The 56,103-nt window shown below is 71.7% G+C and carries 55 protein-coding genes (2 of these 55 running past the window's edge); 36 read left to right on the forward strand and 19 right to left on the reverse strand.

All coding sequences use genetic code 11. The features are described from left to right. On the forward strand, positions 1-678 hold the end of the coding sequence (locus tag ABD269_RS13050) for a UDP-N-acetylmuramoyl-L-alanyl-D-glutamate--2,6-diaminopimelate ligase (RefSeq protein WP_344118001.1). The gene continues 795 nt to the left of window position 1, outside the view; only the last 678 of its 1,473 coding nucleotides appear in the window; its start codon lies beyond the left edge, outside the window; its stop codon occupies positions 676-678. A gap of 34 nt (positions 679-712) precedes the next feature. On the opposite strand, the gene ABD269_RS13055 is transcribed toward ABD269_RS13050, so the two are convergent. After that, positions 713-913, reverse strand: a complete 201-nt coding sequence (locus ABD269_RS13055) for a hypothetical protein (protein WP_344118002.1) — start codon at positions 911-913, stop codon at positions 713-715. Between the two features lie 342 nt (positions 914-1,255). Between ABD269_RS13055 and murJ the strand changes: the two genes are divergently transcribed. Further along, complete coding sequence (gene murJ / locus ABD269_RS13060; protein WP_425572886.1) at positions 1,256-2,935, forward strand: murein biosynthesis integral membrane protein MurJ; 1,680 nt, start codon at positions 1,256-1,258, stop codon at positions 2,933-2,935. A 49-nt stretch (positions 2,936-2,984) separates the two neighbouring features. Here murJ and ABD269_RS13065 read toward each other — a convergent pair whose 3' ends face one another. Beyond that, positions 2,985-3,428 (reverse strand): nuclear transport factor 2 family protein, encoded by a 444-nt coding sequence (locus ABD269_RS13065; RefSeq protein WP_344118003.1) that lies wholly within the window; start codon positions 3,426-3,428, stop codon positions 2,985-2,987. A gap of 94 nt (positions 3,429-3,522) precedes the next feature. Between ABD269_RS13065 and ABD269_RS13070 the strand changes: the two genes are divergently transcribed. The 5 genes from ABD269_RS13070 to ABD269_RS13090 all read left to right on the forward strand — a co-directional run bounded on the left by ABD269_RS13070 (position 3,523) and on the right by ABD269_RS13090 (position 8,654). Continuing rightward, positions 3,523-4,092 carry a PadR family transcriptional regulator gene (locus tag ABD269_RS13070; protein ID WP_344118004.1) on the forward strand — a complete coding sequence of 190 codons (570 nt, stop codon included), beginning with the start codon at positions 3,523-3,525 and terminating at the stop codon, positions 4,090-4,092. Positions 4,093-4,203: 111 nt separating this feature from the next. Further along, positions 4,204-4,749 carry a class I SAM-dependent methyltransferase gene (locus tag ABD269_RS13075; RefSeq protein ID WP_344118006.1) on the forward strand — a complete coding sequence of 182 codons (546 nt, stop codon included), beginning with the start codon at positions 4,204-4,206 and terminating at the stop codon, positions 4,747-4,749. A gap of 147 nt (positions 4,750-4,896) precedes the next feature. Continuing rightward, positions 4,897-6,360 carry an alkaline phosphatase family protein gene (locus ABD269_RS13080; RefSeq protein WP_344118008.1) on the forward strand — a complete coding sequence of 488 codons (1,464 nt, stop codon included), beginning with the start codon at positions 4,897-4,899 and terminating at the stop codon, positions 6,358-6,360. Beyond that, positions 6,351-8,084 (forward strand): bifunctional 3'-5' exonuclease/DNA polymerase, encoded by a 1,734-nt coding sequence (locus ABD269_RS13085; protein WP_344118009.1) that lies wholly within the window; start codon positions 6,351-6,353, stop codon positions 8,082-8,084. The genes ABD269_RS13080 and ABD269_RS13085 overlap by 10 nt, the downstream gene beginning before the upstream one ends. 69 nt (positions 8,085-8,153) lie before the next feature. Beyond that, on the forward strand, positions 8,154-8,654 hold the full coding sequence (locus ABD269_RS13090; RefSeq protein ID WP_301890201.1) for an FBP domain-containing protein: 501 nt from the start codon (positions 8,154-8,156) through the stop codon (positions 8,652-8,654). Positions 8,655-8,729: 75 nt separating this feature from the next. Here ABD269_RS13090 and ABD269_RS13095 read toward each other — a convergent pair whose 3' ends face one another. After that, on the reverse strand, positions 8,730-9,347 hold the full coding sequence (locus ABD269_RS13095; protein ID WP_344118010.1) for a GNAT family N-acetyltransferase: 618 nt from the start codon (positions 9,345-9,347) through the stop codon (positions 8,730-8,732). A gap of 100 nt (positions 9,348-9,447) precedes the next feature. Here ABD269_RS13095 and ABD269_RS13100 point away from each other — a divergent pair, with 100 nt between their 5' ends. Beyond that, positions 9,448-9,990, forward strand: coding sequence for an FHA domain-containing protein (locus ABD269_RS13100; RefSeq protein ID WP_344118011.1), 543 nt, complete (start codon positions 9,448-9,450; stop codon positions 9,988-9,990). A 14-nt stretch (positions 9,991-10,004) separates the two neighbouring features. Here ABD269_RS13100 and ABD269_RS13105 read toward each other — a convergent pair whose 3' ends face one another. Next, positions 10,005-11,078: a Rieske 2Fe-2S domain-containing protein gene (locus tag ABD269_RS13105; RefSeq protein ID WP_344118012.1), complete on the reverse strand. Its 1,074-nt coding sequence runs from the start codon at positions 11,076-11,078 to the stop codon at positions 10,005-10,007. Then, entirely contained in the window at positions 11,075-12,637 is a 1,563-nt protein-coding gene (locus ABD269_RS13110) for a flavin-containing monooxygenase (protein WP_344118013.1), read from the reverse strand. The genes ABD269_RS13105 and ABD269_RS13110 overlap by 4 nt, the downstream gene beginning before the upstream one ends. Positions 12,638-12,978: 341 nt before the next feature. Here ABD269_RS13110 and ABD269_RS13115 point away from each other — a divergent pair, with 341 nt between their 5' ends. From ABD269_RS13115 to ABD269_RS13130, 4 genes are all read left to right on the forward strand, one after another. Further along, a complete protein-coding gene (locus tag ABD269_RS13115) occupies positions 12,979-13,335 on the forward strand; it encodes a VOC family protein (protein WP_344118014.1) in 357 nt (118 codons plus the stop codon). A gap of 95 nt (positions 13,336-13,430) precedes the next feature. Beyond that, entirely contained in the window at positions 13,431-15,821 is a 2,391-nt protein-coding gene (locus tag ABD269_RS13120; RefSeq protein WP_344118015.1) for an ATP-binding cassette domain-containing protein, read from the forward strand. A 148-nt stretch (positions 15,822-15,969) separates the two neighbouring features. Further along, on the forward strand, positions 15,970-16,344 hold the full coding sequence (locus ABD269_RS13125) for a helix-turn-helix transcriptional regulator (RefSeq protein WP_301894611.1): 375 nt from the start codon (positions 15,970-15,972) through the stop codon (positions 16,342-16,344). Between the two features lie 10 nt (positions 16,345-16,354). Further along, the gene (locus ABD269_RS13130) at positions 16,355-16,771 is read left to right on the forward strand and encodes a VOC family protein (RefSeq protein ID WP_344118016.1); all 417 of its coding nucleotides are present in this window, start codon (positions 16,355-16,357) and stop codon (positions 16,769-16,771) included. 48 nt (positions 16,772-16,819) lie between these two features. Here ABD269_RS13130 and ABD269_RS13135 read toward each other — a convergent pair whose 3' ends face one another. Next, entirely contained in the window at positions 16,820-17,461 is a 642-nt protein-coding gene (locus ABD269_RS13135) for an NUDIX domain-containing protein (RefSeq protein WP_344118017.1), read from the reverse strand. Positions 17,462-17,539: 78 nt separating this feature from the next. On the opposite strand from ABD269_RS13135, the gene ABD269_RS13140 reads away from it, so the two are divergent. Further along, on the forward strand, positions 17,540-17,827 hold the full coding sequence (locus ABD269_RS13140; RefSeq protein WP_344118018.1) for a hypothetical protein: 288 nt from the start codon (positions 17,540-17,542) through the stop codon (positions 17,825-17,827). Further along, entirely contained in the window at positions 17,824-18,213 is a 390-nt protein-coding gene (locus tag ABD269_RS13145) for a PIN domain-containing protein (protein WP_344118019.1), read from the forward strand. Before ABD269_RS13140 ends, ABD269_RS13145 begins: the two co-directional genes overlap by 4 nt. Before the next feature lie 254 nt (positions 18,214-18,467). Here the strand turns inward: ABD269_RS13145 and ABD269_RS13150 are convergent, their stop codons facing one another. Then, positions 18,468-19,406 carry a S1 family peptidase gene (locus ABD269_RS13150; protein ID WP_344118020.1) on the reverse strand — a complete coding sequence of 313 codons (939 nt, stop codon included), beginning with the start codon at positions 19,404-19,406 and terminating at the stop codon, positions 18,468-18,470. 276 nt (positions 19,407-19,682) lie between these two features. Then, on the reverse strand, positions 19,683-19,892 hold the full coding sequence (locus ABD269_RS13155; protein WP_301890189.1) for a hypothetical protein: 210 nt from the start codon (positions 19,890-19,892) through the stop codon (positions 19,683-19,685). 271 nt (positions 19,893-20,163) lie between these two features. On the opposite strand from ABD269_RS13155, the gene ABD269_RS13160 reads away from it, so the two are divergent. Next, positions 20,164-21,669, forward strand: coding sequence for an MFS transporter (locus tag ABD269_RS13160; RefSeq protein WP_344118021.1), 1,506 nt, complete (start codon positions 20,164-20,166; stop codon positions 21,667-21,669). Here ABD269_RS13160 and ABD269_RS13165 read toward each other — a convergent pair. Continuing rightward, positions 21,663-22,373 (reverse strand): hypothetical protein, encoded by a 711-nt coding sequence (locus tag ABD269_RS13165; protein ID WP_344118022.1) that lies wholly within the window; start codon positions 22,371-22,373, stop codon positions 21,663-21,665. The genes ABD269_RS13160 and ABD269_RS13165 overlap by 7 nt on opposite strands. Before the next feature lie 251 nt (positions 22,374-22,624). Here ABD269_RS13165 and ABD269_RS13170 point away from each other — a divergent pair, with 251 nt between their 5' ends. Beyond that, entirely contained in the window at positions 22,625-25,045 is a 2,421-nt protein-coding gene (locus ABD269_RS13170; protein WP_344118023.1) for a SpoIIE family protein phosphatase, read from the forward strand. Between the two features lie 15 nt (positions 25,046-25,060). Here ABD269_RS13170 and ABD269_RS13175 read toward each other — a convergent pair whose 3' ends face one another. Then, positions 25,061-25,663, reverse strand: a complete 603-nt coding sequence (locus tag ABD269_RS13175; RefSeq protein ID WP_344118024.1) for a TetR/AcrR family transcriptional regulator — start codon at positions 25,661-25,663, stop codon at positions 25,061-25,063. Continuing rightward, positions 25,660-27,174 carry an MFS transporter gene (locus ABD269_RS13180; RefSeq protein ID WP_344118025.1) on the reverse strand — a complete coding sequence of 505 codons (1,515 nt, stop codon included), beginning with the start codon at positions 27,172-27,174 and terminating at the stop codon, positions 25,660-25,662. The genes ABD269_RS13175 and ABD269_RS13180 overlap by 4 nt, the downstream gene beginning before the upstream one ends. A gap of 207 nt (positions 27,175-27,381) precedes the next feature. On the opposite strand from ABD269_RS13180, the gene ABD269_RS13185 reads away from it, so the two are divergent. Both ABD269_RS13185 and ABD269_RS13190 read left to right on the forward strand, forming a co-directional pair. Then, a complete protein-coding gene (locus ABD269_RS13185; RefSeq protein WP_344118026.1) occupies positions 27,382-27,939 on the forward strand; it encodes a universal stress protein in 558 nt (185 codons plus the stop codon). A 170-nt stretch (positions 27,940-28,109) separates the two neighbouring features. Beyond that, positions 28,110-28,649 (forward strand): universal stress protein, encoded by a 540-nt coding sequence (locus ABD269_RS13190; RefSeq protein WP_344118027.1) that lies wholly within the window; start codon positions 28,110-28,112, stop codon positions 28,647-28,649. A 19-nt stretch (positions 28,650-28,668) separates the two neighbouring features. On the opposite strand, the gene ABD269_RS13195 is transcribed toward ABD269_RS13190, so the two are convergent. Next, positions 28,669-29,985, reverse strand: a complete 1,317-nt coding sequence (locus ABD269_RS13195; protein ID WP_344118028.1) for a hypothetical protein — start codon at positions 29,983-29,985, stop codon at positions 28,669-28,671. Positions 29,986-30,115: 130 nt separating this feature from the next. On the opposite strand from ABD269_RS13195, the gene ABD269_RS13200 reads away from it, so the two are divergent. After that, positions 30,116-31,138 (forward strand): LysR family transcriptional regulator, encoded by a 1,023-nt coding sequence (locus ABD269_RS13200; RefSeq protein WP_344118029.1) that lies wholly within the window; start codon positions 30,116-30,118, stop codon positions 31,136-31,138. Here the strand turns inward: ABD269_RS13200 and ABD269_RS13205 are convergent. After that, the gene (locus ABD269_RS13205; protein ID WP_344118030.1) at positions 31,087-32,064 is read right to left on the reverse strand and encodes a heme o synthase; all 978 of its coding nucleotides are present in this window, start codon (positions 32,062-32,064) and stop codon (positions 31,087-31,089) included. The genes ABD269_RS13200 and ABD269_RS13205 overlap by 52 nt on opposite strands. A 359-nt stretch (positions 32,065-32,423) precedes the next feature. Between ABD269_RS13205 and ABD269_RS13210 the strand changes: the two genes are divergently transcribed. Further along, positions 32,424-33,200: a hypothetical protein gene (locus tag ABD269_RS13210; RefSeq protein WP_344118031.1), complete on the forward strand. Its 777-nt coding sequence runs from the start codon at positions 32,424-32,426 to the stop codon at positions 33,198-33,200. A 145-nt stretch (positions 33,201-33,345) separates the two neighbouring features. Here the strand turns inward: ABD269_RS13210 and ABD269_RS13215 are convergent, their stop codons facing one another. Next, complete coding sequence (locus tag ABD269_RS13215; protein ID WP_344118032.1) at positions 33,346-34,587, reverse strand: MFS transporter; 1,242 nt, start codon at positions 34,585-34,587, stop codon at positions 33,346-33,348. Between the two features lie 350 nt (positions 34,588-34,937). Between ABD269_RS13215 and ABD269_RS13220 the strand changes: the two genes are divergently transcribed. The 4 genes from ABD269_RS13220 to ABD269_RS13235 all read left to right on the forward strand — a co-directional run bounded on the left by ABD269_RS13220 (position 34,938) and on the right by ABD269_RS13235 (position 39,243). Beyond that, complete coding sequence (locus ABD269_RS13220) at positions 34,938-35,516, forward strand: universal stress protein (RefSeq protein WP_344118033.1); 579 nt, start codon at positions 34,938-34,940, stop codon at positions 35,514-35,516. Next, complete coding sequence (locus ABD269_RS13225; protein ID WP_344118034.1) at positions 35,516-36,169, forward strand: class F sortase; 654 nt, start codon at positions 35,516-35,518, stop codon at positions 36,167-36,169. Before ABD269_RS13220 ends, ABD269_RS13225 begins: the two co-directional genes overlap by 1 nt. Positions 36,170-36,302: 133 nt before the next feature. After that, the gene (locus ABD269_RS13230; protein ID WP_344118035.1) at positions 36,303-36,932 is read left to right on the forward strand and encodes a hypothetical protein; all 630 of its coding nucleotides are present in this window, start codon (positions 36,303-36,305) and stop codon (positions 36,930-36,932) included. A gap of 127 nt (positions 36,933-37,059) precedes the next feature. Next, positions 37,060-39,243, forward strand: coding sequence for an FUSC family protein (locus ABD269_RS13235; protein ID WP_344118036.1), 2,184 nt, complete (start codon positions 37,060-37,062; stop codon positions 39,241-39,243). Positions 39,244-39,253: 10 nt separating this feature from the next. On the opposite strand, the gene ABD269_RS13240 is transcribed toward ABD269_RS13235, so the two are convergent. Then, on the reverse strand, positions 39,254-40,441 hold the full coding sequence (locus ABD269_RS13240; protein WP_301890172.1) for a sensor histidine kinase: 1,188 nt from the start codon (positions 40,439-40,441) through the stop codon (positions 39,254-39,256). Positions 40,442-40,634: 193 nt separating this feature from the next. Between ABD269_RS13240 and ABD269_RS13245 the strand changes: the two genes are divergently transcribed. The 4 genes from ABD269_RS13245 (at position 40,635) to ABD269_RS13260 (ending at position 42,577) form a co-directional block, all read left to right on the forward strand. Beyond that, positions 40,635-40,802, forward strand: a complete 168-nt coding sequence (locus ABD269_RS13245) for a hypothetical protein (protein ID WP_162890058.1) — start codon at positions 40,635-40,637, stop codon at positions 40,800-40,802. Continuing rightward, positions 40,799-41,413, forward strand: coding sequence for a disulfide bond formation protein B (locus ABD269_RS13250; protein ID WP_344118037.1), 615 nt, complete (start codon positions 40,799-40,801; stop codon positions 41,411-41,413). Before ABD269_RS13245 ends, ABD269_RS13250 begins: the two co-directional genes overlap by 4 nt. A gap of 42 nt (positions 41,414-41,455) precedes the next feature. Next, positions 41,456-41,830, forward strand: coding sequence for a hypothetical protein (locus tag ABD269_RS13255; protein WP_344118038.1), 375 nt, complete (start codon positions 41,456-41,458; stop codon positions 41,828-41,830). Between the two features lie 177 nt (positions 41,831-42,007). Next, positions 42,008-42,577: a universal stress protein gene (locus ABD269_RS13260; RefSeq protein ID WP_344118039.1), complete on the forward strand. Its 570-nt coding sequence runs from the start codon at positions 42,008-42,010 to the stop codon at positions 42,575-42,577. Between the two features lie 28 nt (positions 42,578-42,605). Here the strand turns inward: ABD269_RS13260 and ABD269_RS13265 are convergent, their stop codons facing one another. Continuing rightward, entirely contained in the window at positions 42,606-43,490 is an 885-nt protein-coding gene (locus ABD269_RS13265; protein WP_344118041.1) for a methyltransferase domain-containing protein, read from the reverse strand. 245 nt (positions 43,491-43,735) lie between these two features. Beyond that, the gene (locus tag ABD269_RS13270) at positions 43,736-44,350 is read right to left on the reverse strand and encodes a TetR/AcrR family transcriptional regulator (protein WP_344118042.1); all 615 of its coding nucleotides are present in this window, start codon (positions 44,348-44,350) and stop codon (positions 43,736-43,738) included. A gap of 317 nt (positions 44,351-44,667) precedes the next feature. Here ABD269_RS13270 and ABD269_RS13275 point away from each other — a divergent pair, with 317 nt between their 5' ends. The 6 genes from ABD269_RS13275 to ABD269_RS13300 all read left to right on the forward strand — a co-directional run bounded on the left by ABD269_RS13275 (position 44,668) and on the right by ABD269_RS13300 (position 53,685). Continuing rightward, a complete protein-coding gene (locus ABD269_RS13275) occupies positions 44,668-45,636 on the forward strand; it encodes a cyclase family protein (protein ID WP_344118043.1) in 969 nt (322 codons plus the stop codon). A gap of 159 nt (positions 45,637-45,795) precedes the next feature. Next, entirely contained in the window at positions 45,796-48,636 is a 2,841-nt protein-coding gene (locus ABD269_RS13280) for a SpoIIE family protein phosphatase (protein ID WP_344118044.1), read from the forward strand. 82 nt (positions 48,637-48,718) lie between these two features. Next, positions 48,719-50,254, forward strand: coding sequence for a sugar ABC transporter ATP-binding protein (locus tag ABD269_RS13285; RefSeq protein ID WP_344118045.1), 1,536 nt, complete (start codon positions 48,719-48,721; stop codon positions 50,252-50,254). Continuing rightward, positions 50,251-51,300, forward strand: coding sequence for an ABC transporter permease (locus tag ABD269_RS13290; protein ID WP_344118047.1), 1,050 nt, complete (start codon positions 50,251-50,253; stop codon positions 51,298-51,300). Before ABD269_RS13285 ends, ABD269_RS13290 begins: the two co-directional genes overlap by 4 nt. Before the next feature lie 23 nt (positions 51,301-51,323). After that, complete coding sequence (locus tag ABD269_RS13295; RefSeq protein ID WP_344118049.1) at positions 51,324-52,478, forward strand: substrate-binding domain-containing protein; 1,155 nt, start codon at positions 51,324-51,326, stop codon at positions 52,476-52,478. Positions 52,479-52,503: 25 nt separating this feature from the next. Continuing rightward, positions 52,504-53,685: a cytochrome P450 gene (locus ABD269_RS13300; protein WP_344118050.1), complete on the forward strand. Its 1,182-nt coding sequence runs from the start codon at positions 52,504-52,506 to the stop codon at positions 53,683-53,685. A gap of 126 nt (positions 53,686-53,811) precedes the next feature. On the opposite strand, the gene ABD269_RS13305 is transcribed toward ABD269_RS13300, so the two are convergent. Continuing rightward, positions 53,812-54,312 (reverse strand): Lrp/AsnC family transcriptional regulator, encoded by a 501-nt coding sequence (locus ABD269_RS13305; protein ID WP_344118051.1) that lies wholly within the window; start codon positions 54,310-54,312, stop codon positions 53,812-53,814. A gap of 93 nt (positions 54,313-54,405) precedes the next feature. Between ABD269_RS13305 and ABD269_RS13310 the strand changes: the two genes are divergently transcribed. Beyond that, the gene (locus ABD269_RS13310; RefSeq protein WP_344118052.1) at positions 54,406-55,224 is read left to right on the forward strand and encodes an LLM class flavin-dependent oxidoreductase; all 819 of its coding nucleotides are present in this window, start codon (positions 54,406-54,408) and stop codon (positions 55,222-55,224) included. Beyond that, entirely contained in the window at positions 55,221-55,661 is a 441-nt protein-coding gene (locus ABD269_RS13315) for a nucleoside deaminase (protein ID WP_344118053.1), read from the forward strand. Before ABD269_RS13310 ends, ABD269_RS13315 begins: the two co-directional genes overlap by 4 nt. Before the next feature lie 97 nt (positions 55,662-55,758). Here ABD269_RS13315 and ABD269_RS13320 read toward each other — a convergent pair whose 3' ends face one another. Further along, positions 55,759-56,103: the 3' portion of a Cmx/CmrA family chloramphenicol efflux MFS transporter gene (locus ABD269_RS13320; protein ID WP_344118054.1), read on the reverse strand. 834 nt of this gene lie beyond the right edge of the window; the window shows 345 of its 1,179 coding nt (coding positions 835-1,179); its start codon lies beyond the right edge, outside the window; it ends in the stop codon at positions 55,759-55,761.

A 56,103-nucleotide genomic window follows, 5' to 3' on the forward strand; every position in this document is an offset into this window, starting at 1 on the left:
CCCGCCGACTACCGGGCCACCGACCTCACCGTGGACGCCGCGGGGTGCCGCTTCACCCTCCACCACGACGGGCGCAAATACCCCGCGGCGATCCCCGTGCCGGGCCGCTTCTCCGTCGCGAACGCGCTGGCCGCCCTCGCGGCGTGCCACCTGCTCGGCCACGGGCTACCGGCTCTCGTCGACGCCCTGGACCGGATGGCGCCCACCCCCGGCCGGTTCGAGCGCCACCGCACCCCGCGGGGCGTCCATGTGATCGTGGACTACGCGCACTCCCCCGATTCCCTGGAGAAGGTCCTCGCCACGATCCGCGGTTTCGCGACCGGCCGGGTGATCACCGTCTTCGGCTGCGGCGGCGACCGGGACACCACCAAGCGCGCCCCGATGGGCGCGATCGCGGGGAACTACTCCGACCTGTGCGTCGTCACCTCGGACAACCCGCGCGACGAGGACCCGGAAGCCATCCTCGACCAGATCGCCCCGGGCCTCACGGGCTCCGGCACCCCCTTCCACCGGGTGGCCGACCGCCGCGAGGCGATCCGGTACGCGCTGGCCACCGCGGAACCGGACGACATCGTGCTCGTCGCCGGCAAGGGCAGCGAACCCCACCAGATCGTCGGCGACCGTCTGCTTCCCTTCGACGACATGACAGTGGTCCGCGAACTCGCCGCACAGCTGTGATGTTTCGTACGTGCGGGACTGCTCGGGCGCGGCGTTACGGCCTCTCGTGCGTGAGATCGAAGGGGGTCGGGGCGTGGCCCTCCCAGATCCGGCGGGAGGCCTGTTCGAGGTAGGGCACGGTCTTCGGTTCGGCGTCCAGGACGCGAGTGAGCTGCCGCTCGGGGTGGTAGGCGGCCCATCCGGCGTCGCCGGTGGTGGCGAAACGGACCCACGCCTGCCGGAGTTCCCGCGACACCGCGAGGGCCCCGGGGGTGGGCGGGTCGCCGATGAGCCCTTTGCCGGTGGGGCTGTCCAGCGTGCCGAACGCCAGGGGGACGTCGAGGCTGTGGCAGGCGCCCAGGGCCCCTCCGAAGGCCGGGGAGGCCAGTCCCAGCTCGAAGAGGAACGAGGTGACATGATCGGGCCCCAGGATGTGCTCGGCGCTGTCGATCAGTATCTGGACAGGCTGTTCACGTTGCCGTAGTGGTCGGCTCCGTAAATCCTTCGGGGTCGGTCACGCTGCCACCGCGGAGGTGGATTCTTCGTGCGGTCCCTGACCCCGGTGAGGCCGGTGAGCTCTGGACCGTAGATTGTGCCCATGATCGAGGAGACGTCGCCCGAGCGGATGGATCGGTCCACACGGCGGAGGCACGCCGCCCCAAAGAAGACGAAAGGCGGTGACGGACTACTGCGTTCGTCCGCGCTGATGGCGGCGGGCACCGTGGTCTCGCGCGCCACCGGACTGATACGGCAGGTTCTGCAGGCCGCCGCGCTGGGCACCGGGCTGCTGGCCACCACCTACAACCAGGCCAACACGGTGCCGACCAGCCTGTACTTCCTGCTGATCGGCGGCGCACTGAACTCTGTCCTGGTTCCCCAACTGGTCCGTGCCCGCGCCGAAGACCCCGACGGCGGCGCCGCCTTTGAGCAGCGCCTGGTCACTCTCGTACTGTGCGTCCTGGGCGTGGGGACGGCGCTGGCGACGTGGGCCGCCCCTGAGATCATCAGCGTCTACCAGCGCGATTCACCCGCCACGCACGACGCGTTCGAGTTGACCGTGGTCTTCGCCCGCTTCCTGCTCCCGCAGATCTTCTTCTACGGCGTGTTCAGCATCTTCGGTCAAGTTCTCAACGCCCGGGACCGGTTCGGCGCGATGATGTGGACTCCGGTCCTCAACAATCTCGCCCTGATCGCCATGTTCGGCCTCTACCTCGGCATGATGACCGCACCGGAACAGGTCTCGGACATCACCGGCACCCAGGTCAGGCTGCTCGGTGTCGGGACCACGCTCGCTTTGGCCCTCCAGGCACTCGCCTTGATCCCCTACGCGCACGCGGCCGGCTTCCGGTTCAGACTGCGCTTCGACTGGCGAGGAACCGGCCTGCGCAAGAGCGTGAACGCCGCACGCTGGACCCTGTTGTTCGTGCTGGCCAACCTCGTGGCGAGCACGGTGGTCACCCGCCTGGCTTCCGCCGCCGACGCCGCTCTGCCTCACGACGGCGTGGGCTACACCGCTTACAGCTACGCCCAGCAGATATGGATGCTGCCCCAGTCGATCGTCACCGTCTCCCTCGTGACAGCCCTTCTCCCACGCATGAGCCGGGCCGCGAGGGAGGACCGCATCGACGACCTGCGCGCGGACCTGTCACGCGCGCTGCGGGTCAGCGGCGTCATCATCGTCCCGGCCGCCTTCTTCTTCCTCGCCTTCGGCCCGCAGATCGCTCAGCTGCTGTTCGCACACGGCGCCGCCGACGCGGCCGCCACCGTCCCCTTGGGGCACATGCTGCAAGCCTTCGGTCTGGGACTGATCCCGTTCTCCGGCCAGTACCTCCTGCTGCGCGGCTTCTACGCCTTCGAGGACACCCGCACACCGTTCCGGATGGCAGTGTGGATCAGCGGCGTCAACATCGCTCTCGCCGCGGCCTGCCACCTCCTGCTGCCCCCGCGCTGGGCGGTCGCGGGGATGGCCGCCGCCTACGCTCTGTCCTACGCGATCGGACTGCTGCTGACCGCCTTGCGCCTGCGACGACGCACAGAGGGACGGCTCGACGGTCGGCGAATCTGCCGCACTTACGCAAAACTCACCGCGGCTGCTACCGCTGCCGGGGGCGCCGGATGGCTCATCGCCCGCTCCTGCGGCCAGAACCTGGCATCAGCCTCTTGGACGACCCCGGCGCTTTCGCTGGGTGCGGGCGGCATCGCGATGGTTCTGCTGTTCCTGCTCTTTGCACGGATCTCGCGGATCGCGGAGCTGCGCAGCCTGCCGGGGCTGGGGTGAACCTGGCACCAACGAAGCCAGCCCCCGAAGAACTTACGGAACCGACCACTCAAGACCCCGGTCGATCGCCGGCGGGGTCGGTGACGAGGCCGGCGGCGACCAGGCCGGCGAATACCGCCTCGCCCAGGGCGTGCACCGCGGACTGCGGGCGGACCATCACGGTGAACTCCTCGACCCGGCCCGCCTCGTCGAACTGGAGCAGGTCGATGCCGTGGATCTGCTTTCCGTGCACGGTGGCCCGGAAGGGGAGGATCGCCGACGGGGTCTCCTCGCCGCCGGCGGCGGTCTCGGACGTGCCCTCGAAGTGTCCGACGTAGCGGAAGTCCTCGAAGGTACGCAGCAGGACGTCGAGGAGTCCGAGCAGCATCGGCCTGCCCTCGAAGGGGGTGAACTTCACCGGGCTGTGGAAGCGGACGTTTTCGGTGAACAGGTCTTCCAGCGCGGCGAGATCGTGTGCCTCGATGGCGGCGCGGAAGCGTGCGGCGGTCTCCATGGCTCCTCCTGGTATTGCTACTCAAGAATCTGACTAGTCATTTTCTTGAGTATGCTGCACGGTCCGACAGCGAAAGGGAAGAGGTGCAGCTTCGATGGCCTTGCGACATGCCGTGCTGGCAGCGCTGCTGGACGGCGAGTACAGCGGATACCAGCTGGCCAAGGCGTTCGACGTCGGCGTCGCGAACTTCTGGCACGCCCTGCCTCAGCAGCTCTACGCCGAGCTGGCCAAGCTGGAGCGGGAAGGCCTGGTGACGGGCCGCCAGGTGGTCCAGGAGACGCGGCCCAACAAGCGCCTGTTCCGGGTGACCGACGCCGGTCTCGCCGAGCTGGAGCAGTTCGCGGCGGCGGTCTCGAAACCCTCGTTCATCCGCGACGATCTGCTCGTCAAGGTCCAGGCCGCCGACCGCATCGACACCGGCCCGGTGATCGACCAGCTCGAGGAGCGGGCGGCCGCGGCCGGAGCGAAGATCGAGCTCTTCGGCGAGCTGCTGCGGCAGATGCGGGGCGAGGCGGACGAGGAGGAGTTCCTGCGCCGGGGCGAACGGATCGGCCCGTACCTCACGTGCCTGCGCGGCCTGGCCTTCGAACAGGGCCACCGCGACTGGTGCGTACGGATCGCGGGCGTCCTGCGGGAGAGGCGGGCGGCGCGTACTCAGCCCTGAGCGCCCGCGCCACGCCCCCGGGCGACAGCCCGACCGGCAGGCCAGGCGGCCCGGCCCCCCATTCGCCCACTCGCCGTTACAGCAGGGCGTGGCCCGTGGGAAAGATCCTCCATGCCCAGAACCCCCGCATGCTGCTACGCCTTCATCAGCCACCCCCTCATCAGAGCCGCCCTGGGCGACCGCCCGCCCCACGACGTCCGCTGGATCGCCCCGGCCGCCGGCATGCGCTGTGCCGAGATCGGCAGCGGTGGCGGCTACTACACCGCTGCCCTGGCCGCCCACCTGGGGCCCGGCAGTCTCCTCGTGGCTCTGGACCCCGCCGCCCACGACCCGCGTGCCCGGCGCGGCGTGGGGCCCGGTGCCACGACCGTCCACGTCGCGGGGGACGGCTGCGCCCTGCCCTTCGCGTCGGCGAGTCTGGACGCCCTGTTGTACAGCTACAGCCTGGAGGAGATGCCCGACCAGCAGGCGGCGCTGGCGGAGGCAGGGAGGGTGCTGCGCCCGGGAGGGCAGCTCGTGTTGTTCCTGTGGCGCCCTGTGATGGGTCGCCGCTGCCGCACGTCCGTGCTCGCCCGCCGGGCCCGGGACAACGGGTTCGCACTCCTCCGGGCCCACCACGGGCTGCAGAATCTGCGCCTCGCCTACAGGAAGCGATGACCGGCCCATCAGAGGGCCGACCCGTAACCCGCCCGTTGCCTCAACTGCCTTGCGAGCGCCCCCGAGGCGCGCCGTACCATCGGTATGCGGCGGAGTCGGTTCCGCCGCTTCCGTGTACGCGCCCCACCACGCTCCGAGGAGTGAGGCATGCACGAAGACCCGGTCCACGGCATCACCCGGCGCCGAGTCCTGACAACCGCGACGGCCGGGGCGGCAGGACTGTCGGCGCTGCCCACGTCGATGCGGAAGGCGCTCGCGGAGCCGGAGCGCGCGCTGCACTCGCTCGACCAGATCGAGCACGTCATCTTCCTGATGCAGGAGAACCGGTCGTTCGATCACTACTTCGGCACGCTCGAAGGCGTCCGTGGCTTCGACGACCCGGACGCCGTCACCCTGCCCTCCGGGCGCCCGGTGTTCTACCAGCCGGACCCGCTCCACCCCGACGGCTACCTGCTGCCGTTCCACAACGACACCAGGACCACCAACGCCGCGCGCGCCTACGGCACGAGCCACTCGTGGCAGTCGCAGCACCTGTCGTGGAACGACGGCCGGATGGACAACTGGGTGCCGACGCACCGTGCGGCGGACGGCCCCGTCAAGGGCCCGTTCACGATGGGTTACTACACACGGGACGACCTGCCGTTCCACTACGCGCTCGCGGACGCCTTCACTGTCTGTGACAACTACTTCTGCTCGGTCCTCGGCCCGACACACCCCAACCGGGTCATGGCGATCAGCGGCACCATCGACCCGGGAGGCGAGCGCGGCGGCCCGGTCGTGGACAACCACTCCACGGGTTTCCGGTGGACCACCTACCCCGAGCGGCTCCAGGCGGCCGGCATCAGCTGGCGCTACTGCACCGCCAACCCGCAGGACACCGACCTCGGCTGGTTCAAGGCGTTCCAGGACGCCCGGCCGGGCGATCCCTTGTACGAGAACGCCATGGTGCCCTACTCGCCGTCCCAGGTGGCCGACGTCATCCGCAGCGACCGGCTGCCGTCGGTCACGTGGCTGGACGCCCAGTACCTCCCGTCGGTCTACGGACTCCCGGAGGCGTCCGAGGAACCCCCCAACTTCCCCTCGGCCGGCGCCTTGTACATGTACACCGTCCTCGACGCACTGGGCTCCCGCCCCGATGTGTGGGCCAAGACCGTCTTCATCATCAACTACGACGAGAACGACGGCCGCTTCGACCACGTACCACCGCCCACCGCGCCGGAAGGGACACCCGGGGAATGGGTCACCCTCTCCCCGCTGCCCGGCAGCGCGTCGGGCATCGCAGGCCCCGTCGGACTGGGCTTCCGGGTGCCGGCCCTGGTGATCTCGCCGTGGAGCCGCGGCGGCCGGGTGTGCAGCGAGGTCTTCGACCACACCTCCACCCTGAAATTCCTGGAGCGCCGGTTCGGCGTGCGCGAACCCAACATCAGCGCGTGGCGCCGCGGGACCGTGGGGGACATGACGTCGGCGCTGTGCCTGGGCCATCACGACCCGTCCTTCCCCCGGCTGCCCGACCCGGCGCCGCTCTACGCCCGCGAACGGCAGGAGGCGGCCACCCTCCCCCCACCGGCCGTGCCGACCGTCCAGACGGTGCCGCACCAGGAATGCCGCTGATCCCGCGTACGCGTCCGCAGGGCGTTGTCAGACCCCGGTGCGACACTTCCGGCGTGAGATGGGCAGTGGCTGAGGGAACAGGCGGCGAGGGCGTTCGGCTCTGTCCGCTCGACGGTGACGGGCGGGCGGCCGGGCCGGTGGTGGCCGAGGCGAGCCTTGCCGACGCCGTGCGGGCGCGGCCGGAGGTCGAGCGGTGGGTGTGGCGGTCCACCGCGCGGGCCTACGGCGAGCTGCTCGCGGCCGGCGTGTGCGTGGAGCGGTGCTATGACGTCGAGGCTGCCGAGGCGCTGCTGATCGGTCACGAGGAGGGGCAGTCGGGCCAGCCGCGTTCGCTGGCCGCGGCGTGGGCCCGGCTGCGGCGGCTGCCGGTGCCGGTGGATCCGCCGTTGCAGGCGGCGGAGACACAGCCGTCGCTGTTCGCACCGGGCCCGGTGCCGCTGCCGCCCGGGGTCGAGGAGCTGGAGGCGCTGCTGGAGGTGTACGCGGGGCAGCTGGCCCGTACGCAACGCACCGAGCACCCGGGGCGGACGCGGCTGCTGATCGCCGCCGAGTCGGCGGGCACGCTGGTCGCGGCCGAGATGCGCCGGGCCGGGGTGCCGTGGCGTGCCGACGTGCACCGCGAGCTGCTCGACGAGCTGCTGGGGGAACGGTATCCAGGCGGTCAGGAGACCCGGAGACTGGCCGAGCTGGCGCAGACGGTGTCGGAGGCGTTCGGGGAGCCCGTACGGCCCGATCTGCCCGCCGACGTCATCAGGGCCTTCGCCCGCGCGGGCGTCGCTCTGTCGTCCACGCGGGCCTGGGAGCTCCAGAAGATCGACCACCCGGCCGTCCCGGCCCTGCTGGAGTACAAGAAGCTCTACCGTCTGCACACGGCCCACGGCTGGTCGTGGTTGCAGTCCTGGGTCCGCGACGGCCGGTTCCGTCCCGAGTACCTGCCCGGCGGTGCGGTCTCGGGGCGGTGGACCACCAACGGCGGCGGGGCGCTGCAGATCCCCCGGGTGGTGCGGCGGGCGGTGATCGCCGATCCCGGGTGGCGACTGGTCGTGGCGGACGCCGACCAGCTCGAACCCCGCGTGCTGGCCGCGATCTCGCGCGACCCGGGGCTGATGGACGTCGCGGGCAGCGGCCGCGACCTGTACGCGGACCTGGCCGAGCGCGCCTTCTCCGGCGACCGCGACCGGGCCAAGCTCGCGATGCTCGGGGCGATCTACGGACAGACCTCAGGGGACGGCCTGAAGCACATGGCCGACCTGCGCCGCCGCTTCCCGCGGGCCGTCGCCTACGTGGACGACGCCGCACGCGCCGGCGAGGAGGGCCGACTGGTGCGTACCTGGCTGGGACGGACCTGTCCGCCCGCGTCCACCACCGTCGACGACGAGGCGGGCATCCCCCAGGAGGAAGAGCCCGCCACCCGCGGCAACACGGCGAGCACCCGGGCCCGGGGCCGCTTCACCCGCAACTTCGTGGTCCAGGGCAGCGCCGCCGACTGGGCGCTGATCGTCCTCGCCACCCTGCGGCAGGCCATCGAGGGCCTCCGCGCCGAACTCGTATTTTTCCAGCACGACGAGGTAATAGTGCACTGCCCGCAGGAGGAGGCGGAAGCGGTGGCGGAAGCCATCCGCACGGCGGGGAACCGCGCCGGGTGCATCGCCTTCGGTGACACACCCACGCGCTTCCCGTTCACCACGGCCGTGGTGGAGTGCTATGCGCAGGCCAAGGCGTAGCGCGCCGCCTCCGGGCAGGCGGGAAAAATCATGCGACGTGCCGCAGAGCGGGTGTTAGTTTCATCCATCATGGAACCACTCACCGAAGAGGACATCCGCTCCTCTTTCGTCAACTGCTCGAAGGGCGAGGCCCGCAGGATCAGCGTCCCCCGGGATCTGGCCGAGCGCGACTGGGCCGATCTCGACTTCCTCGGCTGGCGCGACCCGGGCGCCCCGGACCGCGGCTATCTGGTCGTCGAGCGGGACGGCAAGCTGGTGGGCATCACCCTGCGGGCCCCGCAGGGTGTCCGCCGCAGCTTCACCAAGACCAACATCTGCACCATATGCACAACCGGCCACCCCGGTACGGGAGTTGCCCTGCTCGCCGCGCCGAAGGTCGGCGCCTCCGGGCGCCAGGGCAACACCGTCGGCGCCTACCTGTGCGCGGACCTCGCCTGCTCGCTCTACGTCCGGGGGAAGAAGACGACCGGGATGGGGCTGCGCTACGAGGAATCGCTCACCGTCGAAGAGCAGATAGAGCGGCTCCGCGGCAATCTCCACGACTTCCTGGAGAAGGTCGGCGCGTCCTGAGGCGCCGGGGTGGCCGTGGGTTCGACGGCGCTGGTCGCAGTCACGGGTGAGCGGCTGCGACCAGCGCCTTCCAGGCTAGGCGTCCGCCGGGCGGCGTGCTTCGCGCCGCATCGCCCACAGCGTCGGCCCGTCCCCCGGCAGCCGCACCTCTTCCTGCACGGTGAAGCCGAAGTGCTCGTAGAAGGACAGGTTGGACGGCTTGGAGGACTCGAGGTAGGCGGGCAGACCCGCCGCGTCGGCCTTGGCCAGCCCCGAGCGCAGCAGAGCGGCCCCGTGTCCCTGGCCCTGACCGGCCGGGTCGGCGCCGATCACCGCCAGGTACCAGTGCGGTTCCTGGGGCGCGTGCCCGGCGGCCGTCTCGACGGCGTCCCTCAGCAACGGAGCCCGGTCGCCGAGGATGTCCTGGAGCTCCTGGATGGTCTCCGCGTCGGGAACGGCCTTGGCCTGCGCCTCCGGCGGCACCCAGAAGGCGGCCGCCGCACCGGTGCGCTCACACACGCTGTGGTGGACGTACTGCCGGGTGAAGATCGTGGTGAAGTAGCGTTCCAGCCTTGTCCCGCGCGAGGCGTCGTCGGGGAAGAACCAGCGCATCATCGGGTCGTCGTCGAAGGCGCGGGCCAAGGTGCGGCTGATCGACGGAGCATCGTCGATCGTTGCTGTCTCCGGCATGTTCGTTATCGACATACAGGTCATTCTGCACCCGTGTGATCTTGGACCCCGCGGCGGGTATCTCCGTCACTCCGAGGGTGCGAGGCGTGGACATTGAGTCCTCGTCAGGCCGAGAATCCTCTTCATGACCACACCTGACTTCCGTACGCGCGTGACCCGGCCCTCCGAGGCCCAAAGGGATCAGGCGCTGGTCGTGCTGAGGGACGGGGCCGGTGACGGCAGGCTCTCCCATGACACGTTCATGCGCCGCATGAACATCGTCCTGACGGCTCGCAACCGGGCCGAGATCGACCACGCCATGGCCGATCTGCGGGCGCACGGACGGTTTTCGGAGTTCCTCGTGCGCACGGTGACCCGGGTGGCGACGCTGACGGTGCGCATACGGAGAGCCTGGTGTGGGGCGCGGCTGCCGGGGCTGCGCCTTCCCGAGCCGGGAGCGGGCGCGCTGGGCATCGGGCGCTCACCGCTGTCCGAGCTGCGCCTCGACGACGACACGGTCTCGCGGCGGCACGCCGAGCTGCGCTACATGGACGACCACTGGCGTCTGTCCGATCTCGGCTCGCGCAACGGCACGTACGTCAACGGGCTGCGTATCGCCGGTACGGTGCGCGTTCAGCCAGGCGACCAGATCGCGTTCGGGAACCTCCACTTCCGCCTGTCCGTCTGAGCGAACGCCGACGGTCAACTCATCCCGGATACACGTTCCTCCGCGCCTTCCTCCATGGCGGGAGGAAGGTTGCGCCGGTAGAAGCGCCGGTAGGCACGTACCGTGGGTCCGTCGGCGACCGACCAGAGGTCCTTGGCCACCGGGCGCATCCAGCGCAGGATGTCGAAGTCGGCATGGTGATTGCGCCTGACCAGGCGCCACAGGAAGGCCGCCCAGAGCCGGTTGGCCGGCCAGAGAAGCCAGTCGGGGCCGAATTTGCGGACGACCAGGCTCCATGTGGCGAGGGTGACCCCGGGCCGTACGGGGCTCACGGCGGCGACGAAGGCCATCCGGGGCGGTTTGCCGTCCGGTCGCGGGCCCGGTTGCGGAACGGCCACCGCCGTCGTCGGGCTCGCCATCGAGATCAGGGTGTACGGGCGGAAGTGGTAGATGCGCGTGTCGTCCGCGTCGGCGGGCTGGATCAGGAACGAGAAGCGGCGGCCCTCGTCGCGCAGTTGGACGGAGGTCATCGGGCGTCCCGGGCTGTGGGTGTAGGCCCAGTGGGAGGCGTCGGTCACGTGCTCGCCGATCGGCAGCAGATCCGCGTGGCACACGAGCACCTCGCCGGCCAGGTACAGATGGCGGCGCCGGTCCTCGGCGAAGTCCAGCTCGTCCAGGGGTTCCGGGGCCGGTGAGCCGTGCCAGAACCAGATGATGCCGCCCAGCTCGGTCACGGGGACGCTGCGCTGCGCGGCCCGGGAGGGGATCCGGCCGGCGCCGGGGATCTTCCGGCACGTCCCGTCCCTGTCGAACTCCCAGGCGTGGAAGCCGCAGACCAGCCTCTCCTCGCTCACCCGGCCGCACCGGCCGAGGTCGGCGCCCATGTGACAGCACTGGCTGTCGATCATGCCGAGCTGCCCGCCACGTGTCCGGAACAGCGCGTACTCCTGCGCCATGTACGTCACCGGAACCACCTCGCCGCGCCGCAGGTGGCGGCTGAAGCGTGCGAAGTACCAGCCGACGGGGACGGGTCCCTGCCGCTCGTGACCGACGTGGAGGCGCAGGTTCTGGAGCTCACGGTCGTACGGGCGTGGGCGTCGCCGCGTCATGGGGTGATTCCTTCCTCGTCCGTCGGTCGGCTGTGGTCCGCGGGCGCCCGTGGTGCGGGGGCGGAGGGCGCACGGTATGTGTAGGCGGCGGGGTCGAAGCGGTTGAGCCGGCGGACGAGGCGGCCGGTGGACCAGGGCCAGCAGAAGGTGTTCCGTCCGGTGGGGCCGATGTAGTAGCTGGAGCAGCCGCCGGAGTTGTACACCGTGCTCCGGAGCGCTTCCTGCACCGCGGCGTTGTGCTCGTCCTGGACGGCCGGCCTCACGTCCATGGAGGTGAGGCCGCGACGGCGCAGGTGGCTCAGCGCGGCGCTGACGTAGGCGAGTTGGGCTTCGAGGACGCTGATGGCGGAGGTGGAGCCGCCGAGGAGGTTGGGGCCCAGGAGGAGGAAGAGGTTGGGGAACCCGCTGACGCTGGTGCCGAGGTAGGCCTCGGGGCCGTCCTTGGCCCAGGTCTCGTGCAGCGTACGGCCGTCCGAGCCGTGCGTGCTCCGGGCCAGCGGCAGCTCACCGATGCGGAAGCCCGTGGCCGTGATCACCACGTCGGCCTCGGTCTCGGTGCCGTCGGCACCGATGAGGTGCCGGCCGCGTACGGCGGAGACGGCGGTGGGGTGGAGCCGGACGTGGGGCAGGGTCAGCGCCGGGTAGAACGTACTGGAGGTCAACAGCCGTTTGCAGCCCAGCCGGTAATGGGGCGTCAGCGTCCGGCGCAGCTCCTTGTCGCGGACGGCGAGGCGCAGATGGGCGCGGGCCGCGGCCTGTACCGGGCCTATGAGCCGCGGGTGGCGGAAGGCGTAGCCGAAGCACTCCTGCAGGCTGTACTGGCCCGCCCGCATGGCGCGCTGCACGCCCGGAGCGTGGGACAGGCACCAGTTCAGTGCCGCGGGGACCGGGAGGTCGGGCTTGGGCAGCACCCACTGGGCGGTGCGCTGGAAGAGGTGCACGGCCGCCGCCCGGGCCTGGACGGCCGGGACGACCTGCACGGCGGAAGCCCCGCTGCCGATCACTGCCACCCGTCGGCCGGCGAGGTCCACGGAGTGGTCCCACTCGGCGGTGTGGAACACCGGTCCGGGGAACTCCTCGAGCCCTGGCACGTCGGGCCGCCGCGGCTCGTGCCACGGCCCGGTGGCCAGGACCAGCGCCGTGGCGGTGTACTCGCCGTCGGTGGTCTCCAGCAGCCAGCGCCCCGCGCTCCGATCCCAGCGGGCCCGCAGGACGGCGACACCGCAGCGCAGCACCGCGCCGACCCCGTACCGGTCGGCGGTCGCCCGCAGGTAGTCGTGGATCTCCCGCTGCCCGGCGAAGGTCCTGCTCCACCCCGGGCTCGGGGTGAACGAATAGGAGTACAGCGAGGACGGGACGTCACACGCGCAGCCCGGGTAGGTGTTGTCCCGCCAGGTGCCCCCGAGCTGCGACGCCTTCTCCAGCACCAGAAGATCGCGGAATCCCTCCCGGCGCAGCCGGATCGCGGCACCGATGCCGGAGAACCCCGCGCCGACCACCGCCACCTGCACATCCCTGCCGCCCCGGGCACCACGCGGAAGATCAAGCGGAACCGACAAGGAACCCCCTTGGCAGTGGGACCGCCCACGGCCCCCAGGGACCGGGCACTCGGCCCCAGTCTGCGGGGAACCGGAAGAACACCGTCAGGGCGCGAACCCGCGCACGAGTCGTGTCACGCGCAAACAGGACGGCGCGCGCCGGGACCTCGCTCGCTCCGGTACCGGCGCATTCACCACGGGTCCGCGCCGTGGCGGGACCGGACGAGGACGCCGGTGCGGGCACGGGCGGCGGGTCCGCGGACATCGATCAGGATTCGAGAAGCGCCGGTCCCCGGGCCGCGCCTAGCGTGGCTGCCATGAACCGGGCGATCACGCCCGGACCCACGACTTCAGGAGCGACCATGACCGGCTCTTCCACCCAGGGGATCAAGACCGTGCTGCACCCCGTCTCCGACCTGGCGACGGCCAAGGCGGTCTACGCCGCCCTGCTCGGCGTCCCGCCGCGGACCGACGAGTCCTACTACGTCGGCTTCGAGGCCGGGGGCCAGCACATCGGACTGGTGCCGGACAACGGACCGCAGGGCATGACCTCGCCGGTGGCCTACTGGCACGTGCCGGACATCGAGGCGAAGCTGGCCGAGGTGACCGCGGCGGGCGCCACCGTGAAGGAGCCCGCGCACGACGTGGGCGGCGGCCGCCTGGTGGCCACCGTCACCGACCCCGACGGCAACGTCCTCGGGCTGCTCCAGGACCGCTGAGCAGCGAACCCGGCCTCCTGTGCGAGGCTGGTGATCGAGCCGGGCGACGCCGGCGGAGACCGCGAAGACGGACCCGCCCGACAGATGGAGACACGATGAGCACGGCCAAGAGGACGAGGACGCAGTCGCCCGCGCCGCACACCGCTGACAGCCACGACCTGATCCGCGTGCACGGCGCACGCGTGAACAACCTCAAGGACGTCAGCATCGAGATCCCGAAGCGCCGGCTGACGGTGTTCACCGGCGTCTCCGGCTCGGGCAAGAGCTCGCTGGTGTTCGGCACGATCGCGGCGGAGTCGCAGCGGCTGATCAACGAGACCTACAGCGCCTTCGTCCAGGGCTTCATGCCGACGCTCGCGCGGCCGGAGGTCGACGTACTCGACGGGCTGACCACCGCGATCATCGTCGACCAGCAGCGGATGGGCGCCGACCCCCGCTCCACGGTCGGCACCGCCACCGACGCCAACGCGATGCTGCGCATCCTCTTCAGCCGCCTCGGGAAGCCGTACATCGGCCCGCCCACCGCCTTCGCGTTCAATGTTCCCAAGCGGACGGCGAGCGGGTCCATGACCGTCGACAAGGGCGCGGGCAAGCGGATCACGGTCCGCAAGGCCGTCTACCACGGCGGCATGTGTCCGCGCTGCGAAGGCCGGGGCTCGGTCTCCGACATCGACCTCACCCAGCTCTACGATGCCGACAAGTCGCTCAACGAGGGCGCCCTCACGATCCCCGGCTACAGCATGGACGGCTGGTACGGCCGCATCTTCGGCGGCTGCGGCTTCTTCGACCCGGACAAGCCGATCCGCAAGTTCACCAAGAAGGAGCTGCACGACCTCCTCCACAAGGAGCCGACCAAGATCAAGGTCGACGGGATCAACCTGACGTACGAGGGCCTGATCCCGAAGATCCAGAAGTCGATGCTGTCCAAGGACATCGACGCGCTGCAGCCGCACGTGCGCGCGTTCGTGGAGCGGGCGACGACGTTCACCACCTGCCCGGACTGCGCCGGCACCCGGCTCGCCGAGGAGGCCCGGTCCTCGAAGATCAAGAGAATCAACATCGCCGACGCATGCGCGATGCAGATCAGCGACCTCGCCGCATGGGTACGCGGCCTCGACGAGCCATCGGTGGCACCGCTGCTCGGCAAGCTCCTGCACACCCTCGACTCGTTCGTCGAGATCGGGCTCGGCTATCTGTCGCTGGAGCGGCCCGCGGGCACGCTGTCGGGCGGCGAGGCGCAGCGCGTCAAGATGATCCGCCACCTCGGCTCCTCGCTCACCGACGTCACCTACGTCTTCGACGAGCCCACCATCGGCCTGCACCCCCATGACATCCAGCGGATGAACGGGCTGCTCCTCCGGCTGCGGGACAAGGGCAACACGGTGCTCGTCGTCGAGCACAAGCCGGAGACGATCGCGATCGCCGACCACGTCGTCGACCTCGGCCCCGGCGCCGGCACGGGCGGCGGCACCATCTGCTTCGAGGGCACCTTCGAGGGGCTGCGGACCGGCGGCACCCTCACCGGCCGCCACCTCGGCGACCGGGCCGCCCTCAAGGAGAAGGTGCGGACGCCCACCGGCCGGCTCGCGATCCGCGGCGCCACCCGCCACAACCTCCGGGGCGTCGACGTCGACATCCCGCTCGGGGTCCTCTGCGTCGTCACCGGCGTCGCAGGCTCCGGCAAGAGCTCGCTGATCCACGGCTCCGTCCCTGCCTCCGAGGGCGTCGTGTCGGTCGACCAGGCGCCCATCCGCGGCTCGCGGCGCAGCAACCCGGCCACGTACACCGGGCTGCTCGACCCGATCCGCAAGGCGTTTGCGAAGGCCAACGGGGTGAAGCCGGCCCTGTTCAGCTCCAACTCCGAGGGCGCCTGCCCCACTTGCAACGGCGTCGGCGTCATCTACACCGACCTGGGGATCATGGCCACCGCCGAGACCCCCTGCGAGGACTGCGAGGGCAAGCGGTTCGAGGCGTCGGTGCTCGAGTACCGGCTCGGCGGCCGCGACATCAGCGAGGTGCTCGCGATGCCGGTGACCGAGGCCGAGGAGTTCTTCGCCGACGGCGAGGCGCGCATTCCGGCCGCGCACAAGATCCTGACCCGGCTCGCCGACGTCGGCCTCGGCTACCTCAACATCGGCCGGCCGCTCACCACGCTGTCCGGCGGCGAGCGGCAGCGGCTCAAGCTGGCCACCCACATGGCCGAGAAGGGCGGCGTCTACGTCCTCGACGAGCCGACCACCGGCCTGCACCTCGCCGACGTCGAGCAGCTGCTCGGACTGCTCGACCGGCTCGTGGACTCCGGCAAGTCGGTCATCGTCATCGAGCACCACCAGGCGGTCATGGCGCACGCCGACTGGATCGTCGACCTCGGCCCCGGCGCGGGCCACGACGGCGGCCGGATCGTCTTCGAGGGCACTCCCGCCGATCTCGTCGCCGCCCGCTCCACCCTCACCGGCGAGCACCTCGCGGCCTACGTCGGCACCTGACCGGGGCCCGCGGACGCCGTCGCCGGGCAGGTCGTCCGGAGCCGCCCGAGGCCGAGCCGATCACCGGCCTCGGGCGCCGTGGGAAACTGGACCGGTGAGACGGCAGAACCTCGACGACCTCGTCCGGCTGCGGCGGTCCCGCGACCGGATGGACCGCGACTACGCCGAACCGCTCGACGTCCCGGCGCTGGCGCGCGACGCCCTGATGTCGCCCGGCCATTTCTCCCGCAGCTTCCGCGCCGCATTCGGCGAGACGCCGTACAGCTACCTGATGACCCGCCGCATCGAGCGGGCCAAGGCGCTGCTGCGGCGCGGCGACCTCACGGTGACCGAGGTCTGCTTCGCGGTCGGCTGTACGTCGCTGGGGTCGTTCAGCTCACGCTTCACCCAGCTGGTCGGCGAGAGCCCGAGCGCCTACCGGTCCCGGAGCCACGACCACGGCGCCGCCATCCCGGCGTGCATGGCCAAGATCCACACACGGCCGGTCAGGAACGGAGAAGCGGGCCGCGCCGCCCGGCCGTAGCGTGAATCGCATGGATATCACGCTTTCCCAGTGCTTCATCGCCGTCGACGACCACGACAAGGCGATCGCCTTCTACCGCGATGTGCTCGGCCTTGAGGTACGCAACGACGTCGGGTTCGAGGGGATGCGCTGGGTGACCGTCGGGGCACCCTCACAGCCGGACGTGAACATCGTCCTGGAACCGCCCGTCGCCGACCCGAACGCCTCACCGGCCGACAAGCAAGCCATGGCGGAACTGATGGCCAAGGGCCTGCTGCGCGGCGTCATCTTCGCGACGGACGACTGCGACGCCACCTTCGAGCGCATCAGCGCCGCGGGCGGCGAGGTGCTGCAGGAGCCGATGGACCAGCCCTACGGCGTCCGCGACTGCGCGTTCCGCGACCCGGCCGGCAACCTGCTGCGCTTCACCCAGCCACTCAGGAAGTGAGGCCCCCTGTTCAGGGGTCCGGGCGTGCCAACCTCGACAGGGAACCGGTCAGCGGACGCCATCGGGCCTCACCTCCAGGTAGGCCACTGTGCGCTGTCGCCGGGCATCGTTCACGGCCACCAGGCGTTCCCAGGTCCGTTTGTCCAGCGTCTCGGCCCACTCGGCCATCGATCGCACCGCGAACCCGTCGTGCTCGTCCGGGTCCAGCGTGATCCGGGCGATGTCCTCGGCGGTGAGCCGACCGCCGTCGAACGCGAACCCGATCTTCGCGACCGGCCATTGCCCCGGCGAATGCCAGAACACCGCCAGCATCCGAGGCCGCCCGGTGAAGACGATCCCGGTCTCTTCCCGGCATTCCCTGACGGCCGTCTCGAACGGCGACTCGCCCTCGGCATCGGTGTTCCCACCCGGCCACTGCCACCGGCCCGAATGCTGCGCGAGCGACGAGTGCAGCTGCAATGGGCGCCCCTCGGTGTCGGTGAAGAACAGGCAGGCGTAGGCCGCGTGCATCGGCAGCGTCTTGACGTACTGCTCAGGTGGAACCCACTGGTTGGCCAATTTCTCCTCCTCAGGTCGGAGACGAGCGATCAGCGTGGCCGCGTCCACGACGCCGAACACCGCGTGATGTGGTCGCACCCCGCCCTCGGGCACGAGGATGCCCTCATGCAGCCAGGCGAATGCCCCGGTCACCGGACGTCCTCAAGATCTCTGCGCGCAATATTGCGCGAAGCCCCTCCCCGACCGGTATGGCATGAGTATGGTGGACGTATGGCGAAGAAGAAGATCACCATCACGCTGGACGAACACAAGGTCGCCGAAGTCGAGCGCCTCGTCTCGGCGAGCAGTCGCGACGAGGCCGCTTCCACGTCCGCGTGGATCGAGGACGCCGTCACCGCCAAACTGGCCCAGGCCGAGCGAGCCCAGCGCGCCCTGGACTGGCTGGTCGACCGGGCGCAGACCGAGAACCCCGGCGAATGGGATGCGGCACTCGCCGCCGTGAAGGCAGCCGACGAGCGCCACGGCTTCACCCGTACCGAGGGGAAGCACGCCGCGTGAGCAGCGGATACGTCCTGGACCACACCGCGGTACGCGCGCTCGCTCACGGCAACATCTATATGGCCGCCCGGGTGTTCCGTTCCGTGCAAGTAGTACAGCCCCTGTACGTCCCCGCAGCCGCCTTCGCCCAGGGCCTCGCCGACAGCACACTCACCGAAGTCGAACAACAGCTCCACGACGCACTGAGCGCACCCTGCTTCATCTTCCGCCCCCTGGACGAAGCATCGTGCTGGGCAGCAGCCCAGATCGCCCACGAGCGCGCAACCGACATCGCCACCGGCCACACAGCACACCTGGCCCTCGGCTCCGGCTTGCCGGTCCTGACCCACAACCTGGATACGTACAAACGCATCGACGCACGCATCGTTGTCGAGCCCATCAGCTGACCTGTGCGCCGAGTGCCACCTGAGCCGTCCAGAGCCCTCCTTCAGGGCGACCAGGTGGTAACGAAGTAGCAAAGCCGTTCAAACGACGCAGGTCGCGAAGTGTCCGCTCCGCGCAAGCGGAGGTGAGCCAAAGAGCAACGTACCCACACAGTTGGCGGTGCCGCCTGCACAGCATGTCTGGCAGCAGCCACAGTTGATGTCGACAACGACGCGTTGCACCGGCCGAGCCACGGCCACCTCCCCGGCACTCGCCGTCAGAAGTTCAACGGCTGGACGAACGTGGGAGAGCCGCCGCCCGCCGGGCCGCCGCTGATGAGGCCGACGCCGGTGGTCTTGGCGTAGACCGGGCCGCCGGAGTCGCCGCCGTTGCCGGTCTGGCTGCTCTCGGCGAGGCCCAGGACGGCGCCTTCCGGGTAGTTGACGGTGACGTTGGTCGCGATGATCGTCCCGCATTGCACGCCGCTGGTGGCTCCGGTGCCGCAGACCGACTGGCCCGGCTGGGGTTGGGCGAAGCCGGTGATCGGGGTGGTGCCTCCGGTGCCGTTGACCACGTCGTCGGCCAGGGTCCAGCCGGGGGCGGGGGTGATGACGGTCCAGTCGGATCCGGGGAATTTGTGATCGCTGACGGTGCCGAGCAGGTTGCCGGTCGCGTCGTACCAGGTGGACGCGGCTGCGGCGCAGTGTCCGGCGGTTGTCACGGTGCCGGCGCGATAGTCGTTGAAGCCCCCGGTGCATTCGTAGACGCTGCCTCCGGTGCCGCTGAGGATCGGGCTGCCGCCGTGGAACGTTCCGGCCGCGCGGCCTTCCGGAGTGGAGGTGGGGGCGGGGACTCTGGCCACCCAGGACGACACCGCGTGGTCGACCTCGGCGATCGCGGTCAGGTCGGGGCTGTCCCCCGCGATGGTGACGAACTCCCGGGTGAACGCGTCGCCGGCGCCGCGCAGTACCGCGATGGAGACCTTGCACTGGCCGGGGTCGATGTACCAGTACTGTGCCTGGCCGGCTTGCCGGTTGACAGCGAGTTGATCGAGCTGCCCTTGGAGCGCGCGCAGGTGATCCATCTGTGTGGTCGAGCAGGTTACGGCGTGCGTGCGGGCGGGCGCGACGGACGTTGCCCCGGCGGGCCCGCCGAGCGTGGAAATCATCAGCATTGCGGCAGCGGCGAGCAGCACCTTTTGGGCCGGGTGACTCATGGAGGACAGCTCCTTCGACGGACGGAGCCGGATTGGGCGGAGGCATGTCTCCAGCGCCACGGAATGGTTTCTGCATATGTGGCACCCGGCTGAACGGCTGACGCTTCATCATCCCAAAGCCCGATGAAACGACAGAGGAAATGGTGCGGGCTGTTCGGGTGAGGGCGTCTCCGCGTATACGTGCAATTCGGCGGGCAGAACGGCACGCGAGCGGGGGTTCATATCCCCGCTCGCGTCATTTCACGGCGAATGGCTCCCGTACAGGGCGAGCCGTCATCACGACCAGACGCCGGGGCCGCCACCGAGCCACTCAATCTCCGACGGATCGTCCAGCCGGACCTCGTCCGGGTCGGACCCCGCCCGCCGCAGGAACTCGATCACGTCGACGACTCCGTACGCCACGCCGAGATTCTCCGCGCCGACCGTCACTCGCCGCCCGCCCGACGGTGTCGGCGGGTGGACGACGATGCGCGGATGTCCGGCCACCTCTCCATCGTCGGTCCGGGCCTGGCGGAACGCATCCGGGGCGGTGCCTGTGCGCCTCGGAGCCCTCGGGCTCGCCGGGAGGGCGCTGCCGACCGCCCCGCCGGACCGGCCCGTCCCCCGGTCGGGGGATACGGGACCAGCCGACGGACGGGCCGGTGGTGGGACGGCATCAGCAGGTGCTGTCGCGCTGTACTGGCAGCAGACCGGCACAGCTCCGGCCTGCGAGAACCTTGATGTCGTCGCCCGTCCGGCGGGCCTGGAGGAGCACGTGGTGTCGAAGAGTTCCCCTCACGGGCCCGTGGCCGGGCCTGGTCGGCGGCAGCGGCTGGTGCTGGCCAGTTGCTCGATGAGCATCCTGATCGTCGTCCTGGACTTCACCGCCCTGAACGTGGCCCTGCCCACCGTCCAGCGGGAACTGCACGCGTCGGTCTCCGGACTGCAGTGGACGCTCGCCGCCTACGGGCTCGTCCTGGCCTCGTTGCAGATGGTCGCCGGGTCCACCGGTGACCGGATCGGCCGCCGCCGTACCTTCCAGGCCGGACTGTGGATCTTCACCGTCGGGTCGGCGCTGTGCGCGGTGGCCCCCACCCTGGAGTGGCTCGTGGCCTTCCGGGTCCTCCAGGCCGTCGGCGGGGCCGTGCTGAGCCCCGTCTCCCTGTCGATCATCACGCACACCTTCCCCGACGACCGGGAACGGGCCCGTGCCATCGGTGTGTGGAGCGGCGTCGCCGGGATCGCCCTGGCCGCGGGGCCGCTGCTCGGCGGTGTGCTGGTCGGCAGCGCAGGCTGGCGGTCGATCTTCTGGCTCAGCGCGCTGGTCGCTCTGGCCGCCCTGGCGCTCACCGCCCGCTGCGTGCCCGAGTCGCGGGCCCTGCGCCCGCAGCCGGGGGATCCGATCGGCCAGGTGCTGGTCGTCACGCTGCTCGCCCCGCTCGTCTACACGATCATCGAGGCCCCGGGGCGCGGCTGGGACGACCCGATGATCCTTACGTGCGGTACGGTCGCCGTCCTCTCGCTCCTCGCGCTGGTGGCCTACGAGCGCCGGCGTACCGAGCCGCTGCTCGACCTCCGGTTCTTCCGCAGTGCGCCCTTCAGCATGGCGGCCGTCATCGCCTTGTGCGCCATGGGTGCCTGCGCGGGGTTCCTCTTCCTGAGCACGCTCTATCTCCAGGACGCCCGTGGGTTCTCCGCTCTGCGGACCGGCCTGTGGCTGCTGCCGATGGCGGCCATGACCATGGTGTTCGCCCCGTTGTCCGGGCGGCTCACGGGCAGTCGCGGGCCGCGGCTGCCCCTCGTGCTCGCCGGGGTGGCGACGGCGGCCGGCGGGCTGATGTTCACCGTCCTGAACGCCGAGTCCTCCTCGGGCCTGCCGCTCCTCGCCGGATATGTGCTCATCGGCATCGGCTACAGCCTGGTCGCCGCGCCGATCACCCACATGATCGTCTCCGGCATGCCGCCGGCCCGGGCCGGGGTCGCCGGGGCCATCGCGATGACCAGTCGTCTCTGCGGCCAGTCGCTCGGCGTCGCGGTCACCGGTGCCGTCCTGGCCGCGAGCCTGCACCACACCACCCACACCACGGTGGGCGCGTTCGCGGAGGCCGGCCGTCCGGCCTGGTGGATCCTGACCGGCTGCGGTGCCGTCGTCGCCCTCCTCGGCGTATGCGCCACCACGCCCTGGGCCCGGCGCACCGCCGACCGCGCGGCCGCCCTCTTCCCCGCGTCTCCGGCCGCCCCGGGGACCGGTCCCGCACCGGCCGAGGATTCCCCGCGTCATTGAGGCCGTGCGGGATGCGCCCGGCCGTGGATGCGGGCCGCGTCCTCGTACGGCATGTCCAGCGTGCGGGCCAGCCACTCCGCGGAGAATCCCTCGCAGCCGAGGACCCATGCCGCGTGCACGCGGCCGTCGTACCGCGCGCCGGGAGGAGGCGTCGCCAAGGAGGATTCGGGGTCGTCCAGCAGGTATTCGGCCGGGGTGCCGCCGAGGGTCAGTCGTACGGTGGGCAGCGGCGGCCGGGACCGTACCAGGACTCCCGGCAGGGCTTCCGGCTCCGTGTTCTCTGCGGCGGGCGGGGTGTCCGCCCGGCCGTTCGGAGGGCGCAGGACGCGGGCGTCGGGGATGGCCTTGGCGCAGTGCGCGCACATCTCGGCGAGGCTCCATACGCGGCCCGCGCAGGTGTGGGTGATCACTTGGTGGACCGCACGGCCCTGGCATCCGGGGATGGACCAGGCGTGCCACGAGCAGTTCTCCTCGCCGCAGCGGCACTCGGTCGCCGGTGGCACCGGCCCGGCCGCGTGTCCGTGGGATGCGAGGTGGCCCGCCGCGGCCGTGCGGGCGGCCGTGGGTGAGGGCAGCGGGATCCGTCCGGGGCGGCATCCGGGCTCGGAGCAGCGGAGCGTCATGGGGCCGGGCCGCGGATACCAGTCCGAGGTGATCCGCACGGTCCAGAGCCGACCGGTGTGCTGTTCGGTGTGCTTCACCACGTCTGCCTCCCAGGCCGGATCCGCGCTTCGCGCACGGGCGTTCGCCTCAGGTTGCGGTTCCGGGGCGGGTTGGCGGCATCCTCCGCCGAGGGGATTGCCCGGCCGGTCGGCCGGTCCACCGATCGGTGGAGTCAACAGGGCCCGAATTCAAGGCTTATGCAGTAATTTGCCCGGGAAAAATTGCTACGTCCCGAATTACCGAAGGCGGAGCGCATTCGCCGCACCGCTCGCCCGGAATGAGATGACCTCCGATGGACGCGCACATCCACACGCTCCCCCGTACGGCGACGGTTCCTGTCGCCGCCGTCGACGCGCAAGGGGCCGTCGCTCTCTGGAGCCCCGCGGCCCGGCAGTTGCTCGGCTACACCTCCGGCGAGATCGTCGGACGCCCCGCCGCCCTCCTGCTCGCCGCGCCCCTGCCCGAACCGGCCCGGCGCTCACTGATGGAATCCACACCGTGGCGAGGCGTCGTACCGGCCCGCCACGAGGACGGCAGCACCATGCACGTCACCGTCGAGACGTGCCCGAGCGGAAACGGCCCTGTGCGGTGGGTTCTTCTGGGTGCCGCCACGGCCGACGCCGCACCGCAGGACGTGATGAGCGCGACCCTCAAGGAATGGACGTACGACCAGTCGCCGTTCGCCCTCTCCACCTATGACCACGAGAACCGGCTGACGAGCGTCAACGCAGAAATGCTCCGCCTTTCCGGCAGCGGCACGGAAGAGGAGATGCTGGGGCGGCGCATCGAGGAAATCCATCCCGGGCCCCCGTTCGACACCTTCGCCGACCTGATGGACCAGGTGCTGCGCACCGGGAAACCTCTTCGTACGGACACCTTTTTCCGGTCCCCCGGCGATGCCCGGAAACGCGCCTGGGCGTCCTTCTTCAATCCGCTCAAGGACCGGGACGGGCGGGTGCGGGGAGTGTCCACCGCTGCTCTCGACGTCACGGAGCAGTACCGGGCCCAGCAGTGCCTGGCGCTGGTGAACGACGCCGGGGCCCGCATAGGCACCACCTTGGACACGACCCGTACCGCCCAGGAGTTGGTGGACGTCACGGCCGGGCGGTTTGCCGACTTCGTCAGCGTCGACCTGCTGGACTCCGTGGTCCAGGGTGAGGAACCGCGGCCCGGTCACATCGACGGCACCGCCCCGCTCCACCGGGCCGCCGCGCACGACGGCGCGCTCCGGCCGCCGTACGGAACCGGCGAGACGCATTCCTATCTGCCGCACTCGCCGACGGCCCGTGCCCTGGCCTCCGGTGTGCCGTCGCTGCACCGCATCGGCGAGCCGGGCTTCGGTCAGTGGGTGAGGGACACTCCGGCTCTCCCCGACCGGGTCCGCGCCCGCGGGGTCCACTCCGTGCTCGCCGTGCCGCTGAGCGCCCGCGGCATCGCCCTGGGCCTGGCCCTGTTCGTACGGCAGGGGGACTCCCCGCTGTTCGACGCGAACGACCTGTTGCCCGCGCGGGAGATCGCGGCCAGGGCCGGGGTGTGCATCGACAACGCGCGGAGGTACACGCAGGAGCGCGCGGTCGCCCTCACCCTCCAGCGCAGCCTGCTCCCCAGCCGGCTGCCGGACCAGGACGCGGTGGAGGTCACCTCCCGGTATCTGCCGGCCTGCGCCCAGGCGGGCGTCGGGGGCGACTGGTTCGATGTCATCCCGCTGTCCGGTGCCCGGGTCGCGCTCGTCGTCGGGGACGTCGTGGGCCACGGCCTCCAGGCGTCCGCCGTCATGGGCCGGCTCCGTGCGGCGGTCCGCACCCTCGCCGACCTCGAACTGCCGCCGGACGAGCTCCTCACCCACCTCGACGACCTCGTGATCCAGCTGGCGCAGGACCGGGCGGCCGAGTGCGCGGACGGCTCACGGGAGGCGGCGCGTGAGACGGGCGCGACCTGCCTGTACGTGGTCTACGACCCGGTGTCCCGGATGTGCGCGCTCGCCCGTGCCGGGCATCCGGCCCCCGTGCTCGTCTCGCCCGACGGCGCGGCCCGCTACCTGGACATGCCCAGCGGGCCGCCGCTCGGCGTGGGCGGCCTGCCTTTCGAGGCCACAGAGCTGGAGCTGCCGGAGGGCAGCCTCCTCGCCCTCTACACGGACGGACTCGTCGAGGGCGGCGTCGACCATGACATCGGCGTCGGCCTGGACAAGCTGAGCGCGGCCCTCGCGGGCCCCGCCGCACCTCTTGAGCAGACGTGCGACGCCGTGCTCGACGCGCTGTTGCCCGGCCGGGGCGGGCGGCCGGCCGACGATGTCGCGCTGCTGCTCGCCCGTACGCGGGTCCTGGACGCCTCGTGCGTCGCCGACTGGGAACTGCCCGCCGACTGTGCGGCGGTCGCCGACGTCCGCAGGCGGGCGTCCGGGCAACTGGCCGCCTGGGGGCTGGAGGAGCTGGACTTCACCACCGAGCTGGTCGTCAGCGAGCTCGTGACCAACGCCATCCGGTACGGCCGCGCCCCGATCCGGCTGCGTCTGATTCGGGGCGGCGACGCGCTGATCTGCGAGGTCTCGGATGCCGGCAGTACCTCACCGCGGATGCGGCGGGCCCGGATCTTCGACGAGGGCGGTCGCGGTCTGCTTCTCGTCGCGCAGCTCACCGAGCGGTGGGGCACCCGGTTCACCCCGGGCGGCAAGACCATCTGGGCCGAGCAGCCGCTGGCCGCCGCCGGGTGAGGGCCCGTCGGCGCCTCACCCGGGAGCGGCCGCGGCGTCGAGCAAGTCTCGTACGACGTCGAGCAGTTCGTCCGGGTCGGCCGCCGCGAGTTCGGTGAGCGCTCCGGAGCTGCGTGCGAGGAGGATCCCGGTGAAGGCCGCCACCGCCACTTCTGCCCGCAGTTGGGGCTGCGGCACCCCGTCGCGGGCGAAACGCTCGTGCAGCGGGGTGACCAGCCGTGCGTACAGCTGTTCCCGGGAGGCGTCCTGGACCACGGGGTCGTCGTGGGGCACCAGCGCGGCGCGGACCACCGGGCCCGGGCCCCGGTGCGGTGTCCTGCCCAGCAGCGTGCGCAGCCTGTCCTCCTCGAGGAGGTCGGCGGGCGCGCCGTCTCCGGAACCGGCCTGCATGACCGCGATGTAGAGCTGTGTCTTGCCCCCGAAGTAGCGGGCGATCAATGCCGCGTCGACGCCCGCGCGTTCACCGATGTCCCGGGTGGTGGTGCGCTCGAATCCCCGCTCGGCGAAGAGTTCCGTCGCGGCGTCGAGCAGCAGCTCGCGGCTGCGGCCGGCGTCCCGTCGGCGTCCGGAGGGCGCACCGGTGGTCTTCTCCGCGCTCGGCGGTCGCTCGGCCTTCATCCTGTCCTCCGATCGTCCGGGACCGGCCGGGGCGCGAGCGCTCCGTCCCCGGCTGTCGCCGCTTCGCGGCTGCCGTTTTCCACCATCGGCTCCTCGTCCCTGGTCGGGGTGTCCGTCACCACGCCCTGCCGTCGCGGCAGGACGATGGCCACCATCATCGCGGCCGTCCAGATCGCGCAGCCGATGAGGGCGGCGATCAGGTATCCGTCGCCGGACGGGAGGGTGTGCCCGGCGGAGGTGTGGGCCTGGAGCACCGTCGCGCTCAGCGCGCTGCCGGTGGAGTAGCCGACGCAGCGGAGGACCTGGTTGAAGCTGATGGCGCTGCCGGTCTCGTGTGCGGGGACGGAACCGACGATGAGGCCGGGTATGACGGCGAAGGTGCAGCCGACGCCGAGTCCGGCGATGCCCATGGCGAGGAAGAGCTCCCAGAGGCCGCTGTGGGCGAGGGCGAAGCTCAGCATCGAGACGAGTGCCACGGCGCAGCCCAGGGGCAGTACGAGCCGGGTGGAGGTGTGCCGCGTGAGCACCGGCACCACCTTGGCGGCGGCGATGCTGGCGGCCGAGAAGGGCAGGAGGATCAGGCCGGTGACGGCGACCGACGCGCCGAAGCCGTAGCCGGCCGTGGCGGGGGTCTGGGCGAAGCGTGTGACCAGCGACATCAGCAGGTACATCCCGATGCCCGCGATCAGGATGGTCACGTCGGCGGTGAGTACGGTCCGGTCCTTGACGAGCCGGAGGTCCACCAAGGGGTGGGAGGTGCGCAGTTCGTGGACGGTCCACCAGGCCAGGGCGGCGAGCGAGGCCGCGGTCAGGCCGAGCAGGCGCGGTGAGGTCCAGCCCCAGGTGCCCCCTTCGCTGAGTACGAGCAGCAGTCCGGCGAGTGCGGCGCCGAACAGCACGGCGCCGAGTACGTCCAGGGGGTGCGACGTGAGGTGGCGGGTCGGCGGCAGTGCGCGTGCGGCGCCCGCGAGGGCGGCGGCGCTGATGGCCGCTCCGAACCAGAAGGCCGCGTGCAGGCCGAGGGACTGGGCTATCAGGCCGGTCAGGGGGTAGCCGAGGCCGACCCCGGCCACGGTGGTGATCGACAGCAGCGCGACCGCAGGCCGGGAACGGTCCGGCGGCAGGCAGTCCCGGGCGGTGGCGATGGCCAGCGGTGTGAGACCGGCGCCCACGCCCTGCAGCGCCCGTCCCGCGATGAGGGAGCCGAAGCCGAGCTGCAGGGCGGCCAGCACGCTGCCGGCCAGCATGACGGCCGCGGCGCCCAGGATGACCGCTCGCCGCCGGGGTCCGTCGCCGAGCCTGCCCATGGTGGGCGTGGCGACGGCGCCGACCAGCAGGGTGATGGTCAGCGACCACTGGGCGTCGGAGAGCGAGACGTGGTCGGCGGCGGCGATCCGTGGGATCAGCGGCGCGCCGAGGCTGCTGACCACCGCCACCGCCATGCCGAGGAAGACCAGGGCGGCCACCAGTGTCCGCGGCCCCCGCGTGGCCGGTGCCAGTTGCGTTCCCATGCCGCACCTCCTGAGTCATCGAGTGATGTCATCACATGATGACATGCGCGGGAATGCTTGTCAGCAGGTGATGACATGAGCGGTGCACCGCGGGCGGATGACGTTCCACCGGTGGGTCCACCGGCCGGTGGACTCCCTCGCGGGGCCGTCGTTTCTAGGGTTTTTGTCGGCAATCACGCCATATCGAACCCGAAGGGCGGCAGCATCATGACGAATCCCGCAGGCCGAGTGATCGTCGGAGTGAAAGGGTCACCGGACAGCCTCCCGGTGCTGCGACGCGCCCTGGACGAGGCCCGTCGGTACGGCGCGGAGCTGCACGCCGTGATCGCCTACCGGGTGCCCGAGGGCTCGGCCACCGGACCCTGCCTGCTGGGCGGGCCCGGGGCGATGGACGAGGAGCGCCGGACCGCGGCCCTCACCCTCCACCAGACGTGCCTGACGGCCCTCGGCGACTCCTTCGGCGGCGTCGACTTCACCGCGGTCGTGGCCCTCGGCCGGCCGGACACGGTGCTGGTGGACCACGCCGACCGGCAGGACGACATCCTGGTCATCGGCACGGGCTCGGCGGGCCTTCGCCCGCACCTGTTCGGCGGTTCGGTGGCCCGCGACTGCGTCCGGCACGCCCGGTGTCCGGTCCTGCTGGTGCCGCCCTCCGAACTGGCCCGCGAGTACCGCAAGGGGCTGCGCCGCTGGAACGGCTGGGTCAGGAGGCAGGCCGACGAGATCGCCTGCGCGGCCGTACGCCACGACATCAGCCGCCTCTGAGCGCCGATCCGAGCCGCCCGGCGCGGCCGGACCGTTCCACCGATCGGCTTCCGCGTTTCCCCCGGGCCCTCGCCCACCGGCCGGATCCCCACGGGCACACGCGGTCCGTAGCGTCGAGAGCACAGACCCGATGGCACCCCGAGGGGTGCCCCCGAGAAAGGTGCAAGGACATGTCGGAGATCGTGCAGCGCGTCGTCGTCGGCGTGAACGGCTCGGCGGGCAGCGTGGCGGCCCTCCGGCAGGCCGCGCAGGAGGCCGCCCGCCACGACGCCGTCCTGTGCCCGGTGATCGCCTGGACACCGCCGGGCGGAGAGGCGGCCGACGCCGTCAACCCCGCCCCCTCGGACGTCCGTGCCCACTGGGAGCGCGCGGCCCGGAACCGGCTGACGAAGACCTGCGACGACGCCCTCGACGCGGACACGCGCCGACGCCTGAAGATCTACCCCCGGATCGTCCGCGCCCAGGCGGGTCCGGCGCTGGTGGCGTGTTCCCGCCACGAGAACGACATGCTCGTGATGGGGGCGGGCAGCCACGGCCCCGTACACCGTTTCTTCCACGGCTCGGCGAGCCGGCACTGCCTCAAGCACGCCCACTGCCCGGTGCTCGTCGTCCACTCCGAGGAGACGGACGGGAAGGCCGTGGCGGACAGCGGGACGGAGTCCCGTCCTCGCCTTGTCCCGGCGGCCGGCCCGGCGCACCCCCAGCGCTGAGCAACGAGAACGCCGGGGCTCACTGCCCGGTGCCGCCCGCCAGCTTCCGCTCGTATCTCACCTCCGGGAAGGACCAGCTGTGGTCGATCACCTTGACCCCGAAGATGCGGAGTCGAGCGAAGAACGACCCGTTCAGCTCCAGCCCCGCGTAGAGCCCCCAGTCGGCCTTCACGTCCTTCGGGGGCGTGCCCTCGGCGGACCCGGTGGCCGTGGCCTTCAGATAGGGCATGGCGTCGGCCTCGACGCCGACCGAGCCGTACAGGCCCAGCCGGGTGTGGCTGCCGATGCCCGCCTTGGCGGTGGCCGCGCCCCGGATCCGGGCCGGGGTGCCCTGCATGGTCGGCTCGGGGCTCGTCAGCGCGGACCAGCCCTTGTCCGCGTCGTAGCGGGCGCCGACCTCCAGCCGCCCGTCGGTGCGCTGCTCGGCGTCGACCGTGATCTTCCCGTCGGCCGAGACGTCGTAGAAGTAGTCGACCTTGAGGTTGAGCACGATCGGCACCGGCCCCAGCCAGACGGTCTTGTCGACGTCGACCTCGGCGGCCGGGATGTGCAGCGGCTTGTGGCCGGTGTCGTACGAGGCGGAGCCCTCCGCGTGGACCTTGACCCCGGCGCCGTAGTCCGCGGCCACGCCGATCTCCGCCCTGGACGGGGCGTAGCCGTACCAGTGGGCCCGCTCGTAGGAGAACAGCATCTCGGGGTGCAGCTCCATCGACGCGGACAGCGCAGAGGAGTTGCCCTGTGTCGGCTTGACGCCGTCGGGCATGGGCACGTCCACGTCGAGCCGGATGCCCTGGCCGCCGGCCTGCCCGGCAGTGGCCTTCCCGCCGTTGGTGAGCGACTTGACCTTGAGGTCGGCGGCGGTCAGCGGAGTGCGGAGGTCGGCCTTGGCGTCGCCGAGCGCGTCGACCAGGTCCGCCGGTGCGGTGTCCACGGCCACCGAGCCGTCGGCGGCCGGCCGGGTGGCCACCACCTTCACCAGGGCACCGTGGGGCGCCACCGGGGTGGCCGGGCTCGCGATGACGTCCCCGGGACGCAACTGCGCTGCGGACGCTTGGCCGTTGGCCGCCTTGCCGGCGGACAGGACCGCGTGGCCGCCCGCCTCGTCGTACCCGGTCAGGCGGGTGTCGCCGACCGGTACGGCGGTGGCGGGGCCGTCCGCCCCGCCGCGGACGACGGTCACGGCGTCCTTGTCGGCCGGACCGTCCGCGGCCGTCAGGGCCGGTGGAATCCGGTCCGCCGGGCCGGGCCCGGCGGCCGCCGCCGGTATCGCGGACAGCGGGACGGCGATTCCCGTGACGAGAAGAGGTACGAGCAGATGACGGGCGCTGAACTTCATGGATTTCCCTCGCGGTGAAAGGCCGCATCCGGCCCGCGGCTTCAAAGGGCCGCGCGTTGACCCGATGACTCAACCCCGGTACGAGAACGAGTTCAAGGAGAATTCGTCCAAGGAGAGATAGGCACGTTCTATGGAGCCGAATCACGGCGCGGGAAATCTTTCCCTCCGCCAGCTGGAATACCTGGTGACCGTCGCCCGCGAGGGCCGGTTGACGCGGGCCGCCGAAAAGCTGCACGTGACCGAACCCACCATCTCCCAGCAATTGCGCGCCCTTGAGCGGACCATCGGCATGCCTCTCCTGGAGCGGCACCCGGACGGCGTCCGCCCGACCGGACCGGGCGAGGCGTTCCTGCCGTACGCCCGGTCGGCGCTGCGGTGCGCCAACGAGGCCGCCACGGCGGCGCGCGCGGCCGCCGCGGGCACCTGCCGGACCCTGCGGATCGGGACGGTGCGCGCGGGGCTGCCCGGGGTGCTGCTGCCGGGGGTCCGCCAGTGGGTGGCGTCCCGGCCGGGCACATCACTGACCCTGCGTCCGTTCGGCGACAGCCGGTCGCTCCAGGAGTCCGTGGCAGCGGGCACGGTGGACCTCGGGGTCGGACCGCGCCCGGTCGGCTGGACCGGGTCGATCCACACCGTCTGCACCGAGGAGTACGTGCTCGTGTGCGCCGACGACGACCCGCTGCGCGAGGGCGAGGCCCACTTGGAGGACCTGGCCGACCGGCACTGGATCGGCTACGGCGGCGTCGGCCGGAGCCTGGGGGACGTACTCGCCGACGCGTGCGGCGACCGCCGGTTCCGGCCGCGGGTCGCCCTGGAAGTGGCACAGGCGGAGGCCGCCGTGGCACCCGCGGCACAGGGCGTCGGGCTCGCGCTCGTACCGCGGGACGTGCTCGACGCGGAGCAGCGCCGGTCGGCCGTCCCCCTGGTCCCGCGGCTGCTGCGGGAGATCACGGTCTACACCGCTCCGCACCCGCCCGCTGATGCGGCCGCCTGCTCCGAGGCACTCGCCGCCGGGGCCCTGCCGTCACACACCTCTCAACGCTCCGGCGTTCCAGAAGCAGCAGGAGTTGATCGCGGCGTGGAAGGCCGGGCACCGGTCGGTCAGCGGAGGAACGGGTCGACGGCGACGGCGGTGAACAGCAGGGAGATATAGCTGATCGACCAGTGGAAGAGGCGCATCTCCTTCAACTTCGCGCCACGGAGGCCGGCTCCGGCCCGGGCGTGGAGCGCGTGGGCCTCCCGGAGCCAGCAGCCGCCGAGCCCGACCGCCGCGCAGGTGTAGAACCAGCCCACCAGGCCGAGCGGCCACAGCGAGAGGGACATGGCGACCATCAGCCAGCTGTACACCACGATCTGGCGGGTCACCACGGTGGTGCCGGCCACCACCGGGAGCATCGGTACACCCACGCGCTCGTAGTCGGCCCGGGTCTTCATGGACAGCGGCCAGTAGTGGGGCGGGGTCCAGAAGAAGACCACCAGGCAGAGTGCCACCGCCGTCCAGGACACCGAGTCCGTCACGGCCGACCAGCCGATCAGGACCGGCATGCCACCCGCGATGCCGCCCCAGACGATGTTCTGCGAGGTGCGCCGCTTGAGCAGCATGGTGTAGATCACCGTGTAGAAGAGCAGCGCGCCGAACGCGATCAGCGCCGAGAGCGGGTTGACCAGGAACCAGAGCCAGCCGACCGAGGCGAGGGCGAGCGCACTGGCGAAGACCAGGCACTCGCGCGGGGAGACCACCCCGGTGACCAGGGGCCGGCTCGCGGTGCGGTCCATCCGCGCGTCGATGTCCCGGTCGAGGTACATGTTGAACGCGCAGGCGCTGCCCGCGGACAGATAGCCGCCGGTGCAGGTGGCCAGCACCAGCGCCAGGTCGGGGACGCCCTGGGCGGCCAGGAACATCACGGGGATGGTGGTCACCAGCAGCAGCTCGATGATCCGCGGTTTGGTCAGCGCGACGAACGCGGCCACTCGGGCCGCGGAGGTCGGGCGATGCGGTACCGGGAGTTCGCCGGGGTGCGAGGGAGAGCCGGGGTCCGGCGGGGAGGCGTGCGCGGTCCTGTCGAGGACGGGATCCATGATGCGGAACCTTGCGGGGAGAACCTGGTGGCCCTGGCCGTCGTGCCGGGTCCCACAGCCGTCGAAGGGCGGTGGGCGGCAGGGAAATCGAGGCACAGCCACCCCGACCCGGGTTGCGTGGCGCAGTAGGTCGGACGCCCCGAAGCTATCACTGCCCGGAACGCGGCCGGAGACCTGCCCCGCCCGCTCCCCGACGCCGGCGCCGGGATAGGGGAATTCTATTTCCCTGTAGAAATTCACCACCAACCGCGCGCCTTTGCCGGGTCTTTGTGTTCCTTTCAGCAGCACGCACGGCACTGTGGCTGTGCGGAATAAGGAACCGCACATTCCAGACCGACCGAAAGTCCAGAGGTGACGATATGGCGAACTTCCGCATGGGAAAGAGAGGGCGCATTCTGCTCGTGGCCGCAGCGGCGGCCACGGCGGTGGGTGCCACCACCCTCCCCGCATCGGCTGCCGACGGCCCCACCGTGGCCGATGTCATGGCGAGCTGTGCCAGCGGCGACGACGTCAGCAGCTGCAATTTCACCAACCCGGAGATCCAGAAGGCGTATCTGGGGAATTTCCACCAGGTGTCGGACACGCTCTACAACTGCAGCACTTCGGATGCCACGCAGGGCCTGAGCTGGTCCGACAAGGTGGGGTCGACCGACTCGGCGGAGGTCTCGATCACCGCCGGCGGAAAGATCGCCGGACTTGTCGACCTCAGTGTCACCGCGAAGTACGGGCATTCCTGGACCACGGAGCATTCGGACGGCGGAAACATGGGCATGACCGTCAAGCCCGGTGAGGTCGGCTGGATTTCCCGGGCCCAGGTCATGCAGGAGGTCAAGGGGAAGTGGGATCTCTGGTACAAGCACACGCACTGGGGCCACTACAACTGGTACTGGAACGACACCGTCACCAGCCCCGCGCCCAATGACACGGACGGCGTCAAGAGCGCCGTGGTCATCAAGACCCGGCCGATGACCGATGCCGAAAAGGCGTCGTGCGGCTCCCAGAACGGGAAGGTGTTCCTCTCCCCGACCAAGGTGGAGGTCCCGAAGCAGGACAAGGCACCTCACGCTCCGGGCACGCCCACCCCGGGCACGAACGACACCCCGCCCGCGCAGGAGGCGAACGACAAAAAGCAGTGAGGTGAACCGCATCCCGAGCGAACACCCCACGCCCTGGGACACCGGCCGGTCCGGACGCAGCTGTCGACCGACACGCTGCGTCCGGCCGCGCCCGTCCCGACGGCCGACAGGTCCTCGGACGACCGGCGTCCACGGGCCGTACGGCTCACCGCCCGGCCGCCGCGCCCCCGCTCAGCGCGGGTTCCCCGACCCGGTGGGGTTCCTCCTGGCGCACCGCGCCCAGCCGGCGCAGGCCGGACAGCACGATCACGACGGCGCAGCCCGCGCAGCCGACGGGCACCACGAAGGCGGTGTGCGCGCCGAGCCGGTCGACGGCCCACCCGGCCAGCAGGGTTCCCAGGGACATCCCGACGCTGAGCCCGGACAGCAGCCATGTCAGACCCTCGTTGAGCCGTGCCGCCGGCACCAGCCGCTCCACCAGGCTGTTCGCGGTGATCATGCTGGGTGAGACGAAAACGCCCACCACCATCAGCACGACGGCGAGTTCGGGCAGGCTGCGGACGAACAGCAGCGGCACCGTGCACAGCGCCAGCGCTCCCATGCCGGCCAGCATCCGCACCGGCAGCCGGGAGTTGAGCCGTACGGCACCCGTCACCAGTCCGGCCAGGCAGCTGGTGGCGGCGAGGCAGGCGAGGGCGACGGACGCCTCGGACTTGTGTCCTTGTTCGGCGGCGAAGGCGACGCAGGTGAGGTCGAAACCGCCGAAGACGCAGCCCAGGGCGGCGAAGGTGAGTGTCAGGGTCCGCAGGCCCGGGTTCCCGAGCACCGACGGGCCGTGAGCGGTGTCCCGCTCGGCCGGGGCCGGTTCTGTGCGGCGCTGCGAGGTGACGGCGACCGTGCCCACCAGGGCGAAGGCCATCGCGCACAGCACCCCCGCCTCGGGGAGGACGGCCGTGGCCAGGGTGAGGGCGAGGATCGGGCCGATCATGAAGGTCATTTCGTCGGCCACCGACTCGACGGAGAAGGCGGTGTGGAGCCTCGGGCCGTTCCGGTACATCGCGGTCCACCGCGCGCGGAGCATGCCGCCGATGTTGGGTATCGCCCCGGCGGCGATCACACATGGAAAGTCCGCCCACGGCGTGCTGCCCGTACCGCTGCACACCACGAGCCCGGTGAGCCCGAGCAGTGCCACCGCCAGGGCGGGGTGGGCGGCCCGGCGCTGGCCGTGGCGGTCGATGCACCTGGCCACCATCGGGCCGAGCACGGCGATGGACACCGAGAAGACGGCGCAGACGGCACCGGCGAGCGCGTAGTCACCGGTCCGCTGGGAGAGCATGCCCACGATCCCCAGGCCGACCATCGCCCGGGGCGCGCGGGCGAGCAGACCGGCCGCGGCGAGCGGCTTGGCTCCGGGCGTGGCGAAGAGGTCGCGGTACGAGCCGAGCACGGATAACTCCCAGGGATTTCAGGCAGGGTGACGCCGCATCAGGATGTGCGGATGCGCGGATGACGTGCCACTCACGCCCGATGGGCGGCGGCAGAGGGCGTACGGCGGCGCCGACGGGTCCGATGACATCGGCGCCGCTCTCACCCCATGCTGCACCGGGGTTCCAGGGGGCGTGCGGGTCCGGACAGCCGAAGGGGCGGATGACGTGCGGCCCTCCGATCGGTGGAGAGGGCGTCCACCACCGGGTGGACCGAACGAGGGATCCACCGCGGGGAGCCGCATACCTAGCGTGGAAGACGTCAGACTCACCCGCTGCGGCGGGACCGCACGGGATCGGAAAGGAAAAGGAAATGCAGAACTCAGTACGGCGTGTCGTGGTCGGGGTGGACGGTTCGGCAGGAAGCATCGCCGCGCTGCGGCAGGCCGCGGGAGAAGCCCGCCGCCATCACGCCGAACTGCGCCCGGTCCTCGTCTACTCCTCCCCCCAGGGTGACTACATCGACATGATGTGGCCGCCGGACCCGGAGATGGCACGGGAACTGGCACACCAGGCACACGATGACCTGATGTGCGCCTGCGAGCGCGCCGGCGGCCTGCCGGACGACGTGCCCTGCGACCCGGTGGTGGCCCGCGGACAGGTGGGCCCGCTGCTGGTGGAGGCCGCGGCCGAGGACGGCGACCTGCTCGTGGTGGGCGGTGGCTCGCAGAGTGCGGTGCACCGCTTCCTGATGGGCTCGGTGAGCCGCTACTGCCTGCGGCACGCCCCCGGGCCGGTGCTGGTCATACCTCCGGAGGACTCCGTCGCCCCCGAGGAGACCGCGGCCCCGGCCGCCTCCGCCGGCTCGCCGGACGACAGCACCGCACCCCGAGGGGCGTGGCTGAAGCGGGCCTGGTCCGACGGCCCCCTGCACAGCGTCCATCACCTGTGATGCGTGCGGGACGCCCACTTCTGCCGCAGAACACGTGGAGCGGGGTCTGTCTCGCCCTCTTCCTGGTCGGGATCGGCCTGATCGTCTTCGGCATCTGCGCGACGCCCTCGCCCTCTCCGCCTCCCCCCGGCCCCGCCTCCGTCGCCTCGGCGCCCTCCTCGCCCGGCCCGGCCGCCGCGCCCATGGGCCGCTCCGAGCCGGTGCGGCTGGCCATCCCCTCGCTCGGCGTCTCGGCGCCCGTCATGCCGCTCGGCCTGGAGGCGGACGGCACCGTCGAGGTGCCGCCGATCGAACGCGACGCCCCGGCGGGCTGGTACAACGGCTCGCCGACGCCCGGCGAGGCCGGCGCGTCGGTCGTCCTCGGCCATTCCACCGTGGGCCGGTTCGGCAAGGGCGTGCTCTTCGACGCCGGCCGGCTGGAGCCCGGCGCCCGCGTCGACGTGACCCGGGCCGACGGCAGCACGGCGGAGTTCACCGTCCGCGAGGTGCGCGAGTACACCAAGGCCGGCTTCCCGGCCGACAAGGTCTACCAGGGCTCCGACGCACCGGAGTTGCGCCTGGTCACCTGTGGTGGACCGCGCGACGCCGACCACGGCTACCGCGACAACATCGTCGTGTACGCCGCCCTGACCGGCCACCGGGCCGACCGGTGACGGCGGACCACCGGTCGGGGGACGGCACGGCACCCCATCCGTCCCCCACCCGCCCGACACCGCCACCGCGCGTCCTCGCCCAGGGTTGAAGAAACACCAACTCCCCGATGTCGAACGAAGGATGTCGATCCCCATGCGCAACGCTCTCCTCGTCGCCGGCCCCGCGCTCGCCCTGTGCGGCGCCGTGGCCCTGACACCCGTCGCCTTCGCCTCCACTCCCGACCCGGGCGGCTCGCCCTCCCCCACCCACAGCAGCAGCCCGGGGCCCGTCGTGGGCGCCGCCCGGATCAGCGTGAGCCCCAGTGAGGCACGCACCGGACAGACCGTGCAGATCAGCGGTTCCTGCGCGCCCTACCCGGGGGCGACCGTGAAGTCGGTCGCCTCGCAGGCGGGCCAGGTGACGCTCACCGACCACGACCCCCAGCACATCCGGGGCCGGCTGCACATCACCGCGGGAGCGGGCACGTACCAGGTGAATCTGGTGTGCAGCAACGGCAAGGCCGCCGCCACACTCAAGGTGGACGCCGCACCGGCGCCTCGCCACCACGGCGGAGGCTCCACGACGGGCAACAGCACCCCCGCCACCACGCCCTCCCAGCACCAGGGCACGGTCCCGAAGGGAGCTCCCCGCACCGGTGAGTCCGGCGTGAGCGGAGTGAACGAGGACGCGGCCCTCGCAGGTGTCGGCGCGGCCGGTGCCGCCGCCATGGCGGGAGCGATTCTCGTGGCCGCCCGCCGGAACCACGAGCACGACAGCAGGTGAGCGCCGCTCAGCCCGGACCCATGACAGCGCTGCGCCCCGCGGGGCGCAGCGCTGTCATGGGTCCGGGTTGCGGGTGCCCGGCCATCACTTAGAGTGATCACGTGATCGCATCCCGACCGCGTACGGCATGGCGTCCTCCCTGGATCCCGCGATGACGATCGGCAACCCACTGAAGTGGCTGCTGCGACAGCCCGACGGCCCGCAGCAGCTGCGGCGCGCGCTCTGGGCCGCCCTGGCCGGACTCGGGGCCTTCTACGCGCTGCGGTACGGCTTCGAGCAGCCGGACATGGCGCTCTACGCCCTGTTCGGCGCCGTCCCCCTGACCCTGTTTTCCCAGATCCCGGGCACCGCCCGGCAGCGCACCCGCACGCTCCTCGCGGTGCTGCCGGTCGGCCTGGTCCTCGTCACCGCCGGAACCCTGCTCGCCGCGCACTCCTGGAGCGCCGCCTGCGGCATGTTCGTCGTGACCTTCGTGACCTCCTACCTCGGTGTCGGCGGCCCGGGCCTCGGCGGACTTGCCACGTCCTTCCAGCTCTACTACCTGCTCCCCTGCTTCCCGCCGTACGCCCCCGAGACGCTCGGCCACCGGCTGACCGGGCTGGCCGCCGGCATCCTGCTCAGCGCCCTCGTCGACCGGCTGCTGTGGGCGGGCCCGCGACCGGCCCCGTACCGGCTCCTGCTCGCCGACGCGGTGGAGGCGATGGCCGACTACTGCGCCACGGTGGGGCGCCTCACAGCCGGGGATGCCACCGACATGTCGCACGACCAGGGGCAGGTGGCGCGAACACTGCTCGCCACCCGGATGTCCCAAGTGGCGCCGCCCGAGCGGCCCACCGCGGCGTCGCTGCGCGACCGCGCCCTCTACGACACCCGCGCGACCCTGCGGCACGTCGGCAACCAGCTGGACCGGCTGGCCGCACGGGCCCACAACCCGGATCCCCCCACCGCCCGGCTGCTGGAGCAGACCGCGACGGCCCTTCGGCAGGCGGCACACACCCTGCGTACGGAGGATCCGGCGCCCGCCGCGGCCGACGCCCTGGCCGAGGCGGTGGACGTCTTCGCCGCCGAGCGCACCCGGATCGTCGTCGGCGCCTCGGCCCGGCAGCTGCGGCAGCACGCCATCGCCATCGGCACGGCCGAAGCCACCCTGCTCGTCACCGAAGGCGCCCGGATCGCCTTCGGCGCGCCGCTCGGCGCCCGGTGGCGCCACCCCGGCGGGCCGTTCCGGTACGCGACACTGAGCGCGCCCACCCGCTGGTGGCTGCGGCTGCGGGTCCATCTGACGCCGCGCTCGGTGCTCCTGCAGAACGCCCTGCGCAGCGCCGTCGCCCTGGCCGGTGCCCGGCTGGTCGTCGGCGCCCTCGACCTGCCGCACGGTTTCTGGGTGCTGCTCGCGACGCTGAGCCTGCTGCGCACCTCGGCCTCGGATACGCGGGGCGCGCTCCTGCCCGCTTTCCTCGGAACGGCCCTGGGCGCGGCCGTCGCGGCAGTGCTGGTCATCGCCGTCGGCGATGTCCCCGCCTTCTACATCGCGGTGGCCCCCGTCGTTCTCGTCCTCGGCTTCGGCGTGGGCCCTGTGCTCGGCCCCGCCTGGGTGCAGGGTGCTCTGACCATCACCCTCGTCGTGGTCTTCGCCCAGATCGAACCGCCGGAGCTGCAGATCCCCACCTGGCGGTTCCTGGACGTCGTGATCGGAGGTTCCCTCGGCGCGGCCGCCAGCCTGCTCGCCTGGCCCCGGGGAGCCCAGGGCGAACTGCGGTGCTCGGTAGCCGACTTCATGGAACTCGGCGCGCAGGGCGTCACGGCCGTCACCGGCCGGCTGAGCCACCATCGCGCCGACGGCACCACCGTGCTCGGCCCGGCCCGGCGCGCGATGCAGCTGGCCCAGGCGGCCTACGCCCAGCACCGCACCGAGCGAGCCTCACCGCAGGGCACCGAACCACCCTGGGAACTGGCGATGGCACCGGGCTACAGCGCCATCGGCGGCGGAGAACTCCTGCTCTCCGGCCACAGCCGCGACACCACTCCCCTGCCCCCGGAGGCCGCACGCCAACTGGCCGCCCTGGCCGAACGCGTGGCGGACGGCTACCGGCGTTCGGCCGAGGCCGTCCGCCGTGGCGGAGCAGTCGCGCCCGAGGACCCGGGCCCCTACCGGGCCGATGAATCAGGGCCGTTGAGTGCCGTCACCCGGAACTCGACGGACGCCCCCGCCTCCGCCGTGCTGCTCGTCGCCGACCTCGAATCCTGGCTCACCGGCATCAGGTACGACACGGCCGAGTTCGACCGGGCATACAGCGGCGGCCGTACGTGACGGCGGGCCGTCACCGGTCCACGTGGGCGTACGGCAGCCGCACCTCCACCGTGGTCGAGCGGCCCGGCGCGCTGTCCACCGAGAAACGGCCTCCGGCGCTCTCGACCCGTACGTAGTGGCTGGCCAGACCGATGTGTCCGGCGCGCAGTCGCTGTTGGATGATCTCCTTGTCGAAGCCCTTGCCGTCGTCGCGCACGATCAGCACGGTGTCGTTCTCCTCGCGGGCCAGGGACACCCAGACGTGCTTCGCCCCGGCGTGCTTCACCACGTTGTTCAGGAGCTCCCGCGCGGTCGAGTAGAGCAGGACCTCGCCCGGCACCCGGCCGGTCAGCCGCAGGTCGTAGTGGACGGTGAAGCCGCCCCGGCGGGCGAGGCGCTCGCCGACGGCCTCCAGCGCGGCAGCGAGCCCCGCCGCCTGGAGCACCTGGGGGTGGAGGTCGAAGGTGACGTCACGGATCTCCCGGACCGTCCTGCGCACCTCGTTCTCGGCCCGGGTCAGGGCGGGCGCCGCGGCCTCGGCCTCGACGTCCTCCAGGTCGTGCAGCGCGGCCAGCAGGTTCTGGATCGCGCTGTCGTGCAGGGCCTCGGCGAGCTCCGCGCGCTCCCGGCCCTCGGCGGCCAGGGCGTCGCGCAGGAGCAGCTCGCGGTTGTCCAGCAGGGCGGAGACCCGTTCGCTGCGCCGCCGCAGCAGGTCGGCGATCAGGACACTCACGCCCACGTCCCACAGGAGGAACGCCTCGTCCGCCACGACCTGCCAGAACCGGGGGGTGAGGTCGCCGAGAAGGTAGTCGAAGGAATTGGCCGTGTAGGCGACGAGGCACAGGCCGCCCAGCTTGGCGGTCACCTGCGGCAGCTGCCACAGGATGCTGGTCATCGGCAGCAGGTAGAAGGCGTAGCGGGCCTGCGAATCCGGTCCTCCCGAGAGCACCGAAAGCGCCGCTACGGCCACCACGTCGACGACCGCGGCGCTCATCGCGCCGTGTGCCCCGGCGAGTGCGTGCCGGTACACACTGGACAGGCGTGCCGTGGCCCAGGCGACGTACAGCGCGAGCACGACGTAGTACCAGTGGCCGGCGACCGGCGACTGGATGCCGGTCAGCACCAGCAGGATCATCGTCGGCAGCCGGAGCCAGGCGGCATAGCGCGTCGTCAGCTCGACCACGCCGTCCATCTGCTGCTGGCGCCAGCGAGTCGCCATCGCGCACCGTCCGAACTGCCCCGTACGGGTCCGGTGAAGGGTCACAGAAGCGGATCAACCAGACCTTATCCGACGTTTCCGTCCCCCACCCGGGGGAAGTGCCCGGCCGGGGGGCGTGTCGGCGGCATGCCGGGCCGTCCCGCGCGACAGCCTCGGTGACCGGTGCTCGAAAGCCGTCCGGCTCGGAGGTGTCATGGACGCCATTGTGATCGCCCTCATGGCCGCGATGGCCGTCCTCATCATCAGGAAGCCCCGCGATCCGCACATCTGGTACCTCTGGGGGATCTCGCTCGTGCTGGTCGTCGGCTGGTGGATGTTCCACGAGGTGTTCACGCCCGGCGTGACCGAGGTGACGCTGTGAGTCTCCAGATTCCCCGTTCGGTCCAGCGGGATCTCAGCCTCGCCGGGTACTGGGGTGCGGTTGTTTTCGTCTTCGCCTACTGCATGGTGCTGCTCTGCGCGTTCCTGCTGCAGTTCGCCTCCTCGGAGCTGCCGTGCGTGCTGTGCATGCTGCAGCGCATGGCCATGATCTTCACCTGCATGGGGCCCGTCTACATCATCAGCCGGACGGCGCACGGGGAGATGTCCGTGACCAACTTCGCCCGGGGCTACGGCTACACCCTCATCGGGGCCGTGATCGGCATGCTGATGTCGCTGCGGCAGCTCACGAACCGCGGAGCCCCTCTCGACCCCGGTTACGGCAGCGCCGTCCTGGGGCTGCACGCCTACACCTGGGCGTTCGTCAGCTTCGCGATCGTGGTGCTCTGGTCCGGCGTCAACATGCTCTTCGCGGTCGAGCTCTCGCCCCCGCGGCAGCTCCCGCTCGGCGTGGTCCCCAAGCTCGTCCTCGGCCTCTTCCTCGTACTGATCGCGGCCAATGTGGTGTCCGTCTTCTTCGAGGTGGGTTTCCACTGGAAGCTCCCGCACCTCCCGACCCGTTACGAGCTGCTGTACGACCTCGGGATCAAGTAGCCGCCCGTACCGCCACCGCACAACCACCGGAAGGAAATGCGCATGCGCCTGCGAGTCGTCGCTGCCGCTGTGGCCGGAGTCCTGGCGTGCGGTGCGTGCTCGACCACCGCCGAGAGGATGAACGGCGTCGCGGCCAACCTCGCCGGTGACGGTGTCGGGGACGTGACCTTGAGGAAAGCGGGCGTGGAGCTCAAGGGCGGGCTCTCCTGCACCGCCACCCCTCAGGTCCGCCACCAGGGCTGGCTCGCGTTCGAATGCACGTCCACGACGCCCGACGGCAAGGCCGTGCGCCTGGCCGGGTCGGTCACGGATGCCGTCAACGACGACGAGGGCAAGGGCACGACCAGGGGCGATTTCACCGGAACCGTCGACGGACACGAAGTCCTGAGGACCCACTGCCTCGGCTCCTGCGCCTGAGGGAACGCGCTCGCGGCGAACCGTACGCGGGGCGGCTTTCCGGCGGCCTGCCCTCCGATCGGGGGATGGCTTTTCACCCGATTTCTCATTCATTAGGCCGATACGCGGCCATGCGGGATCTCCCTAACGTGGGTCGCCACATTGCCGTACAGCGGATTCCTGGGAGAGGTGGACGACATGTCTCGGACGGTGAAGCGTGTGATCGTCGGCGTGGACGGCTCGGCGGGCAGCGTGGCCGCCCTCAAGCAGGGCGCGCAGGAGGCGGCCCGCCATGACGCGGCCCTGTGTCCGGTGCTGGCCTGGATGCCGCCGGGAGGGGAGGCGGCAGACGCCCTCTTCCCCGCGCCGGCCGACATCCGCGCGCACTGGGAGGCCAGGGCCCGCAAGGCTCTGACCAAGACGTGCGAGAGCGCGCTCGGCGCCGAGCCGTTCAACCGGAGGGTGGCTCCGATGCTCATCCGGGCGGAGCCGGGACCGGCGCTGGTGGCCAGCGCCCGCCACGACACGGACATGCTGGTGCTCGGGGCCGGCAGTCACGGTCTGTGGCACCGGTTCCTCCACGGCTCGGTCAGCCGCCACTGCCTCAGGCACGCCCGCGGGCCCGTCATGGTCGTCCACCCCGACGAGACGGACGCGTGGGACGCCCGCGGGGCGGCGAGGGCACCGCGGAGGCACCCGCCCGTCGTGGTGCCGGTCGGCCCGACGGACACGTGGATCAGGTCGACGGACCCCGGCCGCGAGGACTGAGACCCGGCCCGGCCCGACGATGGCCGGGTCAGGTGTGCTCCACGACAGCATGTGTGATGCACTGACCGGCCTGGCCGGCCGTCACCCTCAGGTCCTCCCATGCCGCGGCGCCCGGTTCCCCGCTCCAGCCGAGCTCCGCGTAGGGGCGTGGCGCGCGCTGTCCGCGTACCCGCATGAACTCCACCCGCGCCACCGCGGTCCCTGTAGCGCCGCCCCGGCCGTCCGCGACGAGACGCACCAACAGGTCGTGGCCGTAAGGGCTGTCGAGCGGGGCGACGAGCACGCCGCCAGGTTTGAGCTGCCGCAGCCAGGCAGGGGGGATGCGGCGCACCGAGGCGGTGGAGACGATGCGGTCGTACGGCCCGCCGTCGGCGTGACCCTCCTCGCCGTCGCCCACGATGAAGCCGGGGGTCGTGCCGAGGGCGCGCAGGCGGTCCCTGGCCCGGTTGGCGAGGTGGGGGTCGATCTCCATCGTGGTCACCGAGGCTGCGCCGGTGCGGTGGGCCAGGAGCGCTGTGGTGTAGCCGGTGCCGGTGCCGACCTCCAGGACGCTCTCGCCGGGTTCGGGCGCGAGGTGGCGCAGCAGTTCGACCACGACGCCGGGTGAGGAGATGCTGGAGGTGAACGCGCCGACGGCCGGGGCGGTGGGGGCCACCGTTCCGTCGTCGATCTGCGTGATGAGCGCGACCCCGGGCAGATAGACCGCCTTGAGCCAGGCCCGTGGCCGTACGTTCCGGTCGATCAGGGCGTAGCGGCCGTCGTCGCCGGGGGCGGGCCACCACACGCGGTCCGGCACGAAGTGTTCCCGTGGCACGTCGAGGAACGCCTGGTGGAGCCAGGAGCAGTCGGCGAATCCGCGGGGGCCGCGGCTCATCTCCCAGGCACAGCGCGCGCGCAGGCCCTTCGCGGTCATCACCATCGTGCGGCCGTCTTCTAGTCGTCCTCGATGTCGGTGTCGTCCGGTTCGGGCATCGGATTGCCCGGGTCGCCGGGGCTGGAGTAGGGTCCGCCGACCTGTCCGTCCCCCGACTGCCGGTCGTTTCCGGTCATTGCTGTCCTCCCGCCCTGAGGGTGCTGGATCGGGCTGGTTCCCACCCTAGACACGAAGTCGGTTGCCCGGCAGGCGGTTTGGGGGATGCGCGGGCGGGCGAGTGCGCCTCAGCCGTCGCGCCGTTCCCGGAAGATCCGGTCGAGGTGGTGGTTCAGGATGCCGGCCGCGGACTCGGGGCCGCACCGGCCGACCAGGACGCCGGTGCCGAGCCCCGCGGACATGGCGAGCAGGCTGACGGCTTCCGTGCGCGCGTCCAGGTCGGGGCCGGTGAGCCCGGCGTCCTTCGCCTTCTGGAGCAGTCCGGCCACGGCGTCCTCGGCGGCGTTGGGGTTGTCGATAAAGGGCTGCGCGGCGAGCGACTCGTCCGTGACGGCCAGTACGGCGTACGAGGTGTAGAGGAGGTGGAAGCGGCGGCTCTCCTCGTCGGTCGGGAGCGCGGCCGTCAGCAGTGCCTCGATCACCGCGCGGGGGCCCGGGTCGTCCCCGACGGCCGCGACCCGGGCGGTGACGCGCTCGCCGAAGCCGCGGGCCAGGTGGTGCAGCCCGTGGAGGAGCAGCTTCTCCTTGGTCTGGAAGTAGTACTGCACCAGGCGCAGCGACACCCCGGCCTCCGCGGCCACGTCGCGCATCCCCACGGCGTGCAGTCCGCGCCGTCCGGCGACCCGTATGAGTGCCTCGGCGATCTCGGCGCGTCGTACGTCGTGGTCCACGCGCTTGGGCATCGTCGCGTCTCCGCTCGTCGGTTCCTGGTGTTCCGGGCCCTGCCGGGCAGCCTTCACGGTACGCCCGTATCACCATCATGGTGGGTGTACGGCAAGCGCAGCCTTCTCGTGCACCCGCGGCGGCAGGCGGAGCGCGTCCCGCGTCTCGTACCGGGCGCTCGCGCCGAGATCGTCGCGGACACCGGCCACGGCCCGCAGATCGACCATGCGGAGCAGGTCGACGCACGCATACTGGGCTTCATGGGATCCATCGGCCGACCGGCAGCGAGGCCGTTCACGGGTCCGGGTGCCCGCATCCTTGGAGCGCTGAGGAGCAGATGAGCAGCCATCCCGCCGACGCACCGGCTCCCCCGCCGGACGGCGCCCGTAACGGGCCGGCCGTCTCCCGGCGGGAGTTCGACGCGCTCTTCGGGACGGTCCGTACGTGGGACCGCTGGGCGCCCGCCGACCGCGGGGCCTGGAACCGGGTGACCGCGGGGCACGTCCGGCGGGCCGCCTCCCTGGTCCGGTCCGGGACCGTCGTCCCGCTGGGGCGGCCGTGGGACACCACGCCCGCCCCGGACAACACCAAGCCCGCCCTGCACTACATGTCCGACCTCGGCGACGTCGAGGCCCCCGAGCCCTCCACCCACAAGGACTTCATCGGCGTCGACTACCACGGCAAGGGCGTCAGCCATCTGGACGCGCTCTCCCACATCGCCTACCGCGGGCGGCTCTACGGCGGCGGCGCGGCGCGGGAGCTCGTCGGCGCGGGAGGTGCCCGCTTCGGTGATGTCTCGGCGCTCGGCCCCCTGGTGACCAAGGGGGTGCTCCTCGATCTGCCCGCCGTGCTGGGGAAGCCCTGGCTGGAGCCCGGGCAGGCCGTGCACGCCGCGGACGTCCTCGCCGCGGAGACGGCGCTCGACGTGGAGATCGGCGAGGGCGACGCGGTGCTGCTGCGCGTCGGCCGGTTCCGCCGCCGCCGGGAGCTGGGCCCCTGGGACGCCGACGCGGCGAGCGCGGGCTTCCATGTGGACGCCGTGCCGCTGCTGGCCGAACGCGGCATCGCCCTGCTCGGCGGCGACGGCGACAGCGACGTACGGCCCTCGCCGGTCGAGGGCCTGCATTCCCCGGTCCACGCGCTCGCCGTCGCCGCGATGGGCGTGCCGCTGCTGGACAACCTCGACCTCGAAGCGCTCTCCGCCGCCGGGGCCGGGACGGGCCGTTACGAGTTCCTGCTCGTCGTGGCCCCCCTCGACATCCCGGGCGGTACGGGCTCGCCCGTCAATCCGGTCGCGGTGCTGTGACGGCGTAAACACCCGGAAACAGAGACGCACGGTACCCGCAGGGCACCTCTCAGCGATCGATACCGTTATGTCGGCAAAGTTCTAAAATGGAGCGACAGTGCAGCCGCTCCGACGTACGGGTGGTCATGGGCGCACGCACCGACGAGGGAAGTGGTCCGGATGGGGCTCGTGGCAGAAGGCATCGGCCCCGTGCTCGCCCGTGAGCAGTTCCTCGACGGCGGGTCGGTCGAGGCGGCCGTGCGAAGCCCGATCCTCAGTTCGTGGCAGCGCTGCCAGTCACTGGGGCTCTCACCCGACGGGTGCGAACTTCCCTACACCCAGGACCTCGATCTGGACGGCCGCCTCGTCCGCGCGGCCGGGCCCGTACTGGACCGGCTGGAGTCCATGTTCGCGGGCCGGAACATGAACGTGTCCCTCGCCGACGAGCACGGGGCGGTGCTGCAACGCCGTTTCGGCGAACCCTCGATGGTCAGGCACCTGGCCCCGATCCAGAGCGTGCCGGGCTTCGTGTTCGCCGAGAAGTTCGGCGGGACCAACGGCATCGGCCTGGCACTGGCCGAGCGGCGGCTCATCAACATCTACGGCGCCGAGCACTTCGCCGAACGCTCTCAGTCCAACGCGTGTGCGGCGATTCCCGTCCGGGATCTGCTCAACGGGCGCATCGAGGGAGTCCTCTGCCTCGGCTACCCCTACACCGACGCGGACGCCTCGCTGGACATCGTGATCCGCAGGGCGGCCGAGGCCATCGAACGGCGGCTGCTGGGACAGAGTTCGGCGAGGGAGCGCGCGTTGCTGCGGGCGTACGTCGACGCGCGGCGCCGCATGCCGGCCGACGACGGGCAGCCGGGCGAGCTCGCCGCGAGCGGGCTGGACTGGCACGACCAGATGATCCTCAAGGAGAAGGCCACCGAGCTGATCTCCTCGGCCCAGCGAGCCGCCGTCGAGGTGCCCCTGCCCGGCGACCGCCGGGTCACCCTGCTGAGCCGCCCGGTGACAAGCTCCTCCGGGGTGGAGGGCATCGCCATCGAGGCGGTCCTCGCCTCGCGGCACCAGCGCCTCACCGTCCCCACCGAACCCCACGCGTCCGAGGCCCGCACACCGCACGACCTCATAGAGCACCGGCCCCTCGCCCACGTCGTCCCGCCGCCCGGCACCGCACCCGCCCGCGGCGGCGCGCCGGCTCACGGACCCGGCGTCACCGAACGCCCCGTCGGCGGCGCCACCAGCGGGCTGGTGCTGGTGGGCGAGCCGGGGGTGGGGAAGTACGCCGTGGCGGCCCGGCGCCGCCTGGAGCTGCTGTCCGAGGCCAGCACCCGCATCGGCACCACCCTGGACGTGAGCCGCACCGCCCGGGAACTCGCCGAGATGGCCGTACCGGGCCTGGCCGACTTCGTCACCATCGACCTGCCCGAGGCGGTGCTGCGCGGCGACGAGCCGACCGACCCCTGCAAGGACCTGCACCGCACGGTGGTCCACGGCATTCGCGACGACTACCCCTTCTACCCCGTCGGCGAGCGGATCGACCTCCGGCCGATCACGCCCCAGCTCCGCTGTCTGACCAGCGGGCACACCGTACTGGAGCCCGACTTGCGGACCGCCTCCGGCTGGATCGCCCAGGACCCCGTGGCCGCCCAGCGCCTGCTCGCCCTCGACGTCCACTCCCTCATCGCCGTCCCGCTCCTCGCCCGCGGCATCGCCCTGGGCATAGCGAGCTTCTACCGCTCGCGGGACCCCGCCCCCTTCGGCGACGACGACCGTTCGCTGGCCCAGGAACTCACCACGCGCGCCGCCATCTGCATCGACAACGCCCGCCGTTACACCCGCGAACACGCCATGGTCCTCGCTCTGCAGCGCAGCCTGCTGCCGCAGGGCTTCCCCGAGCAGAACGCCGTCGAGGTCGCGCACCGCTATATGCCGGCCGAGTCCGGGGTCGGCGGGGACTGGTTCGACGTCATCCCCCTCTCCAGCACCCGCGTCGCCCTCGTCGTCGGGGACGTCGTCGGCCACGGGCTGCACGCCGCCGCCACCATGGGCCGACTGCGCACCGCCGCGCGCAACTTCGCCGAGCTGGACCTGCCCCCGGACGAGGTCCTCACCCACCTCGACAACCTCGTGGGGCGCCTGGACCGGGAGGAGGGCGGCGACGACCCCTCCGCGTGCAGCGCCGGCATCATCGGCGCCACCTGTCTGTACGTCATCTACGACCCCACGTCGCAGCAGTGCACCATGGCCCGGGCCGGCCACCCGCCGCCCGCGCTGGTCCTCCCCGACGGCACCGTCACCTTCCCCGACCTGCCCGCCGGGCCGCCGCTGGGACTGGGCGGCCTCCCCTTCGAAACCGCCGAGTTCGACCTTCCCGAAGGCAGCCAGCTGGTCCTCTACACCGACGGGCTCATCGAGGACCGCCACCGCGACTTCGACACGGCCCTGGAGCAGCTGCGCCGGGCCCTGGCCCACCCGAACCGCCCGCCCGAGGACACCTGCCGGGCGGTTCTCCGGACCGTGGTCCCCGACCACCCCGCCGACGACATCGCCCTGCTCGTCGCCCGCACCCATACCCTGGACGCCCACCGGATCGCCACCTGGGACCTGCCCGCCGACCCGGCGCTCGTCTCCTCCCTGCGCGCCGCCGTCACCCGGCGGCTGACCGAATGGGGGCTGGAGGAGATCGGCTTCGCGACCGAGCTGCTGCTCAGCGAGCTGGTCACCAACGCCATCCGGTACGGCACCGGCCCCATTCAGGTGCGCCTGCTCTACGACCGCACGCTGACCTGCGAGGTCTCCGACGCCAGCAGCACCGCCCCGCACCTGCGCCACGCGGCCACCACCGACGAGGGCGGCCGCGGCCTCTTCCTCGTCGCGCAGCTCTCCCAGTCCTGGGGCACCCGCTACACCGCCGACGGCAAGGTCATCTGGGCCGAGTGCGCTCTGGAGGTGCCGGGAGGGAAGCCCGACGCCGTCGAGGCGGCCTTCGACTTCGACGACATTCCGGCAATCTGACGGACCGTCCGGCGTCATGGCCGACCGGACCGTAGCATGACGGGAATGCACCAGCTTGTCCTGACCGGTCCCGGAGAAGTCTGTGCGCGACACTCCTGAAATCAGCCCTCTCCCAGGCCCGAAACCTCTCGTCCGCGTGCGCGGTCTCGGCAAGCGGTTCGGCGGCACGACCGCACTCGACGCGGTCGACCTCGACATCGACTCGGGCAGCGTCCTGGCCCTGCTCGGCCCCAACGGCGCCGGGAAGTCCACCCTCATCAAGGTGCTCGCGGGCGTCCACCGCGCCGACGAGGGCGAAGTGACCGTCGCCGGGCATCCGCTCGGCACCGAGGCAGCCTCCCGTGCCATGTCCTTCATCCACCAGGACCTGGGGCTGGTCGGGTGGATGACGGTCGCCGAGAACATCGCCCTGGGCGCCGGATACCCGCGCCGCGCGGGGCTCGTGTCCTGGCGGCGGACCCGCCGGCAGTGCGCCGAGGCCCTGGCCGTCGTCGCCGCACACCTCGACCCGGACGCCGTCGTCGCCGACCTCACGCGAGCCGAACGCTCCCTGGTGGCCATCGCCCGCGCGCTGTGCACGCGAGCCGGGGTCATCGTCCTGGACGAGCCGACCGCCAGCCTCCCGGCCGCGGACTGCGCCCGGCTCTTCGACGTCCTGCACACCCTGCGCGACCACGGGCGCGCCATCGTCTTCGTCACCCACCGGCTCGACGAGGTGTACAAGGTCGCCGACACCTTCGCCGTCCTGCGCGACGGCCGCCTCGTCAGCCACGGCCCGCTCGCCGGCCACGGGCCCGCCCGGCTGGTGCGCGACATCGTGGGCCACGACCCGGGCGGCCACCACCGCCCGGCCGCCCCCGCCGCAGGGCCCGCCGTCCTCGGCCTCGACGGCGTACGGACCGAGAACACCGGACCGGTCAGCCTCCGCCTGCACGCCGGAGAGATCCTCGGCATGGTGGGTCTCACCGGCGCCGGACACATGGAGCTCGGCCGCGCACTCGCCGGCTCCCGGCCGCTCCTCGGCGGCCGGGCCCTGCTGGAGGGCCGCCCGTACCGGCCGGGCACGGTCATGGCCGCCGTCGACGCCGGCGTCGGCTTCGTGACCAGCAACCGGCAGGAGGAGGGCTGCGCCGCCGAACTGACCGTACGGGAGAACTTCCTGGCCAACCCCCGCGCGAGCGGGCTGCGGGGCACCCACTGGATGAGCCCGCGGCGCGAGCGCGCCGAGGCCACCGCCCTGATCGAGCGGTTCTCGGTGCACCCCCGGGACAGCGAAGTGCCCATCGCCACCCTGTCCGGAGGAAACCAGCAGAAGGTCATGATCGGCCGCTGGCTCGGGCCGAGCCGGACCCTGCTGATCCTGGAGGAACCGACCGCCGGAGTCGACATCGGCGCCAAGGCCACAATCCACCGCCTGCTCCGGGACGCGCTCGCCGAGGGGCTCGCCGCCCTGCTCATCTCCACCGACTTCGAGGAGGTCGCCGACGTGTGCCACCGGGCGCTGGTGTTCGTCCGCGGGGCCGTGACGGAGGAGCTGAGCGGCGAAGCCCTCACCGTCACCGAACTCACCCGCGCCGCCTCGGCCATGCCTCCCCTGACCGGAACGCCGGGACGATGACCCCCTCACCCCCACCGGCCCGTTCGCTCCGCTCCCTGCTGGACCACCGGTTCGGTCACCTCATCGGCGCCTACGGCCTCCTGGCCCTGACCGCCCTGCTGTTCCTCGCCTTCTCCATCACGCTGCCGGACACGTTCCCCACCCTGGACAACATCTCCGCCGTCCTGTCCAACCAGTCGATTCCCGCCCTCCTCGCGCTCGGCGCGACGATCCCCATCGCCACCGGCAAGTTCGACCTGTCGATCGGCTACGGCCTCGGCCTCGCGCACGTCATGACGATGCATCTCGTCGTCACCCAAGGGTGGTCCTGGCCCCTCGCCTGCCTCGTGGTGGTCCTCGGCGGGGCGGTCGTCGGCGCCGTCAACGGCGCCGTCGTCGAATTCGCGAGGATCGACTCCTTCATCGCCACCCTGGGGACCGGCAGCATCATGTACGCCTTCACCGGCTGGATCACCGACGGGGCCCGGATCGTCCCCGGCCCGCACGGCCTGCCCGCCGCCTTCACCGACCTCTACGACTCCAGGTTCCTCGGCCTGCCCGTATCCGCCTTCTACGTCCTCGCGCTCACGGCGGTGCTGTGGCTGCTCCTGGAACGGCTGCCGCTCGGCCGGTACCTGTACGTCATCGGCTCCAACTCCCGCGCCGCCGAGCTGGTGGGCATCCCCTCCCGGCGCTACGTCGTCCACGCCTTCGTCGGATCGGGCCTCGTCGTCGGCGCAGCCGGTGTCCTGCTCGCCGCGCAGCAGCAGATCGGCAACCCCAGCGTCGGCATGGACCACCTGCTTCCCGCCTTCGTCGGCGCGCTGCTCGGCTCCACCACGATCAGACCCGGCCGCGCGAACGCCCTGGGCACCCTCGTCGCCGTCACCCTCCTCGCCATCGGCCTCGCCGGAATCGGCCAGCTCGGCGCCCAGTTCTGGGTCACGCCGCTCTTCAACGGCACCACCCTGATCGTCGCCGTCGGCCTGGCCGGCTACGCCGCTCGCCGACAGTTGCGCCGACGCCGGACGGCTTCCACCCGCCCCCGTCACCCCGCGTCCCACTGACCCCTTCGCCGCGAGGAGCGCCCGTGCGTACGAACCGCAGGACCACCCTGGGGGGTCTGGCCGTCCTCGCGGTGGCGGCAGCCGTCACCACCGGCTGCGAGCGCGGTGCGTCGACCGGCGCCGCGCCCCTCCCTCCGGAGCCGACGAAGGCTGTCTGTCCCGGCGCGCTGGCCGAGGCCGGACGGGCCGTCCAGCAGGCCGAGAAGACCGACTCCACGTGGAACGGCCCCACCAGCGGCCCCGTGGCGGTCCCCGGCAAGAGCATCGTCTACGTCGCGCAGACCATGACCAACCCCGGTGTCGCGGGCACTGCCAAGGGCGTACGGGAAGCCGCGAAAGCCATCGGCTGGAACGTCCGGGTGATCGACGGCCAGGGCACCCCCACCGGCATCCAAGCCGCGTTCGGCCAGGCCGTCACCCTCCGGCCCTCAGGCATCGTCATCGGCGGCTTCGACCCCCACCTGACGTCTCAGCAGGTCGCAAAGGCCAACGCGGACCACATCCCGCTCATCGGCTGGCACGCGGTCGACTCCCCCGGCCCGAGCCGGAACCCCGAACTCTTCAGCAACATCACCACCAAGGTCCAGGACGTCGCGAAGATCAGCGCGGACTGGATCATCACGCATTCCCACGGCGACGCCGGAGTCGTCATGTTCACCGACGCCTCGATCCCGTTCGCCAGGAACAAGTCCGAGCTGATCAAGAAGGAACTCGCCACCTGCCCCGGCGTACGGCTCCTGACGGAGGAGAACATCCCGGTCTCCGACACGAGCAGCCGCACCCCCCAGGAGGTCTCCTCGCTCCTCTCCCGCTTCCGTGACCGGTGGACCCACTCCGTCGCCATCAACGACATCTACTTCGCCGACGCCGCCCCGGCCCTGCGCGCCGCCCGCAGAAAGGGCGCCGGCGCCCCCTTCAACATCGGCGCGGGCGACGGCGACCCCTCCGCCTTCCAGCGCATCGACAGCAGACAGTTCCAGGCGGCCACCGTGCCCGAACCGCTCTCCGAACAGGGCTGGCAGATCGTCGACGAATTCAACCGCGCCTTCTCCGCCACCCCCGCCAGCGGATACGTCGCCCCCGTCCACATCGCCACGGCCGCCAACAGCGCGGGCCTCACGGCCTGGGATCCTCGCGGCTACCGTGCGGCGTACCGGAAGATCTGGGGCAATGGGTAGGTGTGGGGCCGAGGGAGGGGTGCGTGTGCACATCGGGCCGATGCCGTTCCGCTGCGGGTCGCCGCTGGAGGAGCCGGAGGAATTCGCCACGCTGCGCGCCTGCCCCGGGCCGGTGCTGCTACGGACCGCTGCCGGGGGTGAGGGCTGGCTGGTGACGCGCTACGACGACGTCCGCAAGCTCGCCGCCGATCCGCGTATCGGCAGGGCGCATCCCGGTCCGCAGCAGGCGCTGCGGTTGTGGGACGCGGCCATGTTCGTCCCGCAGTCGAACTTCGATACCGAGCTCGGTGACCACCAGCGCTGGCGTCGCGTTTTGACGCCGCGCTTCACCGGCCCTGGCCTGAGCTCGCAGCGGGCGCCGGCCGTCCCCCTGCTCGACGGGCTCATCGACACGATGCTGGCCGCCGGGCCACCCGCAGACCTGCGTCAGATGGTCGCCGAGCCTTTCGCCACCCGCCTGATTCTTGGCTTCATCGGCATCCCGAGCGAGGAGCACGCCCGTATGCGGGTTTGGTCGGACGCCATCCGCGCGCCCGGCGACCGAGCGGCGGCCGAAGCCGCCCGCTCCGCCCTCCTCAGCCGGCTGGGAGAGCTGATCGACCGTCGGCGCGCGGACCCTGCGGACGATGCGCTGACCGACCTTGCCGGAGCGCTCACACCGCACGGTCCGCTGACGCGGGAGCAGGCCATCGAGGCGGCCGGGCACCTGTTCTTCGGCGGGCACGAGACCGTCGCGGCCCGGATCGCCTACGGGCTGCTGTTCCTGCTGGCCCACCCCGACCGGTACCAGGCGCTCCACGATGATCCGTCGCTGGCCGCGGGCGCGGCCGAGGAGATCCTGCGCCTTGCCGTCCCCGGTGGGAGCTGGATCCCCCGGTACGCGCGCGAGGACATCGCTTTCCGCGGCAGCTTCATCCGGGCCGGGGACCTGGTGGTGTTCGCTCTCCAGGCGGCCAACCGCGACCCGGACCGGTTCAGCGGCCCCGACCTGTTCGACATCGTCCGAGCACCGAACCCTCACATCGCCTTCGGCCGCGGGAAGTTCCACTGCCTGGGCGCAGACCTGGCCCGGGTCGCGCTGCGGACCGTCTGCGAACAGCTGCCCCAGCGCCTTCCGGGCCTGGGCCTGCACGCCCCGTGGGCGGTGCTGTCAACGGACAAGGAGCGGGTCACCGGCGGCCTGCGTACCCTGCCGGTGACCTGGTGACCACAGAGACCAGCGGGCGCCGCCGCTCCGACCCGCCGGGGGCGGCGTACACGGCCTCGGCCCCGCCCTTGGAGCCGGCGGCCTTCGCACGGGTAGCGGGCCACGATCCGCCTAGTTGGGCGCCGGTTACCGACGTCGGCTTGTCGGGGTGACGTCAGCCGGCTCGGGGTCGGCCGGCGGCCGGGGTCGGCCGGGTGCGCGGTGGGGCAGCGTTTGGCTGTAGACGACGCTCGTGGTCGTGCTGCCGAAGCCGGCCAGCTCGTCCACGAGTGTCTCCAGGTGCTCCATGGAGATCGCGGCCACCTTCAGGGTGTAGCAGTCGTCGCCGGTGGTGCGCAGGCACTCCAGGATCTCCCGCCGGTCGGCGAGCAGCCGGTGCAACGGCTGGTGGCGGTTGCCCGGGTACTTCAACCGGACGACGGCGAGCACGGGATAGCCGACCTTGGCCGGGTCGACCACGGCGTGGTAGCCGGTGATGACGCCCAGCGACTCCAGATTCCGCACCCGTTCCGTGGTGGCCGACGGGCTGAGATTCACGCGCCGCCCCAGCTCGCTGAGGGAGATACGGGCCTCCCGTTGCAGCTGCCCGATGATCGCCCAGTCGGTGTCGTCAAGATTCACGGCCATGTCGCGACTCTACCGGCAGAACCACGGAAGAACGCCGCCATCACCGGGAAGATACGGTTCCACGCGTCCTGATCACCGGGATAGCCTCGGGCCATGCAACTTGGCGTCAACGTACCGAACTTCGGGCCCGGAACCGATCCCGGCCTACTGCGCGAATGGGCTCGGATCACCGAGGGGCTCGGCTTCGACCTCCTCATGGTGTCGGACCACGTGGCCGTCACCCCGGACGTGGCCGAGCGGTACCCGGAACCGTTCTACGAGCCGTTCACCACACTGTCCTGGCTGGCCGGCCTCACCACGAGGCTGCGGCTGGGCACGAGCGTGCTCATCCTGCCCTACCGGCATCCGCTGCTGGTGGCCCGGATGGCTGCCAACCTCCACCAGCTCAGCGGCGGCCGGCTCGTCCTCGGGGTGGGCGTCGGCTGGTCGCGCCAGGAATTCGACGCGCTCGGCGTGCCGTTCACCGCGCGCGGCCGGCTGACCGACGAGTACCTGGGTGCCCTGCGGGATGCCTGGCGCACGGGGACCGGGGACGGCACCGCCCCGGTCCCCGTCTGGGTCGGCGGCCACAGCGAGGCGGCGATCCGACGCACCATCAGGTTCGGCGACGCCTGGCACCCGCTGCGGCTCCCCCTCCCTCTGATGCGCTCGGTCCTGACGAACCACTCGCTGCCGGCGTTCGCGCCCCGCATCGCCCTGCGGATGACCGGCACACCGGTCGACGGCCCCGAACGGCCCGCCGGTGTCGGCACCATCGAGCAGATCCTCGACGATCTCGACCAGCTCCGTCTGCTCGGCGCGGAGACCGTCGTACTCGACCCCTATCACGGAGATCCGGAGGAGACCCGTCGGCCCCACGCGGCCTGGCAGGCGCTCACCGCCGTGGCCACACACAGGAGAACCCCATCGTGATCACCACCGCCGACGAGACCCTCCTGCGACGCGCCATCGGCATCGCGGCCCGCGCGGTCGCCCTGGGCGACGCACCGTACGGCTCCCTGCTGACCGGCCCGGACGGCGCGATCCTCGCCGAAGCCCACAACACGGTACGGCGCGACGACGACATCACCGCCCACCCGGAACTGAAGCTCGCCCGCTGGGCGGCCCGCGAACTCGACCCGGACACGGCCGCCCGCACCACCATGTACACCAGCTGTCGGCCCTGCACCATGTGCACCGGCGGCATCGTCCGCTCCGGCATCGGCCGGGTCGTCTACGCGCTGTCCACCGAGCAACTCGTGGAACTCAACCCGCAGTCGGGCGACTGGCCGACGGTGGCCCAGGACGGCCCGGCCCTGTTCGAAGAGGCGCGCGCCCCCATCGACGCCTACTACCGGCCGAACCGATGACATCGGCTCGCGGCACCGCACGGACAGCTTGCAACGCTGCCCGCCCGGCCCATGCAAGGCCAGCACCCCAGCCCCGCCAAGAGGGCGTTCACACGCGTCACCGGAGCACCTCCCCGCTCGGACCAGTAGCGATCACCCCGCGCAGAGGGAACGCGACGAACAGCGCGACCAGGACAAGGAGCCCGCTTGCCCACAGTGGGCCGAGGTTCCCGGCTGTGGAGTCGAGGGTGGTCGCGGCGATGGCGGGTCCGGCGGCGGCTCCGACGTTGAGTGCCGCGGTCGCGTACGAGCCCGCCATGGTGGGGGCTCCTGCGGCTTCGTAGAGGACCCGCGTGATCAGCGTGCTGCCCAGCGCGAACGACAGCGCGCCCTGGAGGAACACGAGGGTGAGCAGGGCGAGCGGCTGGTCGGCCAGTACGGCCAGGGCCGGCCAGCCGAGGAG

This window comes from Streptomyces blastmyceticus (assembly GCF_039521185.1).
GTDB classification, from domain to species: domain Bacteria; phylum Actinomycetota; class Actinomycetes; order Streptomycetales; family Streptomycetaceae; genus Streptomyces; species Streptomyces blastmyceticus.

Coding starts and splice junctions, on each gene's coding strand:
- ABD269_RS13120 (WP_344118015.1), top strand. CDS start 13,431: ATGAGCACGGCCAAGAGGACGAGGACGCAGTCGCCCGCGCCGCACACC.
- ABD269_RS13080 (WP_344118008.1), top strand. CDS start 4,897: ATGCACGAAGACCCGGTCCACGGCATCACCCGGCGCCGAGTCCTGACA.
- ABD269_RS13205 (WP_344118030.1), bottom strand. CDS start 32,064: ATGGATCCCGTCCTCGACAGGACCGCGCACGCCTCCCCGCCGGACCCC.
- ABD269_RS13220 (WP_344118033.1), top strand. CDS start 34,938: ATGCAGAACTCAGTACGGCGTGTCGTGGTCGGGGTGGACGGTTCGGCA.
- ABD269_RS13170 (WP_344118023.1), top strand. CDS start 22,625: ATGGACGCGCACATCCACACGCTCCCCCGTACGGCGACGGTTCCTGTC.
- ABD269_RS13125 (WP_301894611.1), top strand. CDS start 15,970: ATGGACCGCGACTACGCCGAACCGCTCGACGTCCCGGCGCTGGCGCGC.
- ABD269_RS13225 (WP_344118034.1), top strand. CDS start 35,516: ATGCGTGCGGGACGCCCACTTCTGCCGCAGAACACGTGGAGCGGGGTC.
- ABD269_RS13240 (WP_301890172.1), bottom strand. CDS start 40,441: ATGGCGACTCGCTGGCGCCAGCAGCAGATGGACGGCGTGGTCGAGCTG.
- ABD269_RS13105 (WP_344118012.1), bottom strand. CDS start 11,078: ATGACGCGGCGACGCCCACGCCCGTACGACCGTGAGCTCCAGAACCTG.
- ABD269_RS13245 (WP_162890058.1), top strand. CDS start 40,635: ATGGACGCCATTGTGATCGCCCTCATGGCCGCGATGGCCGTCCTCATC.
- ABD269_RS13310 (WP_344118052.1), top strand. CDS start 54,406: ATGCAACTTGGCGTCAACGTACCGAACTTCGGGCCCGGAACCGATCCC.
- ABD269_RS13200 (WP_344118029.1), top strand. CDS start 30,116: ATGGAGCCGAATCACGGCGCGGGAAATCTTTCCCTCCGCCAGCTGGAA.
- ABD269_RS13235 (WP_344118036.1), top strand. CDS start 37,060: ATGGCGTCCTCCCTGGATCCCGCGATGACGATCGGCAACCCACTGAAG.
- ABD269_RS13275 (WP_344118043.1), top strand. CDS start 44,668: ATGAGCAGCCATCCCGCCGACGCACCGGCTCCCCCGCCGGACGGCGCC.
- ABD269_RS13230 (WP_344118035.1), top strand. CDS start 36,303: ATGCGCAACGCTCTCCTCGTCGCCGGCCCCGCGCTCGCCCTGTGCGGC.
- ABD269_RS13290 (WP_344118047.1), top strand. CDS start 50,251: ATGACCCCCTCACCCCCACCGGCCCGTTCGCTCCGCTCCCTGCTGGAC.
- ABD269_RS13180 (WP_344118025.1), bottom strand. CDS start 27,174: ATGGGAACGCAACTGGCACCGGCCACGCGGGGGCCGCGGACACTGGTG.
- ABD269_RS13065 (WP_344118003.1), bottom strand. CDS start 3,428: ATGGAGACCGCCGCACGCTTCCGCGCCGCCATCGAGGCACACGATCTC.
- ABD269_RS13095 (WP_344118010.1), bottom strand. CDS start 9,347: ATGACCTGTATGTCGATAACGAACATGCCGGAGACAGCAACGATCGAC.
- ABD269_RS13070 (WP_344118004.1), top strand. CDS start 3,523: ATGGCCTTGCGACATGCCGTGCTGGCAGCGCTGCTGGACGGCGAGTAC.
- ABD269_RS13075 (WP_344118006.1), top strand. CDS start 4,204: ATGCCCAGAACCCCCGCATGCTGCTACGCCTTCATCAGCCACCCCCTC.
- ABD269_RS13270 (WP_344118042.1), bottom strand. CDS start 44,350: ATGCCCAAGCGCGTGGACCACGACGTACGACGCGCCGAGATCGCCGAG.
- ABD269_RS13130 (WP_344118016.1), top strand. CDS start 16,355: ATGGATATCACGCTTTCCCAGTGCTTCATCGCCGTCGACGACCACGAC.
- ABD269_RS13140 (WP_344118018.1), top strand. CDS start 17,540: ATGGCGAAGAAGAAGATCACCATCACGCTGGACGAACACAAGGTCGCC.
- ABD269_RS13255 (WP_344118038.1), top strand. CDS start 41,456: ATGCGCCTGCGAGTCGTCGCTGCCGCTGTGGCCGGAGTCCTGGCGTGC.
- ABD269_RS13090 (WP_301890201.1), top strand. CDS start 8,154: ATGGAACCACTCACCGAAGAGGACATCCGCTCCTCTTTCGTCAACTGC.
- ABD269_RS13085 (WP_344118009.1), top strand. CDS start 6,351: ATGCCGCTGATCCCGCGTACGCGTCCGCAGGGCGTTGTCAGACCCCGG.
- ABD269_RS13115 (WP_344118014.1), top strand. CDS start 12,979: ATGACCGGCTCTTCCACCCAGGGGATCAAGACCGTGCTGCACCCCGTC.
- ABD269_RS13280 (WP_344118044.1), top strand. CDS start 45,796: ATGGGGCTCGTGGCAGAAGGCATCGGCCCCGTGCTCGCCCGTGAGCAG.
- ABD269_RS13195 (WP_344118028.1), bottom strand. CDS start 29,985: ATGAAGTTCAGCGCCCGTCATCTGCTCGTACCTCTTCTCGTCACGGGA.
- ABD269_RS13305 (WP_344118051.1), bottom strand. CDS start 54,312: ATGGCCGTGAATCTTGACGACACCGACTGGGCGATCATCGGGCAGCTG.
- ABD269_RS13190 (WP_344118027.1), top strand. CDS start 28,110: ATGTCGGAGATCGTGCAGCGCGTCGTCGTCGGCGTGAACGGCTCGGCG.
- ABD269_RS13175 (WP_344118024.1), bottom strand. CDS start 25,663: ATGAAGGCCGAGCGACCGCCGAGCGCGGAGAAGACCACCGGTGCGCCC.
- ABD269_RS13150 (WP_344118020.1), bottom strand. CDS start 19,406: ATGAGTCACCCGGCCCAAAAGGTGCTGCTCGCCGCTGCCGCAATGCTG.
- ABD269_RS13265 (WP_344118041.1), bottom strand. CDS start 43,490: ATGACCGCGAAGGGCCTGCGCGCGCGCTGTGCCTGGGAGATGAGCCGC.
- ABD269_RS13100 (WP_344118011.1), top strand. CDS start 9,448: ATGACCACACCTGACTTCCGTACGCGCGTGACCCGGCCCTCCGAGGCC.
- ABD269_RS13185 (WP_344118026.1), top strand. CDS start 27,382: ATGACGAATCCCGCAGGCCGAGTGATCGTCGGAGTGAAAGGGTCACCG.
- murJ (WP_425572886.1), top strand. CDS start 1,256: ATGATCGAGGAGACGTCGCCCGAGCGGATGGATCGGTCCACACGGCGG.
- ABD269_RS13260 (WP_344118039.1), top strand. CDS start 42,008: ATGTCTCGGACGGTGAAGCGTGTGATCGTCGGCGTGGACGGCTCGGCG.
- ABD269_RS13210 (WP_344118031.1), top strand. CDS start 32,424: ATGGCGAACTTCCGCATGGGAAAGAGAGGGCGCATTCTGCTCGTGGCC.